Origin of the sequence: Acidovorax bellezanensis, from assembly GCF_025421555.1 — a bacterium.
Taxonomy (GTDB): Bacteria; Pseudomonadota; Gammaproteobacteria; order Burkholderiales; family Burkholderiaceae_C; genus Comamonas; species Comamonas bellezanensis.
In genome coordinates this window covers 617,813-674,374 of sequence record NZ_JAODYH010000003.1, presented here as the reverse complement: position 1 = coordinate 674,374, position 56,562 = coordinate 617,813, and the positions used below count along the sequence as shown (strand labels likewise).

Annotated in this window: 50 protein-coding genes (1 of these 50 running past the window's edge); 28 read left to right on the top strand and 22 right to left on the bottom strand. The window is 65.6% G+C overall.

What is annotated here, in order from left to right; translation table 11 throughout:
* The 12 genes from murD to N0K08_RS06625 form a co-directional block, all read left to right on the top strand.
* Positions 1–218, top strand: partial view of a UDP-N-acetylmuramoyl-L-alanine--D-glutamate ligase gene (gene murD / locus N0K08_RS06680; RefSeq protein ID WP_261499315.1) — the 3' end only. 1,663 nt of this gene lie to the left of the window's left edge; 218 of the gene's 1,881 nt are visible here — the last part of the coding sequence; its start codon lies beyond the left edge, outside the window; its stop codon occupies positions 216–218.
* A 26-nt stretch (positions 219–244) separates the two neighbouring features.
* The gene (ftsW, locus tag N0K08_RS06675; protein WP_408642920.1) at positions 245–1,480 is read left to right on the top strand and encodes a putative lipid II flippase FtsW; all 1,236 of its coding nucleotides are present in this window, start codon (positions 245–247) and stop codon (positions 1,478–1,480) included.
* The gene (murG, locus tag N0K08_RS06670; RefSeq protein ID WP_261499314.1) at positions 1,477–2,538 is read left to right on the top strand and encodes an undecaprenyldiphospho-muramoylpentapeptide beta-N-acetylglucosaminyltransferase; all 1,062 of its coding nucleotides are present in this window, start codon (positions 1,477–1,479) and stop codon (positions 2,536–2,538) included. Before ftsW ends, murG begins: the two co-directional genes overlap by 4 nt.
* Entirely contained in the window at positions 2,535–3,977 is a 1,443-nt protein-coding gene (gene murC, locus N0K08_RS06665) for a UDP-N-acetylmuramate--L-alanine ligase (RefSeq protein WP_261499313.1), read from the top strand. The genes murG and murC overlap by 4 nt, the downstream gene beginning before the upstream one ends.
* On the top strand, positions 3,974–4,957 hold the full coding sequence (locus N0K08_RS06660) for a D-alanine--D-alanine ligase (protein WP_261499312.1): 984 nt from the start codon (positions 3,974–3,976) through the stop codon (positions 4,955–4,957). Before murC ends, N0K08_RS06660 begins: the two co-directional genes overlap by 4 nt.
* A complete protein-coding gene (locus N0K08_RS06655) occupies positions 4,954–5,781 on the top strand; it encodes a cell division protein FtsQ/DivIB (protein ID WP_261499311.1) in 828 nt (275 codons plus the stop codon). Before N0K08_RS06660 ends, N0K08_RS06655 begins: the two co-directional genes overlap by 4 nt.
* Before the next feature lie 62 nt (positions 5,782–5,843).
* Positions 5,844–7,073 carry a cell division protein FtsA gene (ftsA, locus tag N0K08_RS06650; RefSeq protein ID WP_261499310.1) on the top strand — a complete coding sequence of 410 codons (1,230 nt, stop codon included), beginning with the start codon at positions 5,844–5,846 and terminating at the stop codon, positions 7,071–7,073.
* Between the two features lie 121 nt (positions 7,074–7,194).
* On the top strand, positions 7,195–8,436 hold the full coding sequence (gene ftsZ / locus N0K08_RS06645; RefSeq protein ID WP_261499309.1) for a cell division protein FtsZ: 1,242 nt from the start codon (positions 7,195–7,197) through the stop codon (positions 8,434–8,436).
* A 239-nt stretch (positions 8,437–8,675) separates the two neighbouring features.
* Positions 8,676–9,599, top strand: a complete 924-nt coding sequence (lpxC, locus tag N0K08_RS06640) for a UDP-3-O-acyl-N-acetylglucosamine deacetylase (RefSeq protein ID WP_261499308.1) — start codon at positions 8,676–8,678, stop codon at positions 9,597–9,599.
* A gap of 22 nt (positions 9,600–9,621) precedes the next feature.
* Complete coding sequence (locus N0K08_RS06635) at positions 9,622–9,801, top strand: hypothetical protein (RefSeq protein ID WP_261499307.1); 180 nt, start codon at positions 9,622–9,624, stop codon at positions 9,799–9,801.
* 241 nt (positions 9,802–10,042) lie between these two features.
* Entirely contained in the window at positions 10,043–10,450 is a 408-nt protein-coding gene (locus N0K08_RS06630) for an RcnB family protein (protein WP_261499306.1), read from the top strand.
* 61 nt (positions 10,451–10,511) lie between these two features.
* Complete coding sequence (locus N0K08_RS06625) at positions 10,512–11,018, top strand: RcnB family protein (RefSeq protein WP_261499305.1); 507 nt, start codon at positions 10,512–10,514, stop codon at positions 11,016–11,018.
* A gap of 84 nt (positions 11,019–11,102) precedes the next feature.
* Here N0K08_RS06625 and ruvC read toward each other — a convergent pair whose 3' ends face one another.
* The 6 genes from ruvC to N0K08_RS06595 form a co-directional block, all read right to left on the bottom strand.
* Complete coding sequence (ruvC, locus tag N0K08_RS06620) at positions 11,103–11,651, bottom strand: crossover junction endodeoxyribonuclease RuvC (RefSeq protein ID WP_261499304.1); 549 nt, start codon at positions 11,649–11,651, stop codon at positions 11,103–11,105.
* A gap of 24 nt (positions 11,652–11,675) precedes the next feature.
* Positions 11,676–12,395 (bottom strand): monofunctional biosynthetic peptidoglycan transglycosylase, encoded by a 720-nt coding sequence (gene mtgA / locus N0K08_RS06615; RefSeq protein ID WP_261499303.1) that lies wholly within the window; start codon positions 12,393–12,395, stop codon positions 11,676–11,678.
* Entirely contained in the window at positions 12,395–13,234 is an 840-nt protein-coding gene (gene aroE / locus N0K08_RS06610; protein ID WP_261499302.1) for a shikimate dehydrogenase, read from the bottom strand. Before aroE ends, mtgA begins: the two co-directional genes overlap by 1 nt.
* A 51-nt stretch (positions 13,235–13,285) precedes the next feature.
* Entirely contained in the window at positions 13,286–14,146 is an 861-nt protein-coding gene (locus N0K08_RS06605; protein WP_261499301.1) for an energy transducer TonB, read from the bottom strand.
* Entirely contained in the window at positions 14,143–16,218 is a 2,076-nt protein-coding gene (locus N0K08_RS06600; protein ID WP_261499300.1) for an RNB domain-containing ribonuclease, read from the bottom strand. Before N0K08_RS06600 ends, N0K08_RS06605 begins: the two co-directional genes overlap by 4 nt.
* A gap of 73 nt (positions 16,219–16,291) precedes the next feature.
* The gene (locus N0K08_RS06595) at positions 16,292–16,876 is read right to left on the bottom strand and encodes a YqiA/YcfP family alpha/beta fold hydrolase (protein WP_261499299.1); all 585 of its coding nucleotides are present in this window, start codon (positions 16,874–16,876) and stop codon (positions 16,292–16,294) included.
* Positions 16,877–16,965: 89 nt separating this feature from the next.
* Between N0K08_RS06595 and rodA the strand changes: the two genes are divergently transcribed.
* The 4 genes from rodA (at position 16,966) to N0K08_RS06575 (ending at position 21,993) form a co-directional block, all read left to right on the top strand.
* A complete protein-coding gene (rodA, locus tag N0K08_RS06590; RefSeq protein ID WP_261499298.1) occupies positions 16,966–18,141 on the top strand; it encodes a rod shape-determining protein RodA in 1,176 nt (391 codons plus the stop codon).
* A gap of 243 nt (positions 18,142–18,384) precedes the next feature.
* Positions 18,385–18,717, top strand: coding sequence for a YegP family protein (locus N0K08_RS06585; protein WP_261499296.1), 333 nt, complete (start codon positions 18,385–18,387; stop codon positions 18,715–18,717).
* 205 nt (positions 18,718–18,922) lie between these two features.
* Positions 18,923–20,383, top strand: coding sequence for a metalloprotease TldD (gene tldD / locus N0K08_RS06580; protein WP_261499295.1), 1,461 nt, complete (start codon positions 18,923–18,925; stop codon positions 20,381–20,383).
* 455 nt (positions 20,384–20,838) lie between these two features.
* Positions 20,839–21,993 carry a 3-deoxy-7-phosphoheptulonate synthase gene (locus N0K08_RS06575; protein ID WP_261499293.1) on the top strand — a complete coding sequence of 385 codons (1,155 nt, stop codon included), beginning with the start codon at positions 20,839–20,841 and terminating at the stop codon, positions 21,991–21,993.
* A 151-nt stretch (positions 21,994–22,144) separates the two neighbouring features.
* Here N0K08_RS06575 and N0K08_RS06570 read toward each other — a convergent pair whose 3' ends face one another.
* The gene (locus N0K08_RS06570; RefSeq protein ID WP_261499292.1) at positions 22,145–22,495 is read right to left on the bottom strand and encodes a YqcC family protein; all 351 of its coding nucleotides are present in this window, start codon (positions 22,493–22,495) and stop codon (positions 22,145–22,147) included.
* A 146-nt stretch (positions 22,496–22,641) separates the two neighbouring features.
* On the opposite strand from N0K08_RS06570, the gene N0K08_RS06565 reads away from it, so the two are divergent.
* Positions 22,642–22,953 (top strand): hypothetical protein, encoded by a 312-nt coding sequence (locus tag N0K08_RS06565; protein WP_261499290.1) that lies wholly within the window; start codon positions 22,642–22,644, stop codon positions 22,951–22,953.
* A gap of 132 nt (positions 22,954–23,085) precedes the next feature.
* Here the strand turns inward: N0K08_RS06565 and mpl are convergent, their stop codons facing one another.
* Positions 23,086–24,510 carry a UDP-N-acetylmuramate:L-alanyl-gamma-D-glutamyl-meso-diaminopimelate ligase gene (gene mpl / locus N0K08_RS06560; protein WP_261499289.1) on the bottom strand — a complete coding sequence of 475 codons (1,425 nt, stop codon included), beginning with the start codon at positions 24,508–24,510 and terminating at the stop codon, positions 23,086–23,088.
* Positions 24,511–24,825: 315 nt separating this feature from the next.
* On the opposite strand from mpl, the gene N0K08_RS06555 reads away from it, so the two are divergent.
* The 9 genes from N0K08_RS06555 (at position 24,826) to N0K08_RS23345 (ending at position 33,421) form a co-directional block, all read left to right on the top strand.
* The gene (locus N0K08_RS06555; protein WP_261499287.1) at positions 24,826–25,425 is read left to right on the top strand and encodes a hypothetical protein; all 600 of its coding nucleotides are present in this window, start codon (positions 24,826–24,828) and stop codon (positions 25,423–25,425) included.
* A 4-nt stretch (positions 25,426–25,429) separates the two neighbouring features.
* Positions 25,430–26,017 (top strand): TlpA family protein disulfide reductase, encoded by a 588-nt coding sequence (locus tag N0K08_RS06550; RefSeq protein ID WP_261499285.1) that lies wholly within the window; start codon positions 25,430–25,432, stop codon positions 26,015–26,017.
* A 124-nt stretch (positions 26,018–26,141) separates the two neighbouring features.
* Positions 26,142–26,585, top strand: coding sequence for an acetyl-CoA carboxylase biotin carboxyl carrier protein (accB, locus tag N0K08_RS06545; RefSeq protein ID WP_261499284.1), 444 nt, complete (start codon positions 26,142–26,144; stop codon positions 26,583–26,585).
* A gap of 114 nt (positions 26,586–26,699) precedes the next feature.
* Positions 26,700–28,055 carry an acetyl-CoA carboxylase biotin carboxylase subunit gene (gene accC, locus N0K08_RS06540; RefSeq protein WP_261499282.1) on the top strand — a complete coding sequence of 452 codons (1,356 nt, stop codon included), beginning with the start codon at positions 26,700–26,702 and terminating at the stop codon, positions 28,053–28,055.
* An 84-nt stretch (positions 28,056–28,139) separates the two neighbouring features.
* The gene (prmA, locus tag N0K08_RS06535; RefSeq protein WP_261499281.1) at positions 28,140–29,024 is read left to right on the top strand and encodes a 50S ribosomal protein L11 methyltransferase; all 885 of its coding nucleotides are present in this window, start codon (positions 28,140–28,142) and stop codon (positions 29,022–29,024) included.
* Between the two features lie 49 nt (positions 29,025–29,073).
* Positions 29,074–30,156: a DUF3426 domain-containing protein gene (locus N0K08_RS06530; protein WP_261499280.1), complete on the top strand. Its 1,083-nt coding sequence runs from the start codon at positions 29,074–29,076 to the stop codon at positions 30,154–30,156.
* Between the two features lie 19 nt (positions 30,157–30,175).
* Positions 30,176–31,072 carry a carbohydrate kinase family protein gene (locus tag N0K08_RS06525; RefSeq protein ID WP_261499279.1) on the top strand — a complete coding sequence of 299 codons (897 nt, stop codon included), beginning with the start codon at positions 30,176–30,178 and terminating at the stop codon, positions 31,070–31,072.
* A 54-nt stretch (positions 31,073–31,126) separates the two neighbouring features.
* Positions 31,127–32,155, top strand: coding sequence for a metal-dependent hydrolase (locus N0K08_RS06520; RefSeq protein ID WP_261499278.1), 1,029 nt, complete (start codon positions 31,127–31,129; stop codon positions 32,153–32,155).
* A gap of 174 nt (positions 32,156–32,329) precedes the next feature.
* Complete coding sequence (locus N0K08_RS23345; RefSeq protein ID WP_456301227.1) at positions 32,330–33,421, top strand: hypothetical protein; 1,092 nt, start codon at positions 32,330–32,332, stop codon at positions 33,419–33,421.
* 86 nt (positions 33,422–33,507) lie between these two features.
* Here N0K08_RS23345 and N0K08_RS06510 read toward each other — a convergent pair whose 3' ends face one another.
* The 9 genes from N0K08_RS06510 to N0K08_RS06470 all read right to left on the bottom strand — a co-directional run bounded on the left by N0K08_RS06510 (position 33,508) and on the right by N0K08_RS06470 (position 47,798).
* Positions 33,508–34,596 carry a ribonucleotide-diphosphate reductase subunit beta gene (locus tag N0K08_RS06510; RefSeq protein ID WP_261499277.1) on the bottom strand — a complete coding sequence of 363 codons (1,089 nt, stop codon included), beginning with the start codon at positions 34,594–34,596 and terminating at the stop codon, positions 33,508–33,510.
* 272 nt (positions 34,597–34,868) lie between these two features.
* A complete protein-coding gene (locus N0K08_RS06505; protein ID WP_261499276.1) occupies positions 34,869–37,739 on the bottom strand; it encodes a ribonucleoside-diphosphate reductase subunit alpha in 2,871 nt (956 codons plus the stop codon).
* Between the two features lie 402 nt (positions 37,740–38,141).
* Positions 38,142–38,777 (bottom strand): 1,6-anhydro-N-acetylmuramyl-L-alanine amidase AmpD, encoded by a 636-nt coding sequence (ampD, locus tag N0K08_RS06500; RefSeq protein ID WP_261499275.1) that lies wholly within the window; start codon positions 38,775–38,777, stop codon positions 38,142–38,144.
* Positions 38,725–40,194: a sigma-54-dependent transcriptional regulator gene (locus N0K08_RS06495; protein WP_261499274.1), complete on the bottom strand. Its 1,470-nt coding sequence runs from the start codon at positions 40,192–40,194 to the stop codon at positions 38,725–38,727. The genes ampD and N0K08_RS06495 overlap by 53 nt, the downstream gene beginning before the upstream one ends.
* 14 nt (positions 40,195–40,208) lie before the next feature.
* On the bottom strand, positions 40,209–41,975 hold the full coding sequence (locus N0K08_RS06490) for an ATP-binding protein (RefSeq protein ID WP_261499273.1): 1,767 nt from the start codon (positions 41,973–41,975) through the stop codon (positions 40,209–40,211).
* Positions 41,976–41,981: 6 nt separating this feature from the next.
* Positions 41,982–42,233 carry a PP0621 family protein gene (locus N0K08_RS06485; RefSeq protein WP_261499272.1) on the bottom strand — a complete coding sequence of 84 codons (252 nt, stop codon included), beginning with the start codon at positions 42,231–42,233 and terminating at the stop codon, positions 41,982–41,984.
* Entirely contained in the window at positions 42,230–43,033 is an 804-nt protein-coding gene (locus N0K08_RS06480) for a cytochrome C assembly family protein (protein ID WP_261499270.1), read from the bottom strand. The genes N0K08_RS06485 and N0K08_RS06480 overlap by 4 nt, the downstream gene beginning before the upstream one ends.
* A 32-nt stretch (positions 43,034–43,065) precedes the next feature.
* The gene (locus tag N0K08_RS06475; RefSeq protein ID WP_261499268.1) at positions 43,066–43,986 is read right to left on the bottom strand and encodes a GGDEF domain-containing response regulator; all 921 of its coding nucleotides are present in this window, start codon (positions 43,984–43,986) and stop codon (positions 43,066–43,068) included.
* Entirely contained in the window at positions 43,983–47,798 is a 3,816-nt protein-coding gene (locus N0K08_RS06470; RefSeq protein ID WP_261499267.1) for a PAS domain-containing hybrid sensor histidine kinase/response regulator, read from the bottom strand. Before N0K08_RS06470 ends, N0K08_RS06475 begins: the two co-directional genes overlap by 4 nt.
* Positions 47,799–48,100: 302 nt before the next feature.
* Between N0K08_RS06470 and ffh the strand changes: the two genes are divergently transcribed.
* Together ffh and N0K08_RS06460 are read left to right on the top strand one after the other, a co-directional pair.
* Positions 48,101–49,495: a signal recognition particle protein gene (ffh, locus tag N0K08_RS06465; RefSeq protein ID WP_261499265.1), complete on the top strand. Its 1,395-nt coding sequence runs from the start codon at positions 48,101–48,103 to the stop codon at positions 49,493–49,495.
* A gap of 145 nt (positions 49,496–49,640) precedes the next feature.
* Entirely contained in the window at positions 49,641–50,174 is a 534-nt protein-coding gene (locus N0K08_RS06460) for a C40 family peptidase (protein WP_261499264.1), read from the top strand.
* A gap of 17 nt (positions 50,175–50,191) precedes the next feature.
* Here the strand turns inward: N0K08_RS06460 and N0K08_RS06455 are convergent, their stop codons facing one another.
* From N0K08_RS06455 to N0K08_RS06435, 5 genes are all read right to left on the bottom strand, one after another.
* The gene (locus tag N0K08_RS06455) at positions 50,192–50,866 is read right to left on the bottom strand and encodes a DUF1266 domain-containing protein (RefSeq protein WP_261499263.1); all 675 of its coding nucleotides are present in this window, start codon (positions 50,864–50,866) and stop codon (positions 50,192–50,194) included.
* An 8-nt stretch (positions 50,867–50,874) separates the two neighbouring features.
* A complete protein-coding gene (locus N0K08_RS06450) occupies positions 50,875–52,125 on the bottom strand; it encodes a hypothetical protein (protein ID WP_261499262.1) in 1,251 nt (416 codons plus the stop codon).
* On the bottom strand, positions 52,107–54,416 hold the full coding sequence (locus tag N0K08_RS06445; protein ID WP_261499261.1) for a hypothetical protein: 2,310 nt from the start codon (positions 54,414–54,416) through the stop codon (positions 52,107–52,109). The genes N0K08_RS06450 and N0K08_RS06445 overlap by 19 nt, the downstream gene beginning before the upstream one ends.
* 171 nt (positions 54,417–54,587) lie before the next feature.
* Positions 54,588–55,925, bottom strand: coding sequence for a tRNA (N6-isopentenyl adenosine(37)-C2)-methylthiotransferase MiaB (gene miaB, locus N0K08_RS06440; RefSeq protein ID WP_261499260.1), 1,338 nt, complete (start codon positions 55,923–55,925; stop codon positions 54,588–54,590).
* Between the two features lie 78 nt (positions 55,926–56,003).
* Complete coding sequence (locus N0K08_RS06435) at positions 56,004–56,384, bottom strand: hypothetical protein (RefSeq protein WP_261499259.1); 381 nt, start codon at positions 56,382–56,384, stop codon at positions 56,004–56,006.
* Positions 56,385–56,562 lie beyond the last annotated feature (178 nt).

Below are 56,562 nucleotides of genomic sequence, written 5' to 3'. Positions count from 1 at the left end.
TCGAAGCCAGCGGCGTGGCGCTGCTCGCGGCCGACTCCATGGTCCAGGCCGTGGCGGTCGCCCAGTCCCAGGCCCGGCCCGGCGATGCCGTGCTGATGTCGCCGGCCTGCGCGAGTTTCGACATGTTCAAGGACTACGAAGACCGCGCGCACCAGTTCGTGCAGGCCGTGCAAGGCCTGGCGCAGGACGCCGGCCATGACTTGGAGGGCTGGGTGTGAGCGCCGTTTCCGCCTTCACGCAACGCCTGACCGACTGGTTCGGCGGCCTGTCGGAAAAGGCCGTCGATGTGCTGCCGGTGCGCGTGGGCGGGCCGCAGTACCGGCGCCCCACGGTCACGCCAGCCAGCGTGCTGGGGCTGGATCAGGCGCTGATCTGGATGGTCATCGGGCTGCTGGCCTGGAGCATCGTGATGGTGTATTCGGCGTCGATCGCGATGCCCGACAACCCGCGCTTCGGCAAGATTGCGCCCACCCATTTCCTGGTGCGCCACACCATGTCGATCGCCATGGCGTTTGTCGGCGCGCTGCTGGCCTTCCAGGTGTCGATGGCCACCTGGGAGCGCATGGCGCGCAAGCTGTTCATTTTTTCGCTGATTCTGCTGGTGGCCGTGCTGATCCCCCATGTGGGAACGGTTGTGAACGGCGCGCGGCGCTGGCTGTCGCTGGGCATCATGAATTTCCAGCCTTCGGAGCTGGCCAAATTCGCGGTGCTGATCTATGCGGCCGACTACATGGTGCGCAAGATGGCGGTGAAGGAGCGGTTCTTCCGCGCCGTGCTGCCCATGGGCGCGGCCGTGGTGGTGGTCGGCGTGCTGCTGCTGGCCGAGCCCGACATGGGCGCATTCATGGTGATCGTGGTGATCGCCATGGGCATCCTGTTCCTCGGCGGCGTGAACGCACGCATGTTCTTCCTGATCGCCTTCCTGGTGGTGATGGCCTTCGTCATCATGATTGCCTTGTCCGACTGGCGGCGCGAGCGGATCTTTGCCTACCTCAACCCCTGGGACGAAAAGCACGCCCTGGGCAAGGGCTACCAGTTGTCGCATGCGCTGATTGCCATCGGTCGCGGCGAGATTTTCGGCGTCGGCCTGGGACGCAGCGTGGAAAAGCTGCACTGGCTGCCCGAAGCGCATACCGACTTTCTGCTGGCCGTGATCGGCGAGGAGTTCGGACTGATAGGCGTGCTGACGCTGATCGTCATGTTCCTCTGGATCACGCGCCGCATCATGCACATCGGCCGCCGCGCCGTGGCCCTGGACCGGGTGTTTGCCGGTCTGGTCGCCCAGGGCGTGGCCATCTGGGTGGGCTTCCAGTGCTTCATCAACATGGGGGTGAACCTCGGAGCCCTGCCTACCAAGGGGCTGACCTTGCCTTTCATGAGCTTTGGGGGATCGGCGATTTTGATGAATCTGGTGGCGTTAGCCGTGGTGTTGCGCGTGGACTATGAAAACAAGGAACTCATGCGCGGAGGTCACGCATGAGCAAGACCGCATTGATCATGGCCGGCGGTACCGGCGGCCATATTTTCCCGGGACTGGCCGTGGCCCATGCCTTGCGCGAGCGCGGCTGGCAGGTGCATTGGCTGGGCGCGCCGAACAGCATGGAAGCGCGGCTCGTGCCGCCCCAGGGTTTTGCGCTGGAAACCATTGATTTCTCCGGCGTGCGCGGCAAGGGGCTGGTGACGCTGGCCCTGCTGCCGCTGCGCCTGCTCAAGGCCTTCTGGCAGGCGCTGGCCGTGGTGCGGCGCGTCAAGCCCGACGTGGTCATCGGCCTGGGCGGCTACATCAGCTTCCCCGGCGGCATGATGGCCGTGCTGGCCGGCAAGCCGCTGGTGCTGCACGAACAAAATTCGGTGGCCGGCATGGCCAACAAGGTGCTGGCCAGCGTGGCCGACCGGGTGTTCACGGCCTTTCCCAAGGTGTTCGCCAAAGGCCAGTGGGTCGGCAATCCGCTGCGCACGGCCTTCACCAGCCAGCCAGCGCCGGCCGAGCGCTTTGCCGGCCGCAGCGGGCCGCTGCGCCTGCTGGTGGTGGGCGGCAGCCTCGGCGCCCGGGCACTCAACGACATCGTGCCCCAGGCCTTGGCCCTGATTCCTGCCGACCAGCGTCCGCAGGTGCTGCACCAAAGCGGCGCCGCGCAGATCGACGCCTTGCGGGCCAACTACGCCGCTGCTGGCGTGGAAGCAACACTTACGCCCTTCATCGATGACACGGCCCAGGCCTTTGCCGATGCCGATGTGATCGTCTGCCGCGCGGGCGCCAGCACCGTGACCGAGATCGCCGCCGTGGGCGCAGCCGCGGTCTACGTGCCGTTTCCTTCGGCCGTGGACGACCACCAAACCAGCAATGCCCGCTTCATTGTTGACACCGGCGGTGGATGGTTGCTGCCACAGCGTGAAATGAACGCTGAAATGTTGTCCAATATGCTACAAAATATGCAGCGCTCCTCGCTTTTGGAGCGCGCAGAACAAGCTAAAAACATGCAAAAGATTGAGGCGACCACCGCGGTGGTGCGCGCGTGCGAGGAATTGGCGTCATGAAACACGCCATCCACCACATCCATTTCGTCGGTCTGGGCGGTTCGGGCATGAGCGGCATTGCCGAAGTGCTGAACAACCTGGGCTACCAGATTTCCGGCTCCGACCTGGTCGACAGCCCCAGCCTGCGTCGTCTGCAGGCCCTGGGCATCACCACCCACGTCGGTCATGCGGCGGCGCACATCGAAGGCGCCGATGCCGTGGTGACGTCCACCGCCGTGAAGGCCGACAACCCCGAAGTGCTGGCCGCCCGCGAGAAGAAGATTCCCGTGGTGCCGCGCGCGCTGATGCTGGCCGAGCTGATGCGCTTCAAGCAGGGCATCGCGATTGCCGGCGCCCATGGCAAGACCACCACCACCAGCCTGGTGACCAGCGTGCTGGCCGAGGCCGGACTCGATCCGACCTTCGTCATTGGCGGCAAGCTCAACAGCGCCGGCGCCAATGCCAAGCTGGGCCAGGGCGACTACATCGTGGTCGAGGCCGACGAGTCGGATGCATCGTTCCTGAACCTGCTGCCGGTGATGGCCGTGGTCACGAACATCGATGCCGACCACATGGAAACCTACGGTCACGACTTCGGCAAGCTCAAGAGCGCGTTCGTCGATTTCCTGCACCGCATGCCGTTCTATGGCCGCGCCGTGCTGTGCGTGGACAGTCCCGCGGTGCGCGACATCCTGCCGAACGTGGCGCGTCCGGTCACCACCTACGGCTTTGCCGAGGGTGCCCAGGTGCGGGCCGTCAACGTGCAGGCGCGCGGCGGTGAGATGCACTTCACCGTGCGCCGCGAAGGCCAGCCGGGCAATGGCGGCTATCCCGATCTGGACGTGGTGCTGAGCCTGCCGGGCGAGCACAACGTGCTCAACGCCCTGGCGGCCGTGGCCGTGGCCATGGAACTCGAGATCGACGATGCCGCGCTGCTGCGCGCGCTGCTCAATTTCAAGGGTGTGGGCCGGCGCTTCCAGAGCTACGGCGAGCTGCCCAGCAGCGACGGCGGCCGTTTCAGCCTCATCGACGACTACGGCCACCACCCGGTGGAAATGGCGGCCACGCTGGCCGCGGCGCGCGGCGCCTTTCCCGGTCAGCGGCTGGTGCTGGCCTTCCAGCCCCACCGCTACAGCCGCACGCGCGACTGCTTCGAGGATTTCGTCAAGGTCATTGGCGGCGCCGATGTGGTGCTGCTGACCGAAGTCTATGCCGCTGGCGAGGCGCCCATTGTGGCCGCCGACGGCCGCTCACTGAGCCGCGCCCTGCGCGTGGCCGGGCGCGTCGAGCCGGTGTTTGTGGAAAACGTGGCCGATCTGCCCCAGGCCATCGCGGAAAATGCCCGCGCCGGGGACGTCGTGCTGTGCATGGGGGCGGGCTCCATCGGGGCCGTGCCAGGAAAAGTGGCGGAAATGCTGGACAACAGCGGACTGTCAACGCAGGACGGAGCAGGGGTATGAGCGGTTTGGACGCCAAGGCGAATATGAATATCGATGTGCAGGCACTGGGCAAGGTCGCCGTGCTGATGGGTGGGCGTTCGTCCGAGCGCGAAGTCTCGCTGATGTCGGGCGGCGGCGTGCTGGCCGCGCTGCTGGCGCGCGGCGTGGACGCGCATGCCTTTGATCCCGCCGAGCGCGATCTGTCGGCACTCAAGGCCGAAGGTTTTGCGCGCTGCTTCATCGCCCTGCACGGCCGCTACGGCGAAGACGGCACGGTACAAGGCGCGCTGGAGCTGCTGGACATTCCCTACACCGGCCCTGGCGTGATGGCTTCGAGCATCGCCATGGACAAGATCATGACCAAGCGCATCTGGCGCTTTGAAGGCCTGCCGACGCCGGACTGGCGCCTGGTGGCCAGCGCCGAGGAAACCCGCGAGGCCCTGGCTGCGCTGGGCGCGCCGATGATCGTCAAGCCCGCGCGCGAAGGCTCGACCATCGGCCTGACCAAGGTCAGCACCGCCGAGGAATGCGCCAAGGCCTACCAACTGGCCTCGCAATACGACCCCGAAGTGCTGTGCGAACAGTTCATCGAAGGCGACGAGACCACCTGCCCGCTGCTCGAAGAAGCAGGCGTGGTCAAGGCGCTGCCGGTGATCCGCATCGTGGCGCCCGAAGGCAACTACGACTACCAGAACAAGTATTTCACCGACACCACGCAGTACCACTGCCCCAGCGGCCTGCCGCTGGCGGAAGAGCAGGCGATACAGCGCATCGTCGAAAAAGCCTTTCGCACGCTGGGCTGCCGCGGCTGGGCGCGCGCGGACATCATGATCCGCGCCAGCGACCGTGCGCCTTTCCTGCTGGAAATCAACACTTCGCCAGGCATGACCAGCCACTCGCTGGTGCCCATGGCGGCACGCGCTTCGGGCATCAGCTACGAAGACCTGTGCCTGCGCATCCTGGCCAGTGCATCGCTCGACGGAGGCGCTGCAAGGCCATGAAACGCTCGCTGCCCGCCCCCATCGACGTCAAGCTCATGAACGTGACCGCTTCGGTCCTGTTGCTGGGCTGCGCGGCGTTGGTGTTGGCGGCCGTGAGCTGGTGGGTGGTGCGACACCCGGCGTTTTCCATCGGCCGCATCATCGTCGAGGGCGAGATGCTGCACAACAACGCAGTGACGCTGCGCGCGAATGTCGCGCCCAGCCTCACGGGCAACTTCTTCACCATCGATCTGCGCGCGGCGCGCGAGACGTTCGAGCAGGTGCCCTGGGTGCGCGAAGCCAAGGTGCGGCGCGAATACCCGAACAGCCTGCGGGTGGAGTTGCACGAGCATGTGGCCGAAGCTTTCTGGGGCCCGGACACGGGTGCCGAGATGGTCAACAGCTTCGGTGAAGTGTTCGAGGCCAACATCGGCGAACTCGAACGCGACGGCATTCCGCGCCTGCAGGGGCCGGAAGGCACCTCGCAGCAGGTGCTGCAGGTCTACCGCATGCTCGCGCCCGCGCTGGCGCCGCTGAATCTGGAGATCGACGAGCTGGTGCTCAACGACCGCGGCAGCTGGAAAGCGCGCCTGGCGAATGACGCCCAGGTCGAGCTCGGCGGCGGCACGGTGGAGCAGGTGCTGCAGCGCGTGCAGCGCTTTGCGCGCACGCTGGGCGCGGTCACGGCGCAGTACCAGCGCCGCGCCGACGCGCTGCAATCGGTGGATTTGCGTTACGAAGACGGCTATGCGCTGCGGCTGCAGGGCGTGAGCACAGTACAGGGCAAGGCCTTGCCCCCCAACAGACCCAAACCCCAGCCCAAGCCGGCTGCGGCCCGGCGCTGAAGAAGAGGTGAAGCGCATGCAAAAGAACGACAAGACGGGACCAACTGAGGGCGGACTCTGATATGGCAAGAGAATACAAAGATGTGGTCGTTGGCCTGGACATTGGCACAGCCAAGGTCATGGCCGTGGTGGCTGAAGTGCTGCCCAACGGTGAGCTCAAGCTCGCCGGGCTGGGCGTTGCGCCGAGCAACGGGCTCAAGCGCGGCGTGGTGGTGAACATCGACGCGACGGTGCAAAGCATCCAGCTGGCGCTCAAGGAGGCCGAGCTGATGGCCGACTGCAAGATCCAGCGGGTCTGCACGGGCATCACCGGCAGCCATATCCGCGGGCTCAACTCCAGCGGCATGGTGGCCGTGAAGGACAAGGAAGTCACGCCCGCCGACGTGGCCCGGGTGGTGGAGACCGCCAAGGCGATCAACATCTCCTCGGACCAGCGCCTGCTGCTGGTCGAACCACAGGAGTTCGTGATCGACGGCCAGGACGTGAAGGAGCCTATCGGCATGAGCGGCATCCGCCTCGAAGCCAAGATCCATATCGTCACTGGCGCGCAAAGCGCGGCCGAGAACATCATCAAGTGCGTGCGCCGCTGCGGCCTGGAAGTCGAACAGCTGCTGCTCAATCCGCTGGCCTCGAGCCAGGCGGTGCTGACCGACGACGAGCGTGAACTGGGCGTGGCCGTGGTCGACATCGGCGCGGGCACGACCGACGTGGCGATCTTCACCGGCGGCGCGATCCGCCACACGGCCGTGATCCCGATTGCCGGCGACCTGATCACCAGCGACATCGCCATGGCGCTGCGTACGCCGACCAAGGACGCGGAAGACATCAAGGTCGAAAGCGGTTACGCCAAGCAACTGCTGGCCGACCCGGACAGCCAGGTGGAAGTGCCCGGCCTGGGCGACCGCAGCCCGCGCATGATCAGCAAGCAGGCGCTGGCCGGCGTGATCGAGCCGCGCGTCGAGGAAATCTTCTCGCTGGTGCAGCAGGTGATCCGTGAATCGGGCTACGAAGAAGTGCTGTCGTCGGGCATCGTGCTCACCGGCGGCAGCTCGGTCATGCCCGGCATGGTGGAGCTGGCCGAGGACATCTTCCTCAAGCCCGTGCGCCGCGGCATCCCCAAGTATTCGAGCGCCCTGGCCGACATGGTGGCCCAGCCCCGGTCGGCGACGGTGATGGGCCTGCTGGACGAAGCCCGGCTGGCGCGCATGCGTGGTTTCAAGGTGGCACAAAAGAGTGGGTCGATGAAGACCGCTTTTGGCCGTTTCAAAGACTTCATTGTGGGAAACTTCTAGCCATGAATGCCATTCGATTGCGCATTACCGGCCCGCCCACGGATGTCCGAATACCAAGTGATTCCAGGATTTCCAATCAAACGGCCGTGACCCCCAATATTAAAGTTTCAGGAGCAGCAACATGACCATCGAAATGATCGAAGCCGAAGAGTTCAACCAGGGCACACAGATCAAGGTGATCGGAGTGGGCGGTGGCGGCAGCAATGCCGTCGAGCACATGATTGCCCGCAATGTGCAGGGCGTGGAGTTCGTCTGCGCCAACACCGATGCGCAAGCATTGATCCGCAGCGCCGCGCACCGCACCATCCAGCTCGGCCAAAGCGGCCTGGGCGCTGGCAGCAAGCCGGAAAAGGGCCGTGAAGCCGCCGAAGCCGCAGTGGACGACATCCGCGCGGCCATCGACGGCGCGCACATGCTGTTCATCACCGCCGGCATGGGCGGCGGCACGGGCACGGGCGCAGCGCCCGTGATCGCGCGCGTGGCCAAGGAAATGGGCATTCTCACCGTCGGTGTGGTGACCAAGCCTTTCGACTGGGAAGGCGGCCGCCGCATGACCAATGCCGACAACGGCCTCAACGAACTCGAAGCCAATGTCGACTCGCTGATCGTGGTGCTCAACGAAAAGCTGCTGGACGTGCTGGGTGACGACATCACCCAGGACGAAGCTTTCGCCCATGCCAACGACGTGCTGAAGAACGCCGTCGGCGGTATCGCTGAAATCATCAACGAATACGGCCAGGTGAACGTCGACTTCGAAGACGTGCGCACCGTGATGGGCGAGCCCGGCAAGGCCATGATGGGCACGGCCACGGCCGCCGGCCCTGACCGCGCGCGCATCGCCGCGGAGCAAGCCATTGCCTGCCCGCTGCTCGAAGGCATCGACCTGTCGGGCGCCAAGGGCGTGCTGGTGCTGGTCACGGCGTCCAAGGGCAGCCTCAAGCTGTCCGAGTCGCGTCTGGCCATGAACACCATCAATGCCTACGCTTCGCCCGACGCGCACGTGATCTTCGGCGCTGCCTATGACGACAGCCTGGGCGAAGAAATCCGCGTCACGGTGGTCGCCACCGGCCTGGCCCGTCCCAATGCACGCCGCCAGAACATGGCCGTGCTGCAAGGCGGTCTGCGCACCGGCACCGACAACCTGAGCTACCAGATGCCCACGGCCAACATGGGCAGCGCCCAGGGCGCGGGCGGTCTGGGCGGCACGGGCCACAGCACGGACTTCGGCAACATGGGCAACATGTCCGTGCCCAGCGTCTGGCGCACCAACCGCACCCAGGCCGCGGCCCGGGTCGACGCACTGGCTTCGGGCGGCATGGAAGACCTGGAAATCCCGGCCTTCCTGCGCAAGCAGGCAGATTGAGCCAAAGCACCCCCTGATCCGCTTCGCGTCTCCCCCCTCTCATCCTTCGGTGGAGGGGGGCGGCAGCCTCGCTGCGCGACGGCGCTTGCTCGCTGCCCCCATGCTAGGGCACGCCAGTTGCGTGGGTCTTTGGTGGTGCGAGCGCTGAGAAGCACTCTCTTGCGAAATTCATCGCGGTCATAGCCAAGACGGTGTCCCGGCCATGGCCGGGACATGGCTGGCGAACTTAAAATGGTCATATGTTGAAGCAACGCACCCTCAAGACCATTACCCGTGCTGTGGGCGTGGGCCTGCACAGCGGCCAGCGCGTCGAGCTGACCCTGCGTCCCGCTCCCCCCGATACGGGCATTGTGTTTCGGCGCGTTGATCTGCCCGAACCTGTCGATATTCCGATCTCCGCGCATGCGGTGACGGACACCCGCATGGCGTCGACGATTGGCGAGGGCGGGGCCAAGGTACACACCGTGGAGCACCTGATGTCGGCCGTTGCCGGCCTGGGGCTGGACAATCTGTACATCGACATCACGGCCGAGGAAGTCCCCATTCTTGACGGCTCGTCCTCGTCCTTCGTGTTCCTGCTGCAAAGCGCGGGCGTGGAGTTGCAGGACGCACCCAAGCGCTTCATCCGTGTCATCCGGCCGGTGGAAGTGCGTGAAGGCGAAGGCAAGAACCTCAAGTGGGCGCGCTTCGACCCCTATCACGGCTTCAAGCTGCGCTTCGAAATCGATTTCGCCCACCCGGCGGTCGATTCCACCGGCCAGTGCGTGGAGTTCGATCTGGGCGAGGACAACTATGTGCGCGACATCGCGCGTGCGCGCACGTTCGGCTTCACCAAGGACGTGGAAATGCTGCGCACCCATGGTCTGGCGCTGGGCGGAGGCCTGGACAACGCCATCGTCATGGACGACTACAAGGTGCTCAACAGCGACGGCCTGCGCTACGACGACGAGTTCGCCAAGCACAAGATCCTCGACGCCATCGGCGACCTGTTCATGATCGGCAAGCCCCTGCTTGCGGCCTACAGCGCTTTCCGTTCGGGCCACGGCATGAACAACCAGCTGCTGCGTGCCTTGCTGGACCAGCCCGATGCCTGGGAAATCGTCACTTTCGACAACGAACGCCTGGCCCCCAAGGGCTTTGCCGAACCGGTGCGCGCCTGGTGAGCGGCGCGGCCCAGGAAATGCCATGCTGATTTTCCGCGCCCTGGTGGGTTTTCTGCTGCTGGCTTCGCTGCTGTGCTTTGCGTTCTATGTGGGCACGGGCCAGCCCGGCTACAAGCGCTGGGGCTTGCTGGTGCTCAAGTGGACGGTGATCGCGGCCCTGGCATTTTTTGGCGTGCTGCTGCTGGAACGTGTCCTAGGCTGAGCAGAAACACGGCCTGCGCCGCGCCAGGAATCACTGACCCGCTCTCAAAATCTGCGTCCGGGCGGCGCAAGTGTTTCACTTTTTAAACAAACTAGCCCCCTGTATTTGTGTCGATCGGCTTCCTCTGTGAATACAAGCGGAGCTAAGGCAAACCTTGTGTAAAGCGCACCTGCAAAAGCCCGCAAATCCGGGTGGATGGGGGATCATGCAGACACATCAAGCAAACCGACAAGGGGGCAATATGACACTTCACAGCGTTCTGCGCACAGGTACCTGGGCTGCTGCAGCCGGCCTGGCCTTGACCGTCTTTGCGCCGCAGGCTTCGGCCCAGCCCAACGGTCATGGGAATGACTACCGCGGCGCCCCGCAGGCGCACAATGCGCCGTCGCCATACCATCCTGGCGCGACCATGCCTGGCCGCAAGCCAGGCCACGCGCAAGCTCCTGGGCGCGGCGCCGGCCCGAACCACAACCTGTACCGCGGCGGCAAATTGCCACCGGCCTGGCGCAGCAAGCACTATGTCGTGGATGATTGGCGCGGCCATGGGTTGAGCCGTCCGGCACGCGGTCATCGCTGGGTGCAGGCCGGGTCCGACTACCTGCTGGTGAGCATCGCCAGCGGCCTGATTGCGCAAATCGTTCTGCGCTGAGCGGGTCTTGCGCTGGACGGCACTGCCGCCCGCGTTCCTCCCACCTTTGAAAGGAATCGTCATGACACGCTGGACTACTTCTGTACTGGCCACGGCCGTCGCACTCACCATGGGCCTGACGGCCACGATGGCCCAGGCCCAACCTGATCAACGCCACGGCGGCGGCCAAGGCCACTCGCAAGGCGGCGGTCACGGCAATGGGCGGCCCGACCATGGCCGCCCTGACCATGGTCGTCCGGACCATGGCCGTCCCGACCATGGCCGCCCAGGCCACGGCAACAATATGCGGCCCGACCATGGGCGCCCAGGCTACGGCCCGGGCATGCACCGCCCGCCGGGCCCGCCGCGGATGCATGGTCACTACCATGGCGCCGGCCCGCAGCACAACTGGGTGCGTGGCTCGCGCCTGCCGCCCCAGTACCGCGGCTACAGCTATGTGGTCAATGACTGGCGCGGTCACCGCCTGTCGCCTCCGCCGCGCGGCTACCACTGGGTGCAATACGGCAGCGACTACCTGCTGGTGGCGGTTGCCACGGGCTTGATTGCGCAGCTGATCCTGGCCAATTGAGGCCCGCACCGGTCACCGCCGGTACGAAAAAACCCGCCTGGCGTTCGCTCGGCGGGTTTTTGCGTTGTGGGACAGTCGGAAAATTCAGTAAGACCGCCCGCCCTTGTACATGGCGTGCTGGCGGCGCTGCAGCGGGGAGACTTCGGCCAGACGGGCCATGGCCGCGCCCGCATGGGCATGGGTGATGGCAATGCCCAGCGCATCGGCGGCGTCGGGGCCTGGCAGGCCGGGCAGTTGCAGCAGCCGTTTGACCATTTCCTGGATCTGGTCCTTGCCGGCACGGCCGTGGCCGGCCACGGCTTTTTTCATCTGCAAAGCCGTGTATTCGGCCACGGGCAGCAGGCTGGTGACCAGCGCCGCCAGCGCCGCGCCACGCGCCTGGCCCAGCAGCAGCGTGGACTGGGGGTTGACGTTGACGAACACGATTTCCACGGCCGACGCATCGGGCTGGTAGCGCTTGGCGACTTCGGTGATGCCGTCGAACAGCAGCTTGAGCCGGCCCGGCAGATCGCCCCGGTCCAGCGCCGTGGTGCGGATGGTGCCGCTGGCCACATAGCTCAGGCGCGGGCCGTCCACATCCACCACGCCGAAGCCGGTGGTCTGCAGGCCGGGGTCAATGCCAAGAATACGCATGCAAAAAATTCTTTCTCAGGGCCGTCATGGTAATGCCGTGTGCCCCATGCGGCGCATCACTATGCGCGCGCGCTGGGCCAGGTAGCTGGATTGGGGTTGCAGCGCGAAGCGCTTGGGCTGGGGCAGCATCACGGCCAGGCGCGCGGCTTCGGCGGCGCTGAGCCGGGAGGCGGGTTTGCGGAAGTATTGCTGGGCGGCGGCTTCGGCGCCAAAAATGCCCGGGCCCCATTCCACATGGTTGAGATAGATCTCGAGGATGCGCTGCTTGGTGAGAAACAGCTCCAGCAGCTTGGCCAGCACCAGCTCCTGGCCCTTGCGCGCAAAGTGGCGTTCGCCCGACAGCAGCAGGTTCTTGGCCAGCTGCTGGGTGATGGTCGAGCCGCCATAGATCTTCACCGGCTTGCGGCCCGCGACGCCGGCTTTTTCCTCGGCGCGCTGGTTGCGCTCCCAGGCTTTCTCGATCGCATCCCACTCCACGCCGTCATGGTCGACAAAGCCGTCGTCCTCGGCCGCCACCACGGCGCGCTTGAGGTGGTCGGAAATCTGCGCATAGGGCACCCATTGCTGGTGCCATTGGCCGAGCTTGCCGGCGTTCAGCAATTGCCAGGCTTCGGAGCGCTGGAAGCTGGTCGAGGCCGGATCGACCACGACCATGGTGGCGATGCGCAGCACAAAGAACAGCTCCAGCACCAGCGCGCCGCACAGCAGCAGGGCCAGCCAGCGCCAGACAGGCTGGACACGCATCATGCCTCCAGCAGCGCGCGCAGTTCGGCCAGCACCGGCGCGCCCGCGGGACGCACGCCGCGCCACAGCGCAAACGCTTCGGCGGCCTGTTCGACCAGCATGCCCAGGCCGTCGCGGCCGAGCGCACCGTGCTGCGCGGCCCAGTCCAGAAAGCCTTGCGCGGCGGGGCCGTACATCATGTCGTAGGCCAGGCAGCCCGGGCGCAGCACGCTCGCGGGCACGGGAACAGCCGCGCCGCCGAGGCTGCTGGCCGAGGCATTGATCACCAGATCGAAGTCTTGCGCGAAGTCCAGGCCCTGGGCCTGCAGGGCTACGCCATGGCGTGCGGCCAGCGCCGCGTGGCGTTCCACCAGTGCCTGTGCTTTTTCCACGGTGCGGTTGACGATGACGATGCGGCGTGGCTTCTGGGCCAGCAGCGGACCCAGGGCGCCGGCTGCCGCGCCGCCCGCGCCGATCAGCAGCAGATCGCGCCCGGCGATGGCCTGGCCGGCGTTCACGGTGATGTCGGCCACCAGGCCCAGGCCGTCGGTGTTGTCGGCATGGATGCGGCCGTCGGCCAGCACCAGCGTATTGGCCGCGCCGGCGAGTTGCACGCGCTCGCTGCAGCTGTCGGCGAGCTGCGCGGCTTCGAGCTTGAACGGCACGGTGACATTGCAGCCGCGCCCGCCGGCGGCGGCGAAGGCCTGGACGGCGGCGGTGAAGCCGTCGAGCGCGACCAGCTCACGCGTGTAGTGCAGGCTTTGCCCTGTCAGTGCGGCAAAGCGCGCATGGATCCAGGGCGAGCGGCTGTGCTCGACGGGGTGGCCCATGACGCAGTAAAGATCGACGGTGGATGGCATGGCAATGTGAAGGAACGACAGCAAAAAAACAGGCCGCGCAGCGCGCGAGGACTAGCGCACGCTGGTTTCCAGCGTTTGCTCGCGGGTGAACTTGAAGCGCGAGACCACGGCGATCTGGTCGGCCTTGGCGCGCATGGCCGTGCCGAAGCGGCTGAACGGGCCGGCGCTGCGGGCAATGGCCTCGGCGCGGCTGTCGAGCAGACGGTTGCCCGAGCTTTGCACGATTTCCGTGGCCAGCACCTGGCCGTCGTGGTTGACGGTGACGATCATGGTGAGCTCGCCGTAGAGTTTCTTGCCGGCCTGCTCGGGGAAGTTTTCCGTGCCCTTGTCCTCGACCTTGCGGCGCAAGGCATCGTAGTAGATCGCGTACACCTCTTCGCGCGTGGCGGGGCTGATGTAGCGCTTCTTGGGCCGGGCGTTCTCTTCGTTGATGCGCTTTTCGATTTCGGCCAGCAGCTTGACCAGTTGCTGGCGCTTCTCCTGCTGGCTGAGCTTGTCCTGGGACGGTGCGGCCTCGCGCGGATCGAGCGGCGCCATGGTCGCCACCCGCTGGCGCAGCTGGGTCAGCAGCACGGCTTGCTGCTCCTGCATGGCATCGAGCTTGCGCTGGGCCTCTTCGAAATCATCGCCCACGGCAGTCAGTGCCGAATAGGGCAGGGGGCTGGTGGCGCGCCCCTTGGCGGCTTCGCCACCGCCGGCCAGCGAGGCCTGGGCAATCGCCTGGGCTTTCTCCGGCCGTTCCTGGGACTTGGCGTTGACCAGGATGACTTCCAGCGGCGTGTCCTGGAACACGCGCTCGAAAGCCTGGGGGTGCACAAAGCGCACCGACAGCACGACCACGTGCAGCGCTATCGAGATACCGAGCGCAAGCTGCAGGGTGCTCAAGGAGCGAAGCACGGCGGGTCGTTTCACGGTGCGGGAGCAGGAGCGCTGGCGCTGTCGGTTTCGTCCATGTCCACGGCGATGGCGATGGGGCCGGCGACGGCGTCGTCATCTTCCTCGGCCACGTCCTCTTGCGCTCCCGTGGCCTGGGCTTCAGGGCTGTCCAGGCGTTCGATCAGCGTGCCGTTCACGTCCAGCATGATCTCGTCGATCTCGCCCAGGCGCACCTTGATGCGCGCGCCGCGCGGCAGGCCCTGGGCGCCGAGCACGGGCAGGACCAGCGGCAGATGCTCGGCCCGCGCCAGGAAGCTGCCGCCAGGGCCTTCCTTGATGACGCTGGCTTCGATCTCGGTGATGCCGTTCTGCTCCAGGTACTTGAGCGTCCAGAAGCGTTCCATGCCGGACTGGTAGCCGTTGTAGGCGCTGTAGGCGGTGTCGAAGCTGCTGATGATGGCGTACAGGTCCGCGTCCTTGGGCTTGAACGGCGCGGCCAGGGCCGCGGTCTTGCCGTTGCGCACGCAGGCAATGATTTGCCACTGGTTGACCAGGTCGACGTAGCGGCGCAGCGGCGAAGTCGCCCAGGCGTAGCTTTTGACGCCGATGCCGGCGTGCGGCAAGGCCTTGGTGCCCATGCGCACCTTGACGCCGGGCTGCAGGCTGGCCTGGCTGCGGTAGATGCCGGGCACGCCGTGGTCGGCCAGCAGATTGCCCCAGGTGCTGTTGGCCACGATGGCGGCTTCGGCGACGATCAGGTCCAGAGGCGCGCCGCGCTTGCGGGTCGTGATCTGCACACGTTCATTGCCCGAGGGCTCGCCGCCGGTGCCGCCTTCGAGGCGGAAGTTGTAGTCCGGACGGTTGAAGGTCTCGGGCTTGCCGCGCACGACTTCACGTTGGGCCTTGAGGTGCTTGGCCAGGCGGTGCAGGAAAGTGAACTCGCTGCGCTTTTCCTGCAGCGCCGCGGGCGTGCCTTCGACTTCGAGCGATGGGTCGTTCAGCCATTCCTCGGTCACGATGTGATCGAGCTTGTCATGGCGGAAGTTGGTCTGCACCGGCACGCGCTCCAGGCGCGTTTCGGTGGCGACGAACTCCAGCGTTTCTTCGTTGATGGTCACATACAGCGACACGGCCGGGTTGGCGCGGCCTTCGTCCAGCGTATAGACCTGCACCACCTCGTCGGGCAGCATGGTGACCTTGTAGCCCGGCATGTAGACCGTGGACAGGCGGTTGCGGCCGAGCTGGTCCAGCGGCGTGCCGGGCACGATGGCCAGGCCGGGCGCGGCGATGTGCACGCCCAGCGTCACGGTCCCGGTACCCAGGCCCTGGATGGACAGCGCATCGTCGATTTCGGTGGTGGCCGAATCGTCGATGGAGTAGGCCTGCACGGCTGCCAGCGGCAGGTCCTGCGGCGGCTGGGGCGCGGTCAGCGGCGGGAAGGCCGTGCCCTTGGGGAAGTTGTCCAGCAGGAAGCGCTTCCAGTGGAATTCGTAGGCCGAGTCGATGGCACCGGCGCGTTGCAACAGGTCCAGCGGCGCGAGATGGGTGGCGCGGCTGGCTTCGACCACGGCCTTGTATTCGGGCGCGTTCTTGTCGGGGCGGAACAGGATCTTGTAGAGCTGCTCGCGCACGGGTGCCGGGCATTCGCCGCGGCCCAGTTGCGCGGCCCATTCCTCGATCTGCGCCAGGATCTGCTTTTTCTTTTCGATGGCGGCCAGCGCCTGCTGCAGGATTTCGGCCGAAGCCTTGCGAAAACGCCCCTTGCCGGCGCGGCGGAAGTAGTGCGGCGCGTCAAACAGCGCGAGCAGCGTTCCGGCCTGCTGGGCCAGGGTGGCGTTTTCCGAGAAATAGTCGCGTGCGAGCTCGGCGAAGCCGAACTCGTCTTCGGGGGCGAATTCCCAGGCCAGGTCCAGCTCCATGCCGTCGGCCTGGGCCTGCGCCTGGGCCATCAGTTCGGCCGGGGTCGGCTTGTCGAACTTGATCAGAATATGGGCGGCCTTGACCTTGACCCGTTTGCCGGTATCGAGTTCGATCTGGGCGGAGGTGTCGGTTTCAGACAGGATGCGACCGGCCAGGAACTTGCCGGCGTCTTCAAACAATGCGTGCATGCTTGCAATTGTCCCATGAGGTCCGGGGTGGCTGCAGGGCTTTTTCCTTGCGCGGTGCCGGGCTGCGTGGGTCTCAGGGCAGCGCCAGGAAGGCGCTGATGCGGGGGATATGGCGGGCGAAGTCGCTGAGCGCGTGCTCGCCGCCCTCCTGCAGGGCGATCTGCGCCGTGGGATAACGGGCCACCATTTCCCGCCAGTCCAGCACTTCGTCGCCCTTGGCGATGAAGGCCAGCTCGGGCGCGGCTGCGGGCAGGCCGTGCGTGTCCAGGGCCTGCAATTCGTCAATGAATTCGGGCTGGAAGAAAAAATGCTCCGCGGGGTCGTGCCAGGCGGTTTGCTCGCCGATGTAGCGCGCCAGGTCGCGCGCGGGGAACACCGCCGGATTGAGCAGCACGCTGGGGCAGCGGCGCTGCTGGGCGAACCAGCTGGCGTAGAAGCCGCCGAGCGACGAGCCCATCACCGCCGTCGTGGCGCGCGGCCAGTCGGCCGTGCCCGCCAGCAGCAACTGCGCGGCTTCGCGCGGCGAAGGCGGCAACTGCGGGCACCACCAGTGCACGCTCGGGTGGTGGGCCGCGACGTAGTCCGCCATCTGCTGCGCCTTGAACGATTGGGGGGAAGAGCGAAAACCGTGCAGATAGAGCAGATGGGTGGTGGGCATGGCGATCAGAAGCAGTGCGACACCGCCATTGTGGCCTGCTGCCCCGTGGCCGTCGACGGATTTGCCCGGCAACGGATAATCGCGGCCATATGTCTGCAGCAGAATTCGATAAGCCCTCGGCCCTTCAACGCATAGCGCCGCTGTTTCGCGGTTTTGACGGCCCTTTGGTGCTGTTGGTGCTGCTGCTCACCTCCATCGGCCTGACGGCGATGTACTCCTCGGGCTATGACCACGGCAGCCGCTTTGCCGATCATGGCCGCAACATGCTGATTGCCGTGGGCTTGCTGTTCCTGGTGGCCCAGGTGCCTCCCCAGCACATGATGAAAGTGGCCGTGCCGCTGTACCTGCTGGGCGTGGCGCTGCTGGTGGCGGTGGCGATGTTCGGCATCACCAAGAAAGGCGCCCAGCGCTGGGTGAATGTGGGCGTGGTCATCCAGCCCAGCGAATTGCTCAAGATTGCCACGCCGCTGATGCTGGCCTGGTGGTTCCAGCGGCGTGAAGGGCAGTTGCGCTCGGCGGATTTTGCGCTGGCCCTGCTGCTGCTGATGGTGCCCGTGGGGCTGATCATGAAGCAGCCCGACCTGGGCACGTCGCTGCTGGTGATGGCCGCCGGCCTGTCGGTGATCTTCTTTGCTGGCCTGTCCTGGAAGCTGGTGCTGCCACCGGTCGTGCTGGGATTGATAGGCATCGGGCTCATCGTCTGGTTCGAACCCCAGCTGTGCGCCGACGGCGTGCGCTGGCCGGTGCTGCATGAATACCAGCAGACGCGCATCTGCACCCTGCTCGATCCCACGCGCGATCCGCTGGGCAAAGGGTTTCACATCATCCAGGGAATGATTGCCATCGGCTCGGGCGGCATCTGGGGCAAGGGCTTCATGGCGGGCACGCAAACCCATCTGGAATTCATTCCCGAGCGCACCACCGATTTCATCTTCGCCGCCTTTTCCGAAGAGTTCGGCCTGTTGGGCAATCTGTTGCTGATCGTCGGCTTTCTGCTGCTGGTGTGGCGCGGCCTGGTCATCGCCTCGCGCGCCCAGCAGCTGTTCGCGCGGCTGATGGCGGCGGCGGTGGCCATGATTTTCTTCACCTATGCCTTTGTCAACATGGGCATGGTCAGTGGAATCTTGCCGGTGGTGGGCGTGCCTTTGCCTTTCGTCAGCTATGGCGGCACGGCCATGGTGACGCTGGGATTGGCGTTGGGCGTGCTGATGTCGGTGGCGCGTTCACAGCGCCAACTGCCCCAGGACGTGGCGCTGGCCCGTTGAGCGCTGGCTGTTCCGTGGTGCAAATGTTAAAAAATGTGAGCAAACGCTGGTGATCCCTACTGTTTTTCACAGAGTTCAAGCAGGTTATTCCAGTGTGCACATGGGTCTGTAGCTATTGTTTTTGATTTTTCGCGCGGAGCTTCTTTCATTGCGGTAAGTGATGCTAAATGTTACAAATGCGCAGCCGGGCGCAGCGACAGTGCTGTGACCTGCGGCAAATGTCAGTCCTGCAGGAGAACTTCCATGACCGCCAAATTCGAACTCAAAAAGTCACGGAACGACAAGTTCCTCTTCAACCTGCTGGCTCGCAATGGCCAGATCATCCTTTCCAGCGAGATGTATGAGGCCAAGGCCAGCGCGCTCAACGGCATCGAGTCGGTGCGCAAGAATGCCGTCGATGACAAGCGCTACGACTCGCTCAACGCCAAGGATGGCTCGCCCTATTTCACGCTCAAGGCGACCAATGGCCAGATCATCGGCCAAAGCCAGATGTATTCCAGTGCCCAGTCGCGCGACGCCGGCATTGAATCGGTGAAGAGCAACGCGCCGGTCGCGGTGCTGGACGATCAGACTTAGGACACCCCCTGAGCCGCTTCGCGGGTCCCCCTCTCATCCTGCGGTGGAGGGGGGCGACACCATCGCTGCGGGGCGGCCCTTGCTCGGTGTCTCCTTGCTGGTTCGCGCCAGTTTCCGAGGGCGTGGGCGGTGCGAGTCGTGAAAAGAAACAGCCTTTGAACGGCTGCATGCGCCGAGGGAATGGGGTGGTGCCTACAATGGCGTAATGATCTCCCGCGAACCCACTATCGAACGCCTGGCCACTGCCCGCAGCTTGTTGCTCGAGCCCTTTGGCCTGGATGAATCCCACCTGGCACGCGCCCTGGCCGAGATCCGCTCGCACCAAGTCGACGACGCTGACCTGTATTTTCAATACACCCGTGCCGAAGGCTGGAGCCTGGAAGAGGGCATCGTCAAGACCGGCTCCTTCAGCATTGACCAGGGTGTGGGCGTGCGCGCCGTGAGCGGCGAGAAAACGGCGTTTGCCTATTCCGACGACATTTCCGAAGCGTCCTTGCTCGACGCCGCGCGCACGGTGCGCAGCATTTCCAGTTGCGCCCAAAGCCAGCGCGCCAAGGTGGTGCGCCCCAAGATTGTGGGCAGCCGCTCGCTGTACCCCGGCATCGATCCCATTGCCACGCTCGACAGCACGGCCAAGGTGGAACTGCTGGGCCGGGTGGAAAAACTCGGCCGCGCCAAGGACCCGCGCGTGGTGCAGGTCATGGCGGGACTGGCCAGTGAATACGACGTGGTGCTGATCGCGCGTGCCGACGGCACGCTGGCGGCCGATGTGCGCCCGCTGGTGCGCCTGTCGGTGACGGTGATCGCCGAACACAAGGGCCGGCGCGAAGTCGGCTCGGCCGGCGGCGGTGGCCGCTTCGGCCTGGCCTATTTCAGCGAAGAGCAGATCAGTCAGTATGTGGATGAGGCTGTGCATGCGGCCCTGGTCAACCTCGAGTCGCGTCCCGCGCCGGCCGGTGAAATGACCGTGGTGCTGGGCTCGGGCTGGCCTGGCATCCTGTTCCACGAAGCCGTGGGCCACGGCCTGGAAGGCGACTTCAACCGCAAGGGTTCGAGCGCGTTCAGCGGCCGCATCGGTCAGCGCGTGGCGGCCAAGGGCGTCAACGTGCTCGACGACGGCACCATCCCCGATCGCCGCGGTTCGCTCAATGTGGACGACGAAGGCTGTGCCTCCCAGCGCAATGTGCTGATCGAGGACGGCATTCTCAAGGGTTACATCCAGGACTCGATGAATGCCCGCCTGATGGGCGTGGCGCCCACGGGCAACGGCCGGCGTGAAAGCTATGCGCACATTCCCATGCCGCGCATGACCAACACCTACATGACCGGCGGTGACCGCGAGCCCGAGGAAATCGTGGCCAGCATCAAGAAGGGCTTGTACGCGACCAACTTCGGCGGCGGTCAGGTCGACATCACCAGCGGCAAGTTCGTGTTCTCGGCCAGCGAAGCCTACTGGGTGGAAAACGGCAAGATCCAGTACCCCGTCAAGGGCGCCACCATCGTCGGCAGCGGCCCTGAGTCGCTCAAGAAGATCAGCATGATAGGCAACGACATGCGCCTGGACCCCGGCGTCGGCACCTGTGGCAAGGAAGGCCAGAGCGTGCCCGTGGGCGTGGGCCAGCCTACGCTGCGCATCGACGGTCTCACGGTGGGCGGAACCGCCTGAGACTGGCCCGGCAGCAAGCACACCAAGCAAAGAGGGCTGTTCAGCCCTCTTTTTTTGCGCCTTTTCAGGCGCTGATCATGCGTGCCGCGGGCATGGTCTTCGATGAAAAAGGCGATATTTAATTTCTGGAATTTCCGCTGAATTCAATTGCCGTAACCGCTCTCTGCGCAGTTTTCTTGCGTTTGATTGCTGTATGGAAGGCTAAACGCAGGTTTGTTGAGTGATGTGTTGCCTTGAGGCAACGCGGTTGCATGCCCCGGCGGGATCGGTCTGTGATACATTTTCAACCTATGAATGCAGCGCGCGCTTACTTTTCCTATTTTTGGTTCTCTGTCCCAGGCGGATGAGAGGCGAGCGCACAAGCACCCGAAAGAACTCTCTAAAAAACCGCCGAAGCTGAAAAGCTCGGCGGTTTTTTTTTGGCCCTGATTCCTCGTCTTCCACGAAAGCAATCGATGAACGCTCCTACCGCTTCCGCCAGCGATTCCTGGTATCGCAGCTCTGTGCAGAAAACTGGCCAGACTGACGACGAACGTATCAAGGACATCACTGTGTTACCCCCACCAGAGCATCTCATCCGCTTCTTCCCCATCTGCGGGACACCAGTGGAAAGCCTGATCAGCAATACGCGGCTGAACATTCACCGCATCATGGCGCGTGAGGACGACCGTCTGCTGGTCATCATCGGCCCCTGCTCCATCCATGACCCCGCGGCGGCCATCGATTACGCCCGTCGTCTGGCCGTGGTGCGCGAGCAGTACAAGGACACGCTGGAGATCGTGATGCGGGTGTACTTCGAGAAGCCACGCACCACCGTGGGCTGGAAGGGCCTGATCAACGACCCCTACCTCGACCAGAGCTACCGCATCGACGAAGGCCTGCGCATTGCACGCCAGCTGCTGATCGACATCAACCGCCTGGGCGTGCCAGCGGCCAGCGAGTTCCTGGACGTGATCTCGCCCCAGTACATTGCCGACCTGATCAGCTGGGGCGCCATCGGCGCGCGCACCACCGAAAGCCAGGTGCACCGCGAACTGGCTTCGGGCATCTCGGCGCCCATCGGCTTCAAGAACGGCACGGACGGCAATATCCGCATCGCCACCGACGCCATCCAGTCGGCCGGCCGCGGCCACCACTTCCTGTCGGTGCACAAGAACGGCCAGGTGGCCGTCGTCAACACCACGGGCAACCAGGACTGCCACGTGATTCTGCGCGGCGGCAAGACGCCCAACTATGACGCGGCCAACGTGGCAGCGGCCTGCGCGGACCTGCGCGCCGCCGGCCTGCCCGACACCTTGATGGTGGACTGCAGCCACGCCAACAGCTCCAAGCAGCATGAGCGCCAGAAAGACGTGGCCCGCGACATCGCCGGCCAGGTGGCGGGTGGCTCGGACTCGGTGTTCGGCCTGATGATAGAAAGCAACATCAACGCCGGCGCGCAGAAGTTCACGCCCGGCAAGGACGATGTGGCGACGCTCAAGTACGGTCAGAGCATTACCGATGCCTGCCTGAGCTGGGAAGACTCGCTGCAAAGCCTGGCCGAGCTGTCGCAGGCCGTGCAGGCCCGCCGCGTGCACCAGGCGGCTCCGGCTGAGGCTGCGCTGGCGTGAATGTAGGCACCCCCTGAGCGGCTTTGCCGCTCCCCCCTCTCAACCTTCGGTGGAGGGGGGCGACAGCCTCGCTGCGCGACGGCGCTTGCTCGCTGTCTCCTTGCTGGGCTGCGTCAGTTTCATGTGCCGGGCTCAGTGCCCGGCGCTTTGTTCAGGCGTCGGGGACGTGACCGGTGTTGAGCACCCGGTCTATTTGCTGCAGGCTGGCCAGCAGTCGGCTGCAGTCCAGGGGGGCAAGCCGTCCGAACTCGTGCTCGCCCAGGGCGTGGGTGTTGCAATTGCCTGGCAGCGGGCTGTGGGCGTCGATCAAGGCGTTCAGGCGCGGCACGAACACCCATTGCAGCCACTGGTGGAATTCCAGCGTGTCGTACATGAAAGGCATGGTCGAGGCCATGGCTTCGGCACTGGGCGGTACGGTGGACCACAGGTCCAGGGCGCGCATCTCCGCTTCCAGCGCCTGGAGCCGCTCCAGGAGTTCATGGTGCTGAGCAGTAAGAGACATGGTGTCGCCTGTGTGTCGAGGAAAAGGGGGGAGGGTGATTTTAGCCAGCCCTGGCCGAAACTGCTCGCAGTCCCGCTGGCGTCCGCGCAGGGATTGGGTTTAAGCTGGCCTCAGTTTTTGTTCCCTCCATCCGCAGAAAGGCCTCCATGCACAGCGAAGTGACCGTGATCCTGTCCCCTGAACAAGAATTCCGTGCCGACTTGCGTGGAGTGGAGCCCATGGCCCACGAAGCCGCGCGCCGCTGGCTGGACGAGCAATTCACGACCCTCGATTGCGAGCCCTTGCGCCCCAGCGGCAAGGTGCTGCTGGCCGACAAGCTGCTCACGGTGGCGCACGCCGCCGGTGCCGCCCGGCTGGGCAACCCCGACTGGCTGCAAGCCTTTGCCCGGGCCGCGACCGGCGTGATGGCGCGGCCGGTGATACGCATCAACGTGCCGGCAATGACCGTAGGGTATTGAAGCCCAGGGGCAGTACCGACAGCCCCACGCAACTGGCGTGCTCCAGCAAGGGGGCAGCGAGCAAGCGCCGCCGCGCAGCGAGGCTGCCGTCCCCCTCCACCGCAGGATGAGAGGGGGAAGCGACGAAGTCGCTCAGGGGGTGGCCAATTTCACCAGCAGCTTGTCATGCACGCCGCCAAAGCCGCCATTGCTCATGCAGACCACGCTGTCGCCAGGGCGTGCGGCAGCCACCACCTGCGCGACCAGGGTGTCGATGTCGGCGGCAGTCTGCGCGCGCTTGCCCGGGCCCACGCCCAGGGGCGCGAGGGCCGCTGCCGCATCCCAGTCGAGACCGGCCGTGTGGCAGAACACCAGGTCGGCGTTTTCCAGCGACCAGGGCAGCAGCGCTTTCATCGCGCCGAGCTTCATGGTGTTGCTGCGTGGCTCGAATACCGCCAGGATGCGATGGCCTTTGGTCGCGCCGCGGTGCAGGCCGTCGAGCGTGGTGCGGATCGCCGTGGGGTGATGGGCGAAATCGTCGAATACCTGGATGCCGCGCACCGTGCCGCGCAGTTCCATGCGGCGCTTGACGTTCTGAAAGCGCTCCAGGGCCGCGCAGGCCTGGGCGGGCGTCACGCCCACATGCTCGGCGGCGGCGATCGCCGCCAGCGCATTGAGCTGGTTGTGCACGCCCGACAGCGACCATTCCAGCCGCGCGACGGTCTTGCCGCGGCGCAGCACATCGAAAGCGTGGGGCTCGCCCTGGGCGCTGAAGTCGCTGACCACGGAGCCAAAGTCGCAGACATCGCTCCAGCAGCCCTGGTGCAGCACCCGGGTCAGGCTTTCTTCCAGTGCGTTGACCACGATACGTCCCGAGGACGGCACCGTGCGCACCAGGTGGTTGAACTGGCGCTCGATGGCGGCCAGATCGTCAAAGATGTCGGCGTGATCGAATTCCAGGTTGTTCAGGATGGCCGTACGCGGGCGGTAGTGGACGAACTTGCTGCGCTTGTCGAAGAACGCCGTGTCGTACTCGTCGGCTTCGATCACGAACAGTGGTTGCTGGCCCGTCGGGCCCGGGCCTGCGACGGGGCGCGTGGCGGCGCCGAGCCGGGCCGAAACGCCAAAGTCCAGGGGCACGCCGCCGACCAGAAAGCCGGGCTGCAGGCCCGCGCATTCCAGAATCCAGGCCAGCATCGACGTGGTCGTGGTCTTGCCGTGCGTGCCGGCCACGGCCAGCACATGGCGGCCGCGCAGCACATGCTCGCTGAGCCACTGGGGACCGCTGGTATAGGGCGCGCCCGTGTCCAGAATCGCTTCCATCAACGGGAACTTGGCGCGCCCGTCAGGCAGGCGGGCGCGGCTGACGACATTGCCGACCACGAACAGATCGGGCTTGAGGCCGATCTGGTCGGCGTCATAGCCTTCGATCAGCTCAATTCCCAGGGAGCGCAACTGGTCGCTCATGGGTGGGTAGACGCCGGCATCGCAGCCAGTGACGCGGTGACCCGCTTCGCGTGCCAGCGCGGCCAGTCCGCCCATGAAGGTGCCGCAAATCCCCAATATATGTATGTGCATGGCCGGGGATTCTACGTTTGGCGCGGGCCGGCCGGGCGCTACGCCGCACCGCGGTGACAAGGCTTTGCAAAATGGGGCCCCCACGCTTGCTCACTTCGCGCAGCCGCGCTGGGGGCGGAGCCCCCCAAATGTATCTTGCCTGGGAGCCATCCTCCACCTTGGGGCGGCCCGGCGGCGGCGGGTTACGCGCGTCCACGCCGGGGGTGAATCACCGCTGGCGTGCTGGGGCGATGGCAAGCCGCTATTCTGTGGGGGTATCACTGAGCCAGTGCCGCGGGATTTTGTGCCGGATAGGCGTTTTTTTTGGGGGGCCGTATGCAGCAAGACTCTTTCCTGGATGAAATCGCCCACTCCGCTGCGCGCCTGGTGGTTGAGGAAGGCCTCGATTGGGGCGCCGCCAAGCGGCGTGCCTTGCGCGATCTGGGCCTGCCGGTGCGCACCGCCTTGCCGGACAACGAGCGCGTCGAAGACGCCGTGCGCGAGTACATTTCGCTGTTTTGCGCCGACACCCAGCCGGCCGAGTTGCGCGCGCTGCGCTGCCTGGCACTGGAGTGGATGGAGCGCATGGCGGAGTTTCGCCCGCACCTGGGCGGCGCGGTCTGGCGCGGCACGGCCACGCGCCTGTCCGACGTCTATCTGCAGTTGTTTTGCGATGACTGCAAATCGGCGGAAATCGCGCTGATCAACCACCATGTAGAGTACGACCCGAGCACGGTCACCGGTTTTCACGGCGAGCCTGTCGAAGCGCTGAGCCTGGGCGTGATGTGCCGTGAGCTGGATGTCGTCGTGGGCGTGCATTTGCTGGTGCATGACCTGGACGATTTGCGCGGTGCGCTCAAGCCCGATACCCGCGGGCGCAGTCCGCGCGGCGATGCCGCGGCCCTGCGGCTGCTATTACAAGATAAACAAGCCTGAATCCATGACCCAACGCCTGAAGCTTTCCCCGAATTCCGCCGCGGCCGATGCCGCCTTGCCTTCGCGGGCGCGTCGCCGCTGGCTGTTTGCGGGGGTGGCCGGCACGGCGGCGGTGGCCGGCGCGGGTCTGGCCTGGTGGCGGTTGACGCCGGGTGCGGCCGAGGCCGGTATCGAAGAGGCGTTGTGGATGCAGACTTTCGCTACGCCCGAAGGCGCGCCGCTGCCCATGGCCGCCTGGCGTGGTCGCCCGCTGCTGGTGAACTTCTGGGCCACCTGGTGTCCGCCCTGCGTGCGCGAACTGCCCATGCTCAGTGAATTCGCCGGCCGGCAGGCGCAGCACGGTGTTCAGGTGGTAGGCTTGGCGGTCGACAAGGTGCCGGCGGTGCAGAAATTCCTGCAGCGCCAGCCCTTGAGCTTTCCGGTGGGCATGGCCGCCGACGGCACCGGGCTGGCCCGCCAGCTGGGCAATCTCAACGGCGGCTTGCCGTTTACGGTCTTTCTGGGCCGCGATGGCCGGCTGCTGCAACGTAAAATAGGCGAGTTGACGGCGCAAGACCTTGCGCAGTGGGTAAAAAGCCTGCCTTCGGCATGAGATTTTCCCCTTGTAAACCCGAATCTCCCTAGCGATGTTGGTGAAAAATGTGCCGCGAAGCGATCAGTAGGGCGAAATTGGAGTAAATTCGCGCCCTTATTAAGTTTTAGTCGCTGGAGCTCCCATGGATTTGCGAAAACTCAAGACCTTGATCGATCTGGTCTCTGAATCGAATGTGTCAGAGCTGGAAATTACCGAGGCCGAAGGCAAAGTGCGTATCGTCAAGAGCGAAGGCAAGATCGTGCAGCAGTACGTGGCCGCGCCCATGCCCGCGCCTGCCGCCGCACCTGTCGCCCCCGCCGCAGAGTTGCCCGCCCCAGTGGCCGAGATGACTGGCCACGTGGTGAAGTCGCCCATGGTGGGCACGTTCTACCGTTCTTCCAGCCCAGGCGCCAAGCCGTTTGTCGACATTGGCACCGAAGTCAAGGAAGGCGAAACCATCTGCATCATCGAAGCGATGAAGATCCTCAACGAGATCGAAGCCGACAAGTCTGGCAAGGTCACCCGCATCCTGGGTGAAAACGGCCAAGCTGTCGAGTACGGACAACCGCTGTTCGTGATCGAGTGATCCGCGAGTCTGTGATGCTGCGTGAAGCAAAAAGTAGCAGCCGCGCTTGTCGCTCGGCTGAGCCAATGACAGTGGCGTGCGCCAATACGCAGGCACTGCGCTGCGAGGACTTCCATGTTTAAGAAAATTTTGGTGGCCAACCGGGGCGAAATTGCCCTGCGCATCCAGCGCGCCTGCCGCGAATTGGGTGTCAAGGCCGTGATGGTCTATTCCGAAGCCGACCGTGACGCCAAGTACGTCAAGCTCGCCGACGAAGCCGTATGCATAGGCCCCGCGCCTTCGCCGCTGAGTTACCTCAGCATGCCGGCCATCATTTCAGCTGCCGAGGTGACCGACGCCGAAGCCATTCACCCCGGTTACGGTTTCCTGAGCGAAAACGCCGACTTCGCCGAGCGCGTGGAGAAAAGCGGCTTCCAGTTCATCGGACCGACGCCTGAGTCGATCCGCATCATGGGCGACAAGGTCTCGGCCAAGCAGGCCATGATCAAGGCGGGCGTGCCCTGCGTTCCCGGCTCCGACGGCGAACTGCCCGACGATCCGGTGCAGCTGCGTCGCATCGCCAAGGCCGTGGGCTATCCCGTGATCATCAAGGCCGCAGGCGGCGGCGGTGGCCGTGGCATGCGCGTGGTGCATACCGAAGCCGCGTTGGTCAATGCTGTGCAGATGACCAAGGCTGAAGCCGCCGCGGCGTTCGGCAATCCTGCGGTGTACATGGAAAAGTACCTGCAGAACCCGCGCCACATTGAAATCCAGATCCTGGCCGACAAGTTCAAGAACGCCGTCTACCTGGGCGAGCGCGACTGCTCCATGCAGCGCCGCCACCAGAAGGTGATCGAAGAGGCGCCCGCGCCCGGCATTCCACGCAAGCTGATCGAACGCATCGGCGAGCGCTGCGTCGCGGCCTGCAAGAAGATCGGCTACCGCGGTGCGGGCACGTTCGAGTTCCTGTTCGAAAACGGCGAGTTCTACTTCATTGAAATGAACACCCGCGTTCAGGTCGAGCATCCCGTGACCGAAATGATTTCGGGCGTGGACATCGTCAAGACGCAGATCATGGTCGCGGCCGGCGAGAAGCTGCCGTTCACCCAGCGCCAGATCGAGCTGCGCGGCCACGCCATCGAGTGCCGTATCAACGCCGAAGATGCGTACAAGTTCACGCCGTCGCCAGGCCGTATCACGACCTGGCATGCGCCGGGCGGCCCGGGCGTGCGTGTGGACTCGCATATCTACACGAACTACTTCGTTCCCCCGAACTACGACTCGATGATCGGCAAGCTGATCGTGCACGGCGACACCCGCGAGCAGGCCCTGGCCCGCATGCGCACGGCGCTGCTGGAAACCGTGGTCGAAGGCATCAACACCAACATTCCCCTGCACAAGGATTTGATGGTGGATGCGAAGTTCATGGAAGGCGGCACGAACATCCACTATCTGGAAGAGTGGCTGGCGCTGCGCAACCCCAAACGATGAGTCGAGCCATCTGGCTGTGACCTCACATGCTGGCCTCTGGCGACGGAGGCCAGCATTTTCATTTTTCAGGAAAGGAACGGCGTCATGTTTGAACTGAGCCTGTTGTGCCCGGAAGACCGGGTTGAAACCATCAGCGATGCCTTCGATGCGCTGGACGCATTGAGCGTGTCGGTCGAAGACGCCGACGCACAGACCGAGGCGGAACAAGCCCTGTTCGGCGAGCCTGGCATGCCACCGCCCAAGGATGGCTGGCAGCGCAGCCGCGTGGTCGCGCTGTTTCCCACCGAGGAACTCGCACAGGAAGCGCGCCAGCTGCTGAGCCTGCAGGACTTCTTCGAAGGCTGCACGGTGCTGGGCGTGAACAACGTGCCCGAGCAGGACTGGGTGCGTCTGACGCAGTCCCAGTTCACGCCCGTGGACATCACCCCCGAATTCTGGATCGTGCCGACCTGGCACGAGCTGCCAGCCCAGGCCAAGGTCAGCATTCGCCTCGACCCCGGACTGGCCTTTGGCACTGGCACCCATCCCACGACGCGCATGTGCCTGCGCTGGATCGCCCGCCAGCCCGAGGGCTCGCTGGGTCGGGTGCTGGACTACGGCTGCGGCTCGGGCATCCTGGCCATAGGCGCTGCCAAGTTTGGCGCGGTGGACATCGACGCCGTGGACATCGACACCGCGGCCGTGGATTCGACGCTGCTCAACGCCCAGGCCAACGAGGTGCAATTGTCGGCCGGTCTGCCGGACCAGGCGCGTGGCGAATACGGCACGGTGCTGGCCAATATCCTGGCGTCGCCATTGAAGATGCTCGCGCCTTTGCTGTGCGCCCATGTGGCCGCCGGCGGCCGTCTGGTACTGTCCGGTATCCTGGAGCGCCAGGCCGACGAGCTCAAAGAGGCCTATGCGCCCTGGATCGCGCTGGAAGTGGCGGACAGCGAAGACGGCTGGATACTGATGACGGCTTCGCGCTGAACGATACTTTTACGCATACGGCCACCCCACTTTTTGCCAGGAACTGCCGATGAGCCAGATCACGCGCTGCCCTTCTTGTGGAACGATGTTCAAGGTGGTGGCCGACCAGTTGCGTATTTCCGAAGGCTGGGTGCGCTGCGGCCAATGCCAGGAAGTGTTTGACGCCACGCAGTCCATGCTGCCGGCCGATGGCGAACCTTTCGCCGAGCCTGTCCCACCGGCGGTCTGGCGCACGCCCGACAGCGATACGGAGTTTGCCAGCGCACTGGCTGCGGCGGCACAGCCGCCCGCGCCTGTAGAGCAGGGCGCGCCGGTCGCCGCTGCGGGTTATGAATTGCCTGCGGCGGCTGAGGATGAGGATGAGGCTTTGCCGCCAGCGGATAGCGCATCCGATGCATCGCAGCCCGCGGCCGCGCCAGAAACTGAATCCGTGGCAGTGTCCGAGCCCGAAGTCCAGGCTGAGCCCGAACCCGAAGCAGAACCCGAGCCCGAAGCAGAACCCGAGCCCGAAGCAGAACCCGAGCCCGAAGCAGAACCCGAGCCCGAAGCAGAACCCGAGCCCGAAGCAGAACCCGAGCCCGAGCCCGAGCCTCTGGACCTGGCGGAGCCCGCCGTCGAGCCGGGTTTTGTGCGCGCCGCGCGGCGAAAAGCTTTCTGGCAGCGCACGGGCGTGCGCGCAGCGCTGGGCATGGGCAGCGGCGTCCTGGTGCTGGGCCTGGCTGCCCAGGTCGCGCTGCAGGAACGCAATGCGCTGGCCGCCTGGCAGCCGTCCCTGCGTCCGGCGCTGCAAAGCCTGTGCGGTGTGGCGGGCTGCACGCTGGCCGCCCGCCAGGACATAGGGCAGATGGTGATTGCCAGCTCCGCGTTCACGCGCACGGCGCGCGCAGACGGCTACCTGCTGGCGCTGACCATAGAGAACCAGGCCAGCACGCCGCTGGCCATGCCGGCGGTGGAGCTGACCTTGACCGATGTGCAGGACCGGCCCGTGTTGCGGCGGGTCTTGCTGCCGGCGCAGCTTTCCGCTCCGTCCACGCTGGAGGCCCAGGCCGAATGGAGCGTGAGCATTCCGGTGGCCGTCACCGAAACCGATGCACGTATTGCGGGCTATCGCGCCCTTGTCTTCTACCCCTGATTTCTGGAAACCCACTCCCATGGCTGCCATCATTTGCGGATCGTTCGCGTTCGACACCATCATGACTTTCGAGGGCCGGTTTGCCGACCAGATCCTGCCCGATCAACTGCACATTCTCAATGTCTCGTTCCTCGTGCCTACGCTGCGCCGTGATTTCGGCGGCTGCGCGGGCAACATCGCCTACAGCTTGAAGCTGCTGGGCGGCGAGCCCCTGCCCATGGGCATGCTGGGCAGCGATGGCGGCAGCTACCTGGAGCACCTGCGCGAATGCGACATCTCGACCCGCCATGTGGGCGAGAGCACCGAGATCTACACCGCGCAGGCGATGATCATGACGGACCTCGACAACAACCAGATCACGGCTTTCCACCCCGGCGCGATGTCGCATGCGCACCTGCTGCAGATCACGGCCGAGACGCCGGCAGCGGTGGGCATCGTCGCTCCCGACGGACGCCAGGCCATGATCGAACATGCTGCCCAGTTCAGCGCCGCGGGCATTCCTTTTGTCTTCGATCCAGGCCAGGGCCTGCCGATGTTCAATGGCGAGGAGCTCAAGACTTTCATCGCCCAGGCCAGCTGGATTGCCGTCAACGACTATGAAGCCAAGGTGCTCAGCGAGCGCACCGGCATGGACCTGGCGGCGCTGTCGCGGGAAGTCCGGGGCCTGGTCGTGACGCTGGGTGCCGAGGGCTGTGAAGTCTGGGAGCAGGGCGTCAAGACGCTGGTCGCCCCCGTCGCACCCAAGCAGGTCGTGGACCCCACGGGCTGTGGCGATGCATGGCGCGGCGCGCTGTTGTTCGGTCTGGAAAAAGGCTGGTCGCTGGTGCGCTGCGCCGAGCTGGGCAACCGCGTCGGCGCGCTGAAGATCGCGAGCAAGGGCCCGCAGAACTACCGCCTGGATTTCACTCCGAATTGATCACCAGCCGCCTTTGCAGAGGCGGCCTTTTTTTGATTCTCATCCAGGGTTGCCATGGATTCCGTTTCGCAAATCGCCCTGGGCTCGGCCGTGGCCATTGCCACCATGGGGCGCCGCACCGCGGTGTGGAAAGCCGCCCTGTGGGGCGCGGTGGCGGGCACATTGCCGGACCTGGATGTGTTCATCGACTATGGCAATGCCCTGGCCAACATGGTCAACCACCGCGGCAACAGCCACTCCCTCTTGTACCTGCTGGTATTTTCCGTGGGCCTGGGTTGGGGCATTGCCAGGCTGCACGGTGAAAGCCGCCAATGGATGCGCTGGTGGCTGGCCATGGCGCTGGTCCTGCTCACGCACCCGATACTCGACTGGTTCACGGTGTACGGCACGCAGCTGCTGCGGCCTTTCTCCACCCAGGCCTACGGCCTGGGCAGCGTGTTTGTCATCGATCCTCTCTATACCTTGCCGCTGCTGGTCGGCGTGCTGCTGGCGCTGCGGCGCAAGTTTTTTGCCGGCTTGCGCGCCAACCAGATCGGCCTGCTGCTCAGCAGCCTGTACCTGGCCTGGAGCGCGCTGGCCCAGCAGCATGTGAGCGATGTGGCCCAGGCTTCGCTCAAGGCCCAGCGGAGTGCCGCCCAGCGGAATGCCGCCCAGGACATAGCTGCCGAGCAGTTGCTGGTGACGGCCACGCCTTTCAATACCGTGCTGTGGCGCGTGGTAGCCCTGGACGGCGCGCATTATTGGGAAGGCTTCTATTCGCTGCTGGATGCGGACCGCGACATGGCCTGGAGTCGCCATGACCGGGGGCTGGCGTTGCAGGCGCAATACCCGCAGCCCGACCAGCCGGTGCAGCAGCTGGCGCGTTTTGCCCAGGGCTATGTGCGCATGGAGCAGAACGGCGATGCGCTGTACCTGACCGACCTGCGCATGGGGCAGGAAGGCAGCTACAACTTCCACTTTCTGCTGGGCAGTCCGGCCGAGCTGGCCTCGGGGCTGTATCGCGTGCAAAAGCAGTCCATGACCATGCCGGTCAAGCAGGGCCTGCAGGCACTGTGGCGGCGCATCTGGGGCCGGCCGGTGTGATTCCGGGCGCCGCGCCCGTCCCATAAAAAAAGCCCGAAACCTTGCGGTTCCGGGCTTTTTGCTGGGGGGCTCATGCCTCAGGGCTTGGTGCCTGTGGGGAAGGGCCAGGCGGCTTGCGGGTTCAGTGCAGTTTGTGCAATGGGTGCAGCGGCGGTGGCCGGAGCAGCAGGGGCCTTGGCAGCCTTCTTCGCGGCAGCTTTCTTTGCGGGTGCAGCAGCCTTCTTGGCAGGTGCGGCCTTTGCCGGAGCGGCAGCCTTGGCAGGTGCAGCAGCCTTCTTGGCAGGTGCGGCGGCCTTGGCAGGAGCAGCAGCCTTCTTCGCAGGTGCAGCAGCCTTCACGGGAGCAGCAGCCTTCTTGGCGGGTGCAGCAGCCTTGGCAGAGGCGGCCTTTGCAGGAGCTGCAGCCTTCTTCGCAGGTGCGGCAGCCTTTGCCGGAGCAGCAGCCTTCTTCGCAGGTGCGGCGGCCTTTGCGGGAGCAGCAGCCTTCTTGGCAGGTGCGGCAGCCTTGGCGGGAGCAGCAGCCTTCTTCGCAGGTGCGGCAGCCTTGGCAGGAGCAGCAGCCTTCTTGGCGGGTGCGGCAGCCTTGGCAGGAGCAGCAGCCTTCTTCGCAGGTGCGGCAGCCTTGGCAGGAGCAGCAGCCTTCTTCGCAGGTGCGGCAGCCTTGGCAGGAGCAGCAGCCTTTGCCGGAGCAGCAGCCTTCTTCGCAGGTGCGGCAGCCTTGGCAGGAGCAGCAGCCTTCTTGGCGGGAGCGGCAGCCTTAGGCGCAGTAGCCTTCTTGGCGGGAGCGGCAGCCTTAGGCGCAGCAGCCTTCTTGGCGGGAGCGGCAGTCTTAGGCGCAGCAGCCTTCTTGGCAGGAGCGGCAGCCTTGGCCGAAACCGTGGACTTCTTGGTCACCGCGGCTTTGGTAGAGGTTGCAGCTGGCTTGGCGGCAGCTGCAGCCTTGGGGGCTGCGGCTTTCTTTGCCGCAGCGGCGGGCTTGGCGCTCACGGGCTTCTTGGTGGCAGGTGCGGGCGTTGCTGCGGCCTTGGGCGCAGCAGCTTTCTTGGGTGCCGCAGCCTTGGTCACGGTCGGGGCCTTGGCCGCCGCCTTGGTGGCGGGAGTAGCCGCTTTTTTCACGGACTCTGCCGGGGTTGCAGTCGAGGCCTTTTTGTCGGCCGTTTTTTTCGCAGTTGCCATCATCTTCTCCTTAGTCGATTTTTACAAAACACTTCGACTGCACATGGGCAGGAAGCGATTCATAGCGATGTGGAGTGACGCATCGCAATGAACACGGAATCGCCCCGCGCAGCACCTGAAATCAAGGTGGTGTGCAAAGGGCGGTTTATGTGTGCCATTGTGCCTGCTGGCAAGCGATTAATCCCAGGAAAGTGCGCCTCCGGACTGATACTCGATGACGCGTGTCTCAAAGAAGTTACGTTCCTTCTTCAAATCGATCATTTCGCTCATCCATGGGAACGGATTTTCTTCGCCGGGGAACAGCTCTTCCAGACCAATTTGCGTGGCCCGGCGATTGGCGATGTAGCGCAGGTAGCCCTTGAACATCGATGCGTTCATGCCCAGCACGCCGCGCGGCATGGTGTCTTCGGCATAGGCGTATTCGAGTTCGACGGCCTTGGCGAACAGGGCCTTGATCTCTTCCTTGAACTCGCTGGTCCAGAGGTGGGGGTTTTCCAGCTTGAGCTGATTGATCAGGTCAATGCCGAAGTTGCAGTGCATGGACTCGTCGCGCAGGATGTACTGGTACTGCTCGGCGGCACCGGTCATCTTGTTTTGCCGGCCCAGGGCCAGGATCTGCGTGAAGCCGACGTAGAAGAACAGGCCTTCCATCAGGCAGGCGAAAACGATCAGCGACTTGAGCAGCGTCTGGTCGTTTTCGGGCGTGCCGGTGTGGAAGTTGGGGTCCATGATCGCCTCGATGTAGGGGATCAGGAACTCGTCCTTGTCGCGGATCGACTTGACTTCGTTGTAGGCGTTGAAGATCTCGCCTTCGTCCAGGCCCAGCGATTCGACGATGTACTGGTAGGCGTGGGTGTGGATGGCTTCCTCGAAGGCCTGGCGCAGCAGGAACTGGCGGCATTCGGGCGCCGTGATGTGGCGGTAGGTGCCGAGCACGATGTTGTTCGCGGCCAGCGAGTCGGCCGTGACGAAGAAGCCCAGGTTGCGCTTGACGATGCGGCGCTCGTCTTCGGTCAGGCCGTTCGGGTCTTTCCACAACGCGATGTCGCGCGTCATGTTCACTTCCTGCGGCATCCAGTGGTTGGCACAGGTGGCCAGGTACTTTTCCCAGGCCCACTTGTACTTGAACGGCACCAGCTGGTTGACGTCGGTCTTGGCGTTGATGATGCGCTTGTCGGCGGCATTCACGCGCTTGAAGGCGCCAGGTGCCGGGGCGGCGTCGGCTGGCGTGTTGGAGGAAGTGTTGTCGTCGTCAAAGGTCAGCATGGTGTATTCCTGTAGATGGCGTGCAGTGGGCGTTGTCGGCACGGCGATGGGGCCGGGTGGCCGTGGCGGAGGGGCGTGGCAGGCAAGACATTTGCGATGCGATTCGCACCACCGCAGCCGGTGCAACGTTGCAGGCCCAAGGCCCTGGGGACAGCGCAGCCTGAGGCAGGCTTCCCGAGAACATATATTTTTGCAGAAAGGTGAATGGCCCGCGCCTCACCGTTTCTGCGACCCTGCCCGGCTGGAGGCCGGACAGGGCGGAGCTCAGCTGCTTACTGGCAGGCCTCGCAACCTGGGTCGTCGATCGCGCAGAACTTGACGTCCGTCGCAGGCGACATGGCCAGGGCGGCAGCGGCTGCCTTTTCCAGCGCGCTGGGCGCAGCCGGAGCGGCCGAGGACACGGCGTTGTGCGTGCTGCGTTGCACCGTCGACTTCTCGGCCTGGGTGGCGCTGCTGGTGCGCAGGTAGTAGGTGGTCTTGAGACCGCGCAGCCAGGCCAGCTTGTAGGTGTCGTCGAGCTTCTTGCCCGATGCACCGGCCATGTAGATGTTCAGGCTCTGGGCCTGGTCGATCCACTTCTGGCGGCGCGAGGCGGCTTCGACCAGCCATTCGGGCGAGACTTCGAACGCCGTGGCGTACTGGTCCTTGATTTCCTGGGGCACGCGGTCGATGGGGCGCAGCGAGCCGTCGAAATGCTTCAGGTCCATGACCATCACGTCATCCCACAGACCCAGGCGCTTGAGGTCACGCACCAGGTAGTTGTTGATGATGGTGAATTCACCCGACAGATTGGACTTGACCGACAGGTTGCCGAACGAAGGCTCGATCGAGGCGTCCACGCCAACGATGTTGGAGATGGTTGCCGTGGGGGCGATGGCCACGCAATTGGAGTTGCGCATGCCGTCGGCCGCGATCTTGTTGCGCAGGCCGTCCCAGTCCAGGCGCATGGAGCGGTCGACTTCGACGTAGCCGCCACGTGCCTTTTCCAGCAGGTTCAGCGTGTCCAGCGGCAGGATGCCCTGGTCCCACAGCGAGCCCTTGAAGGTCGAGTAGCTGCCGCGTTCCTTGGACAGCTCGGTCGAAGCCCAGTAAGCGTAGTAGCAGATGGCTTCCATCGACTGGTCGGCGAACTCCACGGCCTGCATCGAGGCGTAGGGCATGCGCATTTCGTACAGCGCGTCCTGGAAGCCCATCAGGCCCAGGCCCACGGGGCGATGGCGCAGGTTCGAGTCCTTGGCCTTTTGCACCGCGTAGTAGTTGATGTCGATCACGTTGTCGAGCATGCGCATGGCCGTGGTGATGGTCTTGCGCAGCTTGTCGTGGTCGAGCTTGCCGTTCTTGATGTGGCGCACCAGGTTCACGGAACCCAGGTTGCAGACAGCCGTCTCGGTGTCGCTGGTGTTGAGCGTGATTTCGGTGCACAGGTTGGACGAGTGCACCACGCCTACATGCTGCTGGGGCGAGCGGATGTTGCACGGATCCTTGAAGGTGATCCATGGGTGGCCGGTCTCGAACAGCATGGACAGCATCTTGCGCCACATGTCGGTGGCGGGCAGGGTCTTGTGCAGGCGGATTTCACCGCTGGCGGCCTTGGCTTCGTAGGCCGTGTAGGCCTTCTCGAATTCGATGCCGTACAGGTCGTGCAGATCGGGCACGTCGGCGGGCGAGAACAGGGTCCAGGAACCCTTTTCGATCACGCGGCGCATGAACAGGTCGGGAATCCAGTTGGCCGTGTTCATGTCGTGCGTGCGGCGGCGGTCGTCGCCGGTGTTCTTGCGCAGTTCCAGGAACTCTTCGATGTCCAGGTGCCAGCTTTCCAGGTAGGTGCAGACAGCGCCCTTGCGCTTGCCGCCCTGGTTCACGGCCACGGCCGTGTCGTTGACGACCTTGAGGAAAGGCACGACGCCTTGCGATTCGCCGTTCGTGCCCTTGATGCGCGAACCCAGTGCGCGCACGCGGGTCCAGTCGTTGCCCAGGCCGCCGGCAAACTTGGACAGCAGCGCGTTTTCCTTGATGGCGTCGTAGATGCCTTCGAGGTGGTCAGGGACCGTGGTCAGGTAGCAGCTCGACAGCTGCGAACGCAGCGTGCCGCTGTTGAACAGCGTGGGCGTGCTGCTCATGAAGTCGAAGGAGCTCAGCAGCTCGTAGAACTCGATGGCGCGCGCATTGCGGTCGGTTTCGCCCAGCGCCAGGCCCATGGCCACGCGCATGAAGAAGGACTGGGGCAGCTCGATGCGCTTCTTGTGGACGTGCTGGAAGTAGCGGTCATACAGCGTCTGCAGACCCAGGTAGTCGAACTGCTGGTCGCGTTCGGCCTTGAGGGCTTGGGCCAGGCGGGGCAGGTCGTAGTTGAGCAGCTCGGGGTTGAGCAGTTCGTTGTCGACACCGTTTTGCACAAAGCCGGGGAAGTAGTCGACATAGGCCTGGCCCATGTCGGCGGGCGCGACATCGCGGCCCATGACTTCACGCACGATGGTGTGCAGCAGCAGACGCGCGGTGGCGTAGGTGTAGTCGGGGTCTTTTTCGATCAGCGTGCGCGCGGCCAGGATGGCGGCCTTGAACACTTCGTCGATCGGCATGCCGTCGTACAGGTTGCGCTGGGTTTCCTGCACGATGGGATCGGGCTGGATGTCGGCGTTCAGGCCCTTGCAGGCGGCTTCGATCAGCGTCAGCAGGCGAGCCTGGTCCAGCGGCACGCGCTGGCCGTTGTCGGTGACATGCAGCACGGGCGCGGCAGCGGCAGCGGGCTGGCTGGCCTTCTTCTGCTCGGCGCGCTCCTGGTTGCGGCGCTCGCGGTACAGCACGTAGGCACGGGCGACTTCATGGTGGCCGCCGCGCATCAGGCCCAGTTCGACCTGGTCCTGGATGTCTTCGATGTGGAACGTGCCGCCGCCTGGACGCGAGCGCACCAGTGCGCGCACCACGCCTTGCGTGAGCTCGTCCACCATTTCGCGCACGCTGGACGAGGCCGCACCCTGGGCACCGCGCACGGCCAGGAAGGCCTTGGTCACGGCGACGGAGATTTTTTGCGGCGTGAAGTCCACGACATCGCCGTTGCGGCGCATGACGTGGTACTGCTCGGAAGCCGAGGCGGTCGCTGCATCGGCGGACGCAGTGGAGACGGGGTTCAACGCTTCTTGCATGGATTCCTCTTGGGCGTTTAAGTGATGGCGCTGTAGCGGTGGAGGGCCGTCAGCACGGAGGTAGCTTGTCCACAAGCCGTGCACATGCTGTGCACAACTTTTTAACACTAAATGTAGTGTTTGTGGATGGCTTCGACCACTACAGGTAGTGTCTTTGGTTCGGGTGCTAGTGTAGCGCGGAGGCTCGGCCGAATGGGCAAAACTGGCTCGAAACCCTTGGCGATGAGGAGGAATGCGGGGCCCTTTCGAGGCGCTGATACGGGCCTGCGCGGTGGCAGTGCCAGTGTCCGCGCGGGCTCGCGGCGAAGCGCGGCGTCTGCGAGCGCGGCAAATTTTTTTTGCCGGCGTGGTGAAAAAGCAGGACCCCACGCAGACTCCGATTGACGTTGCCGGAAAAACGGCTTAAGTGCCCGGCGGCCAGTCCAGCGCGGCGCCCGACAGCGCGCCGCGCAGCCGTGGCCAGTCGAAGCCGGGTCCGGGATCGAGCTTGCGGCCCGGGGCAATGTGCTCGTGGCCGGCCACATGGCGTATGGGGTAGTGGGCGGCGAGGTCGGCGCACAGCTGGGCCAGCGCCGCGTATTGCGCCGATTCGAAGCTCAGGCCTTCGAGGCCTTCGAGTTCTATGCCGATGGAGTCGTCGTTGCAGTTGTCGCGCCCGCGCCAGCAGGACGCGCCCGCATGCCAGGCGCGTTGATCGCAGTCGACGAACTGCCAGATCCGGCCTTCGCGGGTGATGAAGAAATGCGCCGAGACCTGCAGGCCGCGTATGCCCTGGTAATAAGGGTGGGCGTCCCAGTCGAGCTGGTTGGTGAACAGCTGCTGCACGGCCCCTGTGCCGTATTCGCCCGGCGGCAGGCTGATGGAATGCAGTACCACCAGGTCGATCTGCGCGCCCTCGGGCCGGGGGCCGCAGTTGGGCGAGGCCAGGGCCTGGGCGGCCCGGTACCAGCCGCCATCCCAGCCGCTGTCGGTGGGCGTGGCGGAATCAGCCGGCGGCGGGGTCGGAGGTGTCGGAGCTGTCGGAAAGGTCGCTGTCATGGGGTGCGGTGATGTTCAGGCGCGCGATGCGGTAGCGGATCTGGCGCAGGCTGATGCCCAGCCGTGCGGCCGTGGCGGTGCGGTTGAAGCCCAGCTCGTGCAGGGCGCGCACCAGGATGTCGCGCTCCTGCTGGTCCAGCCAGGCTTGCAGGTCGTGGGGCAGGGGGGCGGGCGCGGCCGGGTTGTCGGGGCTGGCCGGCGCCGCAGCCAGGCACGCCGCGCCGGCGTCGGAGGGGCTGCCCTTGAGCGACAGCACCTGACCTTCGCTGAGCGTGAGCGCGCGGTGCAGCTGGTTTTCCAGTTCGCGCACATTGCCGGTGAGCGGCAACTGGGCCAGCTGCTCCAGCACCTGGGGCGACAGCACGGGGACGGCGCAGCCGGTGTCGGCCGCGATGCGCGCCAGCAGGACCTCGCACAGGGCCGGCAGGTCTTCGCGGCGTTCGCGCAGCGGCGGCAAATGGATTTCTATGACGTTGAGCCGGTAATACAGGTCCTGGCGAAAGCGCCCGGCGGGCACTTCTTCGGCCAGGTCGCGGTGGCTGGCGCTGACGATGCGCACGTCCACCGGCTCTTCCTGGGTCGAGCCCAGAGGGCGCACGCGCCGCTCCTGGATGGCGCGCAGCAGCTTGGCCTGCATGGCCAGCGGCAGGTCGCCGATCTCGTCCAGAAACAGCGTGCCGCCGCGCGCGGCCTGGAAGTAGCCGCCGCGGTCCTGGGTGGCGCCGGTGTACGAACCTTTGCGGGCGCCGAAGAATTCGGCTTCCAGCAGGTTGTCGGGAATGGCGCCACAGTTCACCGCCACCCAGGGGCCGTCGGCGCGGTGGCTGCAGGCGTGCAGCGCGCGCGCGACCAGCTCCTTGCCGGTGCCGGACTCGCCCTGCACCAGCACCGGAGCCATGCCTTTTGCGACCTTGAGGATGTTCTGCTTGACGGCGCGCATGGCCGGCGATTCGCCCACCAGCTGCGCCAGTGCGGTCTCGGAGTCGGCCATGTCGGCCGTGGGGCCGGCGTTGCGCGCGCGGCGCGGCGCACCGCCGCCTTCGGCCGCACGGTGCACGGCCGAGGCCACGACGGCGCGAAACTGCTTGAGGTCCACGGGCTTGCTCAGGTAGTCGAAGGCGCCGGCCCGCAAGGCTTCGACCACGTTGTCGGCCGAGCTGTGGGCGGTGATGACCACGCAGCGCTCGGGGCGCTGCTGCGCGCGCAGGTCATGCAGCAATTCCAGCCCCAGACCATCGGGCAGGCGCATGTCGGTGAGCACGGCGTCGAAGCGCTGGGCCTGCAGCCGCGCGCGCGCCTGCTGCACGCTGTCCGCGGTCTCGACACGGTAGCCCTCGCGCAGCAGGGTCAGCTCGTAGAGCGTGCGCAGGTCGGGTTCGTCATCGACGACCAGGATGGAAGCAGCAATGTCAGGCATGGAGGGTGGATGCATCAGACCACGATTGTGTCAAAGCTGTAAGAGGGCGTGCCCAGGGCGGCGGCGGGGTAGAACACCAGGGTGAAGGCATTGCCTTCGACGGGGCCGCGCGCGGTGTTGCGCACCAGGCGCTGGTAGCCCAGGCGGGCGCCGTAGCGCTCGCACAGTTCGCGGCAGATATACAGGCCCAGACCGCTGGAGCGGCTTTGCGACGAGAAAAAAGGCTCGAACAGGTGGCGCTGCACCGAAGCCTCGAGCGGCGCGCCATCGCTCCACACCTGCAGCCAGACCTGGGCGCCCTGGGCGGGCGCGGGATCAAGCGGATGGGAGGCGCTGTTGTGGCCGGTCAACAGCTGCAGGCCGTCGGCGGCGCTGCTGCGATAGCGTTGGGCATTGTCGAGCAGGTTGACCAGCACGCGCCGCAGGTGCTCGGCATCGAAGGCCACCAGTGCCGTCGCGGCCTCGAGCTGTACCAGGGCCTGGCGCGGGCAAGCCGTGTCCTGGGCGCCGGCCGGTGCCTGCGCGCGCCATTCTTCCCAGACGGCCGCGACTTGCGCGTCCAGGGGCAGGGCGCTGGCTTCGGCCGCATGGATTTGCTGCTGCACGCGGGCAATGTCCAGCACCTCTTCGGCAATGCGCGCCAGGCGCTGGGCGTTGTGCGTGACCATCTGGCTCAGGCGTTGCTGGCCGGGATCGGTCAGGTCTTCGGCCAGCAGGGCGTTGGCCTGGGTGATGGCGGCCAGCGGATTGCGGATTTCATGCGCCACGGCGGCCGACATGCGGCCCATCGCGGCCAGTTTTTCGGTGCGCAGCCGGGCCTGCATTTCGCGCAGGTCGTGCAGAAACACCACGCACCATTGCGCGGGCAGGGGCTCGGTCGCTTGCAGGGCGTTGCCTGCCAAGGGGAGCGTGAGCCAGGTGCGCGCATGCAGGCCCAGCGGGTTCTGGCCGGCATGCACCAGGTCCATGTCCGCGGCCAGCGGCGCACCGTTGATAAAGGTCTGGGCGACCAGCGCCGACAGCGGCGCGTTGCCGGCATGCGCGGCCAGCGCGAACGGCAAGGGCAGGCCCGGGGCACAGCCCAGCAACTGCAGGGCGGCGGGGTTGGCGGTGTGCACCAGGCCCTGCTGGTCCATGGCCAGCACGCCGTCGTTCAGGTGGTGGATGATGAGGTGATTGACCTGCTCCTGCAGATGGGCTGCCAGCCGGCTTTGCAGGGACAGCTGCTGCTCACGCTGCAGGCGCTGGGCCAGCTGATGGGTCAGATAGGCCATCAGGAAATAGCCGGCGCAGGTCAGCGCTGTCTGGAAGTACTGCTGGGTGAGATCAGACGGGCCATACAGGCTTTGCCAAGTGGTCCAGCCCAGCATCAGCAGGGTGACGCCGGCGGTGGTGGCGAAGGCCAGCAGCAAGGTGCCCAGTGCCGAGGCCATCAGAATGGGCAGGGCCAGCAGTGGTGTGTAGTTCAGCGGGCCGGCCTGCCACAGCTGCAGCAGGCAGACCACGGCGATGTCGACGCCGATCAGCGGCAGCCAGTGCAGGCCGGTCTGGGGCGGAGGCGGGGCGTTGCGCCCGACGATGCGCGTGAGCACCGTGAGCCCCAGGTAGATGGCGCAGATGGCCCAGAGCCATGGGTTGGCATGACTCTGGACCGTGCCCAGTCCCTGAAAGATGAGCAGGACGCTGGCGACCAGGATGCGGCCGTTGAGAAAGCCGTGCCACAGGCGCATGACCTGCGGCTCGGCCGGCAGCGGTGGGGCGCTCAGGCGGCTGGCGGACATGGCCGCTCAGGCCGGGCCCTGGGCGCGGTGCTGAGCGCTGCAGTAATAGCGCAGCTGGGCGTCGGCGCCCTGTGCCAGTGCATCGCTGCGCGGCAGGTGCAGTCCGCAATGGGCGCAGGCCACCATGTCCTGGGGCGGCTGCAAGCGGCTGCCCGCATTCCGGGCCGGACGCTGTGCGTCCAGATTCTCCGCCCGGCGGCGGCTGCGCCAGACACCTACGGCGACCACGATCACCAGCAAAACCAAAAGATATTTCATCCCAGACGTTCCAGCAGTACTTCCATCACAAAGCGCGAGCCCGCATAGGCCAGCAACAGCAACAGGGCGCCAGCGTACAGCATGTGCACGGCATGTCGGCCGCGCCAGCCAAAGCGCGCGCGCCCGATCAGCAGCGTGGCGAAAGTCAGCCAGGACAGCACCGAGAAAATGGCCTTGTGGTCCCAGTGCCAGTGGCGGCCGTACAGGGTTTCGCCGAACAGCCAGCCGGCCAGCAAGGTCGCGGTGAGCAGCCAGAAGCCTCCGGAAACAAAGCGGAACGTGAGCCGCTCCAGCGTGAGCAGGGGAATGCCGCTGTCCTGGTCGGCCGCGAGGCGGATGCGTTTTTCGGCATGGTTCATCAAGGCCGCATGCACGACGGCGGCGGCGAACAGTCCGTACGAGGCAATGCCCAGGGCCAGGTGCAGCGGCAGCCAGGCCGAAGCGTTGACCTGCAGCGGCATGCCGGGGAACAGGGCGGCGAGTACCACGGTGGCCGCACCCAGCAGTCCCAGCAGCGCGCGGGTGCGCAGCTGCGGGAACAGCTGCTGCTCGACGCCGTAGACGGTGAGCATCAGCCAGGCGGTGATGGACAGCGCCGAGGCAAAGCCGAAGTGGGGGGCCTCACCCAGCAGGCCCCAGGCAAGAAATGCGGCGTGCAGCGCCCAGGCAATGCCCAGGGAGGTGCGCGCGGCGGTTTCACCGATGCGGGCGGCGGGAATGGCATAGGCGCAGGCCGCGGCCAAGGCCAGGGACCAGGTCAGAACCGAAGTGGAAGAGTGCATGTAGGCAAAAGAAACCATCGTTCAATGATAGACCGCCGAGGGGCGGGGAATCAGCTCTGCAGCCACACGCTGGTGCGGTTGCGACCCTGGGATTTTGCGGTGTAGAGCAGCGAGTCGGCTTTTTGCAGCAAGTCGGTGGTGTTCAGGTGTTCGAGATGCTGGGCCACGACCAGGCCGCAGCTCACGGTGAGGGCCGGTCCCGTGGAGGAGTCGGCATGCTCTATGGCCTGCGCGAGCACCGCCAGGCGAAAGTCTTCCATGCGCTGCAGCAGCCCTTCGTCGCCCGGCACCAGCAAGGCAAATTCCTCACCGCCGAAACGCGCCGCCAGGTCGTCCGGCCTGCGGGCATGGGCTTGCAGCGTGCGGGCCACGGCCTTGAGGGCTTCGTCGCCCTGGATGTGGCCGTAACGGTCGTTGTACTGCTTGAAGTGGTCTATGTCGATAAGGGCCAGGCCCAGCGGGCTGCCGGTGCGGCGGCTGCGGCGGTGCGCGCGATCGAGCATGTCGTCGAAATGGCGGCGGTTGGCCAGGCCCGTCAGGCCGTCGATCTGGGCCAGGCGCTCCAGGGTGCGCTTTTGCTGCGCCAGATGGATCTGGTTGCGCACGCGCACGCGCACGATGGCCGGGCGTACGGGCTTGGAGACATAGTCGGCCGCGCCCAGGCTCAGGCCGTATTCCTCGGCCGCATCGTCGCTCTGGCCGGTGATGAAGATCACCGCAATGCCGGCCGTGCGCTCGTCGGCGCGCAAGGCGCGGAGGACTTCGTAGCCGCTCATGCCCGGCATGCTGACATCCAGCAGGATCAGCAGCAGTTGCTGGGCTTCACGCTGCGCATGGGCCAGCGCACTTGGGCCGTCCTTGGCCAGCAGCACGCGGTACTCCTGGCCCAGCAGCTCGGCCAGGGCAGCGCGGTTGAGCCGTTCGTCGTCGACCACCAGAATGGTCGGGTGTTCGTCCGCAGGCGTTGTCATGGGGTGGTGCTCCTGTCAGGGGCGGTCAGTTGTTGGGCCAGTGCCTCCAGAGCGGCCAGGGCCAGCGCGGGTTCCAGGTCATCCACATGGCCGCGCACGGGCTCCAGCAGCGCCAGATGGGCGGCGTCCAGCATCTGCGCCAGACGCTCGAGCTCGCCGGTGGCCGCATAGTCGCCCGTGGCAATCAAGCGGCGCAGGTCTGCCATGCAGTGGGCGATGTCTTGCGCGCTGGCGCTGGGCGCCGTGGCCTCGCCGCGGGCCGCGGCCTGGGCAACCTCAACCAGCAGAAGGCGCAGAGTGGCAGTGAATGGCACCAGGGCCTGCTGCACAGCGTCCTGCTGCCCGGCGGTGGCCAGGCGTTCGAGCTGGTCGGCCTGCTTGGCCAGTGCCGGCGAGCCCAGATAGCCCAGCGCGCCCTTGAGGTTGTGGGCCAGTATGGCCACGCCCGCGCAGTCGGGATGCTGCGCGCCCTGCACGAGCGCGTCCGGCGCCGTGGTGAAGTCGCGCATAAAGCCTTGCAGCAGGCGCTGGATGCGCTGCGCACTGCCGGCAAAGCGGGCCTGCACGGCCGGCCAGTCGATCAGCGGCACATCGGCCGGCGCCGCGCCGGACGGCGTCGCCGCGGGTGGTTCGCCGGTCACGGCCTGTGCCTGAGGGTGCAGCAGCCGGTCCAGCGTGGCGTACAGGCGCTGCTCGTCAATCGGCTTGCTCAGATGGGCATCCATGCCGGCCGCGTGAATATGTCGGCGGTCTTCCTCGCTCGCCTGCGCCGTGAGGGCAATGACGGGCAGGTTCTTCCAGGCCGGGTGCTCACGGATCGCGCGCGTGGCCGTGAGGCCGTCCATGTCGGGCATGTGTACGTCCATCAGCACGGCGTCAACGGTTTCGGTTTGCAGGCGCTCGAGTGCATGCCGGCCATGGTGGGCGGTGACGACCTGCATGCCCACCAGCCGCAGAAAATCTTCGGCCACTTCGCGGTTGAGGGCGTTGTCGTCGACCACCAGCACCTTCTTGCCGGCCAGGCGCGCGGCGACATCGGATGCACGCAGCGACGTGGCCAGCGTGGCGTGGGCGCTGGCCCCGGCCAAGGACGGGGGCCGGAAAATGTCCTGGATGGTGTTGAACAGCACGGATTCGGTCACGGGCTTGATCAACAGGCCTTGCACGCCCAACTGCTCGGCGTGGTGCAAGACTTCTTCGCGCGCATAGGCGGTGACCATGAGCACGGCGGGCGTCGCGGTCAGGGCGTCCTGCGCGCGGATGCGGCGCGTCACTTCCAGTCCGTCCATGCCCGGCATGCGCCAATCCAGCAGCACCAACTGGTAGGGCCGGCCGATGGCGCAGGCCTGCTGCAGTGCCTGCAAGGCGGCTTCGCCCGAAGCGACGGCGTCGGACGGCATGCCGAAGCCGCTGAGCATGTCGGCCAGGATGGCGCGTGCGCTGGCGTTGTCGTCGACGATCAGCGTGCGCTCGCAGGTGTTCGCGCGGTGGGCTGATTGAAGCGACGGTCGCGGCGATGGCTGGGGCGTGCGGGCCGACGACAGCCGGGCCGAAAACCGGAAGCTGCTGCCTTGGCCCAGCTTGCTTTCCACGCTGATGCTGCCGCTCATGAGCGCGACCAGTTGCTGGCAGATGGCCAACCCCAGCCCGGTGCCGCCATAGCGGCGCGTGGTCTGCGCGTCGGCCTGGGTGAACGGCCGAAAAAGTATCTTCATCTGGGCCGGAGTCATGCCTATGCCGGTGTCGTTGACTTCAAATTCCAGCGGCAGGGATTCGGCGGAGGCGTCGCCGCGGGCGCGGCGTACAGCGACGACGATTTCTCCGGCATCGGTGAACTTGACGGCATTGCTGACCAGGTTGGTGAGCACCTGGCTCAGGCGCAAGGGGTCGCCGCGCAGGCGTCGAGGTACGTCGGGTGCGATGCGGTAGGCGATTTCCACGTTCTTTTCCTCGGCGCGCAGCGTGCTGATGGCCGAGACGGTCTCGAGGATGGTGTCCAGATCGAAATCGACGTCTTCCAGGTGCAGCATGCCGGCCTCGATCTTGGAGAAGTCGAGGATGTCGTTGATGATGGCCAGCAGCGCCTTGGCCGACACTTCAACCTTGTCGAGGTAGTTGCGCTGCTTGGGCTGCAAGGGCGTTTGCTGCAGCAATCGGGTCATGCCTATGACGGTGTTCATGGGCGTGCGGATTTCATGGCTCATGGTGGCCAGAAACTCCGATTTGGCGCGTTCCGCCGCTTCGGCCGCTGCCTTGGCCTGTTGCAGTGCATCCGCGGCTTCGCGCTCGTGGGTGATGTCCAGCATGACGCCGTCCCAGACCGGCGTGCCGTCGATGGGGTGCAGCGCCGCGCGGCTGCGCAGCCAGCGCTGGCTGCCGTCGGGCCGCAGGATGCGGAAGCTGCAGTCGAAAGGGCGGCCGCTGGCATAGCATTGCAGCAGCTGGGTTTCGTGGCGCTCGCGGTCCTCGGCGTGGATGGCGTTCAGGTAGATGTCGCTGTTGGCGAGTATGGCCCGCGCCGACATGCCGACCAGCGCTTCGATGCCGGCGCTGAGATAGGTCAGCCGGTAGCGGCCCTGCTGTTCTTCCGTGCGGTAGATGGCGCCGCTGGGCAGGTTGTCGGCCAGGGCTTCGAGCCGCTCCCTGGCATTCTCGCTTTCCGACAAGTCCTGCACCGTGCCGCTGAGGGCGACGATGGTGCCTTCGCTGTCGCGCAAGGCCTGGCCCAGGATGCGGGCCGGAAAGCTGCCGCCGCCGCCCGGGTGCTGGTGGCGCACATCGATGTCATAGGGGCGGCCGTCCCGTGCGCAGGCGGCCATGGCCTGCGCCACCGCGGCGTAGTCCCGCGGGCGCAGCATGGGCTGCAGGTCATGCACCGTCAGCGGCGGGCCGTTCGGGTCGGCGCCGCTCATCTCGTAGAGCATCTCGGAGGCGCTGAACGCCTGGGTGGACAGGTCCAGCGTCCAGCTGCCCATGCGCGACAGCCGTTCCGCGCGTTGCAGCGAGTCGTAGCTGCGCTGCAGCTTTTCTTCCGCCAGGCGCACGTCGGTCACATCGCGGGAGATGCCCAGCAATCCCGTGAGCTGGCCTTTGTCGTCGCGAAACGGGCTCTTGATGGTCTGGAATACGCGCATCTGGCCCTGGTGGGGAATGTGCTGCTCCGAGGTGGTCGCGTGGTTGGACGTGAGCACCTGCTGGTCGCTGGCTTCGCATTCGGCCGCGCCTTCGGGAAAGAAATCGGCGTCGGTGTAGCCCAGAATCTGTTCCGGAGGGTGGGCGAAAAAGCGAAACGCGGCGTCGTTGCAGAACAGGTAGCGGCCTTTCACGTCCTTGAGGTAGACGATGTCCGGCGTGTCGCGCAGCACGGCGTCGAGCAGGCGCGCCGTGTCTTTCCACTGGCGGGTGCTTTCCTGCACCTGGCGTTCGAGCTGGGTATGGAGCGAACGGATCTGGGCTTCGCGCTTGAGCCGCTCGCTGATGTCGTGCGACAGCGTGAAAAACCATTTTTCCCCGCCCACCAGCAGACAGGAAATCTGCACTTCCACCGGGATGATGCGGCCATCGCGGCAGCGGTGCTGGTCGACGCAGATGGTGGCATTGCCAGGCTCTATGCTGTCCCATAGCTGCGTCAGCGCGCTGGTGTCGTAGGCCACGGACAGGTCGCTGACGTTCATCCGCAGCAGCGCCTCGCGGCTGTGGCCGAGGCTGGCGCAGGACTGGGCACTGGCGTCGAGAATCCGGCCCTGCGCATCGTGCAGTATGAAATCGTCGGCAATCTGGTCCAGGTACTGGCGGTAAGGCATGTCGGACATGGTGGTTCCCGATAGCAGGTTCAGGCGCGCAAAGCCGGAATGCACAGCGCGGCGGCTGGCTGTATCAAATCGTACACGCATCCCCGGCAGGATGATGTAGCGGCGTGCTGACGCCCGAAGGGGGCATGGGCCGCTACCGTAAAGCGCCCCAGCGGGTAAAATTGCGCCATTCACTCTTGCACGCTGCCGCCGCTTGGCGCCGCCAGGGCCGGTCCGACCCACGGTGGCGGCCTTGTCCGGCCCCGCGGACCGCTGCCGGCGGGCGACAGCCCCAGCGCACCACCTACCGGAATTTCCTGCTTATGGCCTCCGCACTTACCGAAAAACTCTCACGCCTCGTCAAGGAGATGCGTGGCCAGGCCCGCATCACCGAATCCAATGTGCAGGACATGCTGCGTGAAGTGCGCATGGCCTTGCTGGAAGCCGACGTGGCCCTGCCCGTGGTGCGCGACTTCATTGCGCGCGTCAAGGAAAAAGCGCTGGGCCAGGAAGTCCTGTCCTCGCTGCAGCCTGGCCAGGTGCTGGTGTCCATCGTCAACACCGAACTCGCCGCGACCATGGGCGAAGGTGTCAGCGACCTGAACCTCAACGCCCAGCCGCCGGCGGTGATTCTGATGGCCGGCCTGCAAGGCGCGGGCAAGACCACCACCACGGCCAAGCTGGCCAAGCACCTGATCGAAAAGCGCAAGAAGAAAGTGCTGACCGTGTCGGGCGACGTCTACCGCCCCGCGGCCATCGAGCAGCTCAAGACCGTCACGGCCCAGGCCGGCGCCGAATGGTTCCCGAGCACACCCGATCAAAAACCGCTGGACATCGCGCGCGCCGCCCTGGACTACGCCAAGCGCCATTTCTTTGACGTGCTGCTGGTCGACACCGCGGGCCGCCTGGCCATCGATGAAGTGCTGATGCGCGAAATCCAGGAGCTGCACGCGGCGCTCAAGCCCGTCGAAACCCTGTTCGTGGTCGATGCCATGCAGGGCCAGGATGCGATCAACACCGCCAAGGCCTTCAAGGAAGCGCTGCCGCTGACCGGTATCGTGCTGACCAAGCTCGACGGCGATTCGCGCGGTGGCGCGGCCCTGTCGGTGCGCCAGATCACGGGCGCGCCCATCAAGTTCGCCGGTGTGTCGGAAAAGATCGACGGCCTGGAAGTGTTCGACGCACAGCGCCATGCAGGCCGTGTGCTGGGCATGGGCGACATCGTGGCCCTGGTCGAGCAGGTCACGGCCGGTGTCGACATGGAAGCAGCGCAGCGCCTGGCTGCCAAGGTCAAGAGCGGTGACGGCTTCGATCTCAACGACTTCCTGGGCCAGATCCGGCAGATGAAGCAGATGGGCGGGCTGTCCAGCCTGATGGACAAGCTGCCCAGCCAGCTCTCGGCCAAGGCCGGTCAGGTCGACATGGACAAGGCCGAGCGCGAAATGCGCCGCAAGGAAGGCATCATCTGCTCGATGACGGCCCGCGAGCGCACCAAGCCCGAACTCATCAAGGCCACGCGCAAGAAGCGCATCGCCATGGGTGCCGGCGTGCAGGTGCAGGAAGTCAACCGCCTGCTCAAGGAGTTCGAGCAGATGCAGGACATGATGAAGAAGATGAAGGGCGGCGGCCTGATGAAGATGATGAAGCGCATGGGCGGCATGAAAGCCATGAAGGGCATGATGGGCGGCGGTGGCGGCATGCCCAAGATGCCGTTCTGAGCCCAGGCGGTTCTGTCCATGCAGCCGGCCTTGCGCGATGCGCAGGCCGGTTTTTTTGCGCCCGGAAGCACCGCGAAAAACCCTTTCGGCGGGGCTTCACGGGCTGCGATTTGGCGCACGCGCTTTGCTTGCCGATAATGGCCGCATGCAAACGATGCCTGAGCCCACCGCCGCGCCGTCGCGCCGGCTTCTTCTGTCCGCGGCGCTGGCCGCGGCAGCCACACTCGCGGGGTGCAGCTCCGCGCCCGCCAGGCGCAGCGCCGGCCCGTGCGGCACACCCTCCCTGGCGATCGATGGCGGCCTGCGCGATGCGCTCTACGCGCGCACCATGCTGGTGGTCAATACACCTTATACCTATGGCGGCAACACGCCGGAAGGCGGTTTCGATTGCAGCGGGCTGGTGCAGTACGCGCTGCAGGGCATCACCGAGCAGCGCCTGCCGCGCAGCACCAGCCAGTGGGCCACGGTGAGCAGCACCATCGACCGCGGTGACCTGCAGCGCGGCGACTTTGTGTTCTTCAATACTTCGGGCGGGCGCTATTCGCACATGGGCATTTATGTCGGCGGCGAGCGCTTCGTGCATGCGCCTTCGAGTGGCGGCATCGTGCGCGTGGCGGCCATGGACAACCCCTATTTCCGCAAGCGCTTCACCGAAGCCCGCACGGTGTTCGCGGGCTGATCCAGCCGGTCAAGCCCTCAGGCGGTGGGCCGCGCGCTCAGCGGCAGGCCCCAGTCCATGGCATGCCAGGGGTGCTTTGCTTCGCTCACCCATTGGTCGACTTCCTCGGTCGTCACCGTCTTGCCCAGCAGATCGGCGCGGCCCTGTGCCAGCCACTGGGCACGTCCTTGCGCATAGGCCTGGCCAAAGCTGCGCCAGCTGTCGAAGCACTGCTGGGCCCGCTGGGCATTGAGCATCAGGAGGTCCCACTGCGGCTCTTCCTCCACCCAGTCCAGCAAGCGCGCGCTGCGCACGAAGAACGTCACGCGGGCGCAGGCAAACGCCATGGCCGCGCGCGGATCATCGCCGCGTTGCAGGCGCTGCAGATCGAGCATGAACCAGCGCTGGCGCAGGGCGTCGGGCAGTTGCTGGCGCACCTGCGCATCGCTCAGATCGGTGCGCAGGCCCAGGTGGTGCAGCACCATGGGGCGCAGCTGCCTGGCCAGCGCCTCATCGGCCCCATGCAGCTCGCAGGCAAAGCCGCCCTGCATGGCGTGGTAGGCCATGGGGTGGGCCAGGGCCAGCGCCCAGTTGCGCTCGGGGCTGCCGGCTTCGTAGCTGACCATGTCGCCGCGCTTCTTGGCCTCTTTCAGGTTCTGGAAACCGCCTTGCAGCAGCCAGAAAACAAAGGCCAGCAGGAGCAGGAAAATCACCCAGCCCGTCATGTCCGGCCCCCTGTCTGGCTGGCGCGGGACACGCGCATCCGTGCCAGCTGCAGCGTCTGCCGCAGGGCCGGGGATTGGGGCATGCGCTCCACGATTTCCGGATCAATGGAGTCCTTGCGCGCGGCCACCATCCACTGCATCAGCGGCGAGCGCAGATCCAGCTGGGCCAGCAGTTGCGGATGCTGGCGCAGCAGCCACAGCTGCTCCGTCTCGGTGCTCAGCTCGGCCACGGCGCACCAGGGGGCGAGCGCAGGGTTGGCGGCCAGCACTTCGGCAGGGCGGCGCACCAGACCCATGGCAAGCGCGTCCGCGGGCACTTCGTCATTGAGGGGCAGGTGGTTGAGCAAGGCCGCCACATCGGGCACGTAGCGTGCGATCGGCGGGCGGTTCTGCTTGCCCTTGATCTGCTCTATCTGCAGGCTGCCATCTTTTTGCAGCACCGCGTTGATGGTGATGCGCGGCTGGGCCGAGCCCGTGCGGTAGCTGAACAGGCGCATCCTGCCGCTTTCGCAGCCGGCGGCATAGTGCTCGCCATAACCTCCGCTGAAGCGCTTGCGGTCGGAGAACTGGCCAACGCAGTGGCCCATCATCTGGCTCTCGTAAGCCATCTCCTGGCGCAGCCGCGGGCTGCTGGCGTCAAACTCCACAAAGCTGCCCAGCTGGCCGCGCACGATGCCGTGCACCGCATCCTTGGAGTGTTCCACCCAGCCGTTGCTTTGCTTCTTCTCGAAGGCCAGGTGCTCCAGCGTCCAGCGCGCCAGGGCCTGCGGGCAGTTCACGCGCTGCAGCTTGCCCTCCAGCGACGTGCCCTTGCGGGTGGAGAGAAACTCCACCAGCCGCGTCTCCAGCGCCAGCACGGCGGGCGAGTCGGGCTCCACCCACCACAAATCCGGCAGATCGACCCCTGCCGCTTTTTTGCGCAGTCGCTCCAGCGCCCAGGCGGGCGCCTCCTTGCGACCCAGGCGCTCCTGCAGGGCGTTGCTGTCGGCAAGGCGCTGCACAGGCGCTGCCGTGGTTGGCGGGTCGTTCTGCGGGGCGCAGGCCACGTTGCCGATCACATGGCGGCAAAAGTGGTTGAGCAGCCAGGCGGAGACCTCGGGCGCATCGCCGCGCTGTTCGCTGCGCTCGCGTATGCGCTGCTTGATGGCGGGGGCGTTGACCACGTCGCGCGCCTTGTAGGCGCTGGGCGCGGCGGGCGCGGCGGATGCCGTCGCAGGGGCCGGCGGGGTCACCAGAATTTCCACCATGGCTTGCGGCGGTCGTCGGCCTGGTCCGGCTGATCGCGCTCGGCCAGCTTGCGCTCGGCGCGCGCTATGCCGGTACGCGACATGTTGCGTTCATCGTCGTCATCGTTCTTGCCCAGGTAGCCGGCGGACTCCTTGTGCATGGCCACGGACTCTTCCAGCAGCTCGGGATAGGCTTCCAGTGCGCAGCCCAGACGGCGCAAGGTGTAGCTTTCCTTGAGCGCGCGCACTTCGTCCTGATGGGCGCGCAGACGCGGCAGCACCAGCTCCGGACGAGTGCTCGAGAAAAAGTCCAGCATGGACATCAGCGAGGCCAGATAGTCGCGGCGCTCGGACCGCTGATCGGCGGCGTCCAGATCCTCGTACCACTGATCCAGGCGCTCCAGCCAGATGCTGATCTCATCGTCCCGGTCGAGCTTGAAGAGCGATAGGGCAACGGTGGAAAAGTAGCGCGTGGGATCATGGCGGCCATAGGAGTGGTCCTGCGCGAAGTGCCACAGGCGCTCGGCCGCGGCCACCGTGGCGTCGTCATCATCCTTGCCGATGGCGCTCCACATCAGACCGTTCAGGTGTTCGCCAAATGGACTGCTGGCCAGTCCCTTGTGGTGCAGCGCGACGGCCTCGTCGTAGCGGTTCAGAAAGCGGTATTTGATGGCCAGGTTGTTGCACAGCATGGAGTAGACATGCAGGTCGGCATCCTTGAACGCGCCCTGGCCCGTGGCCCAGAATTGCTCGAAGCGCGCCAGGCCTTCTTCGTAGTAGCGCAGCACCAGCGGGGCGCGTACTTCGGCGGAAGGTATGTTCTTCTTGCCGCCCATGAGGGGCCCCAGGTCATCCTCGTCGTCCAGCACCACGCCCACCGCATAGCACCAGTGAGCGCCATGGGCCAGGACAAAGGGGCGGGCCAGGGCTTCCTCGAGCGGCAGCGCCGCAAAGCGCGCGGCCCACAGGGCGGCCAGCTTTTCGCCGTCGGCCATATGGGGATGCAGGCCCACGGATTGCTCCAGCAAGGGCAGGGCCTGGTCCATCTGGCGCTTGGCGGCATGGCGCATGCCCAGGGTGAGGGCCAGCACCGGGTGGTGCGGAGCGATTGCGCGGACAAAATCCAGGTAGAAGTCGGCGGGCTGGTCCGGCCGGCTTTCCTGCGCGAGCAACTGGCGCATGTCGGGATCGGTCTGGGCCATGGCCAGGATCAAGGCCCAGGTGACGGCGTGCTGGGCGTCATTGCCGAAGCGCTCGCGTGCCAGGTGGTAGCCCTGGGTCGACGAGACCGGGCGGGCGTGGAGCACGCTCTCCAGCGCCAGGGTCGCGGCCTCGGGCAGGCGATCGGCCTGCACCAGCCACTGCATCACCAGCGCGGAAAACGGGTCGCCTTCGTCATCCGTGAGGCCCAGACGCCCCTGGGGCGCAAGCTGCAGGGCGGCTTCCAGCTGACCGGCCAGAGCGCAGGCATGGGCTTGCAGACGCATGATCCTGACCTGGCGGTGGGCTTGGACGGCTGGTGAGGGCGGCGGGTTTTCCGTGCGCGCCAACTGCCGCTCGCAGGCCATGAGCAGCGCGGGCAGGCTGGCGGTGGCCACGGGCAGGGCGCGGTCCGCCAGGTCCATCCACTGGTCGAAATCCACCTCCTGCTCCGGCGCTGCATCGTGCAGCGTATCGATGGCGGCCTGCACATGGCGGGCCGCCGCGCCCGCATCGGCGCGCTGGTGCGCCAGCTCGGCTTTGCGCGCCAGGGCCATGGCGTCGTTACGGGCAGCATGGTCTTCGTCGGCGTGGCGCTCCCGCGCCCGGCGCAGGTCCACGCCGGTTTCGGCAATTTCCCAGGCCTGGGCCTGATTGGCCATCCATTCCCAGCCATGCCAGTAGCGCGTGGCATCGATGTTCTCGGGCAGGCTGGCAATGGCCTGTGCCGCGGGCAGTAGCAAGGGAATGGCCGATGGCTTGTCGAATTCGAGGCGGCTTTGAATGTCGCTGAGCGCAAGGCGCGCCCGTGCGTCATCGGGGTGGCGGTCGCCGGCTTGCAGTGCGGCTTGGCGATGGGTCTGCAACAAGTCGTTGGCCGTTTCAGGGCGGTCCAGAAACAGCCAGAAATCGTGCAAGCGCTCGAGGTCGGTGACATTGGCGGGGGCAAATGTCTGCTGCTCCATCAGCTCGATGACGGCCGCCATGCGGTCTTCGCGGCTGATGGACGAGTCCGTGTCGTCCTGGTCGTCGTTGAGCAGGTCGTGGGCCTGCTCTAGAAAGGCGTGAAGGGCATCGCCCTGAAGGGAAGCCGTGCTGCGGGGTGAATTCATGGTGTTCAGATCAGGGAAATCCGAGGCAAGCGATCCCCAATCCTAGCCGCTGAACGGCGCATTTTTACTTCAACCAGCAGTTGTCACTTTTTGTTGCATTCGACAGGGCGCGGCAATGCCCAGGCCGGCACACACCGTCAAGGAGGGTGTGCCACGCCCAGCCTGCCTGGCTCAGTCCTTGATGCGCACTTCGCCGCGCAGCGTATAGGCCTTGGCTTCGGTGATCGTCACGTCCACCATCTGGCCGACCAGGCGTTCCTGCTGGCCGTGCGCGGGGAAGTTGACCACGCGGTTGCACTCCGTGCGGCCCATGAGTTCGCTGCCGTCGCGCTTGCTCAGGCCTTCGACCAGCAGGCGCTGCACCGTGCCCACGCGCTCTTCGCTGATGTCCTTGATGTTGCGGTTGATCACGGCCTGCAGCTCCTGCAGGCGGCGCAGCTTGACGTCGTGCGGCGTGTCGTCGGGCAGGTTGGCCGCGGGCGTGCCGGGGCGGGGGCTGAAGATGAAGCTGAAGGAGTTGTCGAAGCGCACGTCATCGATGAGCTTCATCATCTTCTGGAAGTCTTCCTCGGTCTCGCCGGGGAAGCCGACGATGAAGTCGCTGCTCATGGCCAGATCCGGGCGGATCGCGCGCAGCTTGCGCACGGTGCTCTTGTATTCCATAGCGGTGTAGCCGCGCTTCATGGCCATCAGAATCCGGTCCGAGCCGTGCTGCACCGGCAGGTGCAGGTGGCTGACCAGCTTGGGCAGCTTGGCATAGGCCTCGATCAGGCGCGGCGTGAACTCGTTGGGGTGGCTGGTGGTGTAGCGGATGCGTTCGATGCCGGGGATGTCGCTCACGTATTCGAGCAGCAGCGCGAAGTCGGCGATTTCCTGGGTGTCGCCCATCTTGCCCAGGTAGGCGTTGACGTTCTGGCCCAGCAGCGTGACTTCCTTCACGCCCTGGTCGGCCAGGCCCGCGACTTCGACCAGCACATCGTCAAACGGGCGGCTGACTTCCTCGCCGCGCGTATAGGGCACGACGCAATAGCTGCAGTACTTGGAGCAGCCTTCCATGATGGACACGAAGGCCGAGGCGCCATCCACGCGCGCTGGCGGCAGGTGGTCGAACTTCTCGATTTCGGGAAAGCTGATGTCGACCTGGGGCTTGGCCAGGGTGGCGCGGGCATTGAGCAGGTCGGGCAGGCGGTGCAGGGTCTGGGGGCCGAAGACCACGTCCACGTAAGGCGCGCGCTTGATGATTTCCGCGCCTTCCTGGCTGGCCACGCAGCCGCCCACGCCGATCAGCACGCCTTTTTTCTTCAGGTGCTTGATGCGACCCAGGTCGCTGAAGACTTTTTCCTGGGCTTTTTCGCGCACCGAGCAGGTGTTGAACAGGATCAGATCGGCTTCATCCACATCCTGTGTGGGCTCGTAGCCTTGGGCGGCGTTGAGTACGTCGGCCATCTTGTCCGAGTCGTACTCGTTCATCTGGCAGCCGAAGGTCTTGATAAATACTTTTTTGGACATCGTGGAATTCTCGGAAAGCGTTGTGCCGCTGCATGAGGCTGCAGCAAGCTGGCAGTGCGGGCGCACGGCCCGGGGTATTCAGGGGCGCTTGAGCGCGGCTTCTTCTGGCGTCAGCACCCAGGCTGTGTGCAGCCATTGGGTGCTGGGCTCGATCACATAGTTGACCAGCAGCTTCTGGCCGGCCAGGGTGTGACCCATGAGCAGCCGCCCGTCGGCGCTGAACAGCCGAAAGCCCGGCGTGGTGCGCAGGGGCTTGCCGTTGAGCTGGACGTCGGGCATGTTGCCTATCACCAGCGTGCCGCGCAGGGCGGCAGGCGGGAAATTGCGCGTGCCGGCAGCGGCGGCTGTGGTGACGGCGGCCGTCGGTTGCGCCTGGGCCGGCAGCCAGGCAGCGCCGGTCAGCAGGGCCAAGGCAGCGGCCAGGGTGCGGAAAGAGGAAAAACGGAGGCAGCGGTGCATGGTGTATATCCAGTGGCTGAGGCCGCGATTCTACGGACTTGCCGGCCGCACAGTGGCGCGCTGGGGCATGTTTGGTCAGGTCCAGTGGCGGAGGCCGCGATTCTTCGGACTTGCCAGCCGCACAGTGGCGCGCTGGGGCATGTCTGGCCAGGATGCGCGCTCCCGCCGTGCCATGGCG

Bases quoted from the DNA above. Each gene is read 5' to 3' on its own strand.
- rodA (WP_261499298.1), top strand. From the start codon at position 16,966: ATGTCTGCAGCAGAATTCGATAAGCCCTCGGCCCTTCAACGCATAGCG.
- N0K08_RS06435 (WP_261499259.1), bottom strand. From the start codon at position 56,384: ATGCACCGCTGCCTCCGTTTTTCCTCTTTCCGCACCCTGGCCGCTGCC.
- murG (WP_261499314.1), top strand. From the start codon at position 1,477: ATGAGCAAGACCGCATTGATCATGGCCGGCGGTACCGGCGGCCATATT.
- N0K08_RS06530 (WP_261499280.1), top strand. From the start codon at position 29,074: ATGAGCCAGATCACGCGCTGCCCTTCTTGTGGAACGATGTTCAAGGTG.
- N0K08_RS06575 (WP_261499293.1), top strand. From the start codon at position 20,839: ATGAACGCTCCTACCGCTTCCGCCAGCGATTCCTGGTATCGCAGCTCT.
- N0K08_RS06660 (WP_261499312.1), top strand. From the start codon at position 3,974: ATGAGCGGTTTGGACGCCAAGGCGAATATGAATATCGATGTGCAGGCA.
- N0K08_RS06625 (WP_261499305.1), top strand. From the start codon at position 10,512: ATGACACGCTGGACTACTTCTGTACTGGCCACGGCCGTCGCACTCACC.
- N0K08_RS06570 (WP_261499292.1), bottom strand. From the start codon at position 22,495: ATGTCTCTTACTGCTCAGCACCATGAACTCCTGGAGCGGCTCCAGGCG.
- ftsZ (WP_261499309.1), top strand. From the start codon at position 7,195: ATGACCATCGAAATGATCGAAGCCGAAGAGTTCAACCAGGGCACACAG.
- N0K08_RS06470 (WP_261499267.1), bottom strand. From the start codon at position 47,798: ATGTCCGACATGCCTTACCGCCAGTACCTGGACCAGATTGCCGACGAT.
- tldD (WP_261499295.1), top strand. From the start codon at position 18,923: ATGATCTCCCGCGAACCCACTATCGAACGCCTGGCCACTGCCCGCAGC.
- mpl (WP_261499289.1), bottom strand. From the start codon at position 24,510: ATGCACATACATATATTGGGGATTTGCGGCACCTTCATGGGCGGACTG.
- N0K08_RS06495 (WP_261499274.1), bottom strand. From the start codon at position 40,194: ATGCCTGACATTGCTGCTTCCATCCTGGTCGTCGATGACGAACCCGAC.
- murC (WP_261499313.1), top strand. From the start codon at position 2,535: ATGAAACACGCCATCCACCACATCCATTTCGTCGGTCTGGGCGGTTCG.
- N0K08_RS06450 (WP_261499262.1), bottom strand. From the start codon at position 52,125: ATGGTGGAAATTCTGGTGACCCCGCCGGCCCCTGCGACGGCATCCGCC.
- ftsA (WP_261499310.1), top strand. From the start codon at position 5,844: ATGGCAAGAGAATACAAAGATGTGGTCGTTGGCCTGGACATTGGCACA.
- N0K08_RS06505 (WP_261499276.1), bottom strand. From the start codon at position 37,739: ATGCAAGAAGCGTTGAACCCCGTCTCCACTGCGTCCGCCGATGCAGCG.
- N0K08_RS06485 (WP_261499272.1), bottom strand. From the start codon at position 42,233: ATGAAATATCTTTTGGTTTTGCTGGTGATCGTGGTCGCCGTAGGTGTC.
- mtgA (WP_261499303.1), bottom strand. From the start codon at position 12,395: ATGCGTGTCCAGCCTGTCTGGCGCTGGCTGGCCCTGCTGCTGTGCGGC.
- lpxC (WP_261499308.1), top strand. From the start codon at position 8,676: ATGTTGAAGCAACGCACCCTCAAGACCATTACCCGTGCTGTGGGCGTG.
- N0K08_RS06555 (WP_261499287.1), top strand. From the start codon at position 24,826: ATGCAGCAAGACTCTTTCCTGGATGAAATCGCCCACTCCGCTGCGCGC.
- N0K08_RS06600 (WP_261499300.1), bottom strand. From the start codon at position 16,218: ATGCACGCATTGTTTGAAGACGCCGGCAAGTTCCTGGCCGGTCGCATC.
- N0K08_RS06510 (WP_261499277.1), bottom strand. From the start codon at position 34,596: ATGCTGACCTTTGACGACGACAACACTTCCTCCAACACGCCAGCCGAC.
- ruvC (WP_261499304.1), bottom strand. From the start codon at position 11,651: ATGCGTATTCTTGGCATTGACCCCGGCCTGCAGACCACCGGCTTCGGC.
- accB (WP_261499284.1), top strand. From the start codon at position 26,142: ATGGATTTGCGAAAACTCAAGACCTTGATCGATCTGGTCTCTGAATCG.
- N0K08_RS06630 (WP_261499306.1), top strand. From the start codon at position 10,043: ATGACACTTCACAGCGTTCTGCGCACAGGTACCTGGGCTGCTGCAGCC.
- N0K08_RS06460 (WP_261499264.1), top strand. From the start codon at position 49,641: ATGCAAACGATGCCTGAGCCCACCGCCGCGCCGTCGCGCCGGCTTCTT.
- N0K08_RS06550 (WP_261499285.1), top strand. From the start codon at position 25,430: ATGACCCAACGCCTGAAGCTTTCCCCGAATTCCGCCGCGGCCGATGCC.
- N0K08_RS06520 (WP_261499278.1), top strand. From the start codon at position 31,127: ATGGATTCCGTTTCGCAAATCGCCCTGGGCTCGGCCGTGGCCATTGCC.
- N0K08_RS06565 (WP_261499290.1), top strand. From the start codon at position 22,642: ATGCACAGCGAAGTGACCGTGATCCTGTCCCCTGAACAAGAATTCCGT.
- ffh (WP_261499265.1), top strand. From the start codon at position 48,101: ATGGCCTCCGCACTTACCGAAAAACTCTCACGCCTCGTCAAGGAGATG.
- aroE (WP_261499302.1), bottom strand. From the start codon at position 13,234: ATGCCATCCACCGTCGATCTTTACTGCGTCATGGGCCACCCCGTCGAG.
- ampD (WP_261499275.1), bottom strand. From the start codon at position 38,777: ATGACAGCGACCTTTCCGACAGCTCCGACACCTCCGACCCCGCCGCCG.
- N0K08_RS06585 (WP_261499296.1), top strand. From the start codon at position 18,385: ATGACCGCCAAATTCGAACTCAAAAAGTCACGGAACGACAAGTTCCTC.
- miaB (WP_261499260.1), bottom strand. From the start codon at position 55,925: ATGTCCAAAAAAGTATTTATCAAGACCTTCGGCTGCCAGATGAACGAG.
- N0K08_RS06475 (WP_261499268.1), bottom strand. From the start codon at position 43,986: ATGACAACGCCTGCGGACGAACACCCGACCATTCTGGTGGTCGACGAC.
- N0K08_RS06635 (WP_261499307.1), top strand. From the start codon at position 9,622: ATGCTGATTTTCCGCGCCCTGGTGGGTTTTCTGCTGCTGGCTTCGCTG.
- N0K08_RS06490 (WP_261499273.1), bottom strand. From the start codon at position 41,975: ATGTCCGCCAGCCGCCTGAGCGCCCCACCGCTGCCGGCCGAGCCGCAG.
- N0K08_RS06445 (WP_261499261.1), bottom strand. From the start codon at position 54,416: ATGAATTCACCCCGCAGCACGGCTTCCCTTCAGGGCGATGCCCTTCAC.
- accC (WP_261499282.1), top strand. From the start codon at position 26,700: ATGTTTAAGAAAATTTTGGTGGCCAACCGGGGCGAAATTGCCCTGCGC.
- prmA (WP_261499281.1), top strand. From the start codon at position 28,140: ATGTTTGAACTGAGCCTGTTGTGCCCGGAAGACCGGGTTGAAACCATC.
- N0K08_RS06655 (WP_261499311.1), top strand. From the start codon at position 4,954: ATGAAACGCTCGCTGCCCGCCCCCATCGACGTCAAGCTCATGAACGTG.
- N0K08_RS06595 (WP_261499299.1), bottom strand. From the start codon at position 16,876: ATGCCCACCACCCATCTGCTCTATCTGCACGGTTTTCGCTCTTCCCCC.
- N0K08_RS06525 (WP_261499279.1), top strand. From the start codon at position 30,176: ATGGCTGCCATCATTTGCGGATCGTTCGCGTTCGACACCATCATGACT.
- N0K08_RS06480 (WP_261499270.1), bottom strand. From the start codon at position 43,033: ATGGTTTCTTTTGCCTACATGCACTCTTCCACTTCGGTTCTGACCTGG.